Annotated in this window: 54 protein-coding genes and 1 riboswitch (1 of these 55 running past the window's edge); of the genes, 32 read left to right on the top strand and 22 right to left on the bottom strand. The window is 73.2% G+C overall.

All coding sequences use genetic code 11. The features are described from left to right. Window positions 1-168, top strand: the 3' portion of a protein-coding gene (locus LIU39_RS25465; RefSeq protein WP_227049218.1) for an aminotransferase class V-fold PLP-dependent enzyme. Its footprint begins 1,209 nt before the window's first position; 168 of the gene's 1,377 nt are visible here — the last part of the coding sequence; the start codon falls outside the window, past its left edge; its stop codon occupies window positions 166-168. Between the two features lie 208 nt (window positions 169-376). Here LIU39_RS25465 and LIU39_RS25460 read toward each other — a convergent pair whose 3' ends face one another. Further along, window positions 377-658 (bottom strand): Lrp/AsnC family transcriptional regulator, encoded by a 282-nt coding sequence (locus LIU39_RS25460; protein ID WP_227049217.1) that lies wholly within the window; start codon window positions 656-658, stop codon window positions 377-379. Next, complete coding sequence (locus LIU39_RS25455; protein ID WP_227049216.1) at window positions 655-1,335, bottom strand: rhomboid family intramembrane serine protease; 681 nt, start codon at window positions 1,333-1,335, stop codon at window positions 655-657. The genes LIU39_RS25460 and LIU39_RS25455 overlap by 4 nt, the downstream gene beginning before the upstream one ends. A gap of 322 nt (window positions 1,336-1,657) precedes the next feature. Between LIU39_RS25455 and LIU39_RS25450 the strand changes: the two genes are divergently transcribed. The 5 genes from LIU39_RS25450 (at window position 1,658) to LIU39_RS25430 (ending at window position 7,273) form a co-directional block, all read left to right on the top strand. Next, window positions 1,658-1,897 carry a hypothetical protein gene (locus LIU39_RS25450; protein ID WP_227049215.1) on the top strand — a complete coding sequence of 80 codons (240 nt, stop codon included), beginning with the start codon at window positions 1,658-1,660 and terminating at the stop codon, window positions 1,895-1,897. 18 nt (window positions 1,898-1,915) lie between these two features. Further along, window positions 1,916-3,289, top strand: a complete 1,374-nt coding sequence (locus LIU39_RS25445) for an NYN domain-containing protein (RefSeq protein WP_227049214.1) — start codon at window positions 1,916-1,918, stop codon at window positions 3,287-3,289. A gap of 282 nt (window positions 3,290-3,571) precedes the next feature. After that, window positions 3,572-4,597 (top strand): C40 family peptidase, encoded by a 1,026-nt coding sequence (locus LIU39_RS25440; RefSeq protein WP_227049213.1) that lies wholly within the window; start codon window positions 3,572-3,574, stop codon window positions 4,595-4,597. Window positions 4,598-4,816: 219 nt separating this feature from the next. Continuing rightward, a complete protein-coding gene (locus LIU39_RS25435; RefSeq protein ID WP_227049212.1) occupies window positions 4,817-5,848 on the top strand; it encodes a C40 family peptidase in 1,032 nt (343 codons plus the stop codon). A gap of 51 nt (window positions 5,849-5,899) precedes the next feature. After that, on the top strand, window positions 5,900-7,273 hold the full coding sequence (locus LIU39_RS25430) for a hypothetical protein (RefSeq protein WP_227049211.1): 1,374 nt from the start codon (window positions 5,900-5,902) through the stop codon (window positions 7,271-7,273). Here LIU39_RS25430 and LIU39_RS25425 read toward each other — a convergent pair. Beyond that, complete coding sequence (locus LIU39_RS25425) at window positions 7,254-8,525, bottom strand: glycosyltransferase 87 family protein (protein ID WP_227049210.1); 1,272 nt, start codon at window positions 8,523-8,525, stop codon at window positions 7,254-7,256. The genes LIU39_RS25430 and LIU39_RS25425 overlap by 20 nt on opposite strands. A 194-nt stretch (window positions 8,526-8,719) precedes the next feature. On the opposite strand from LIU39_RS25425, the gene LIU39_RS25420 reads away from it, so the two are divergent. Next, window positions 8,720-9,862: a glycosyltransferase family 4 protein gene (locus LIU39_RS25420; RefSeq protein WP_227049209.1), complete on the top strand. Its 1,143-nt coding sequence runs from the start codon at window positions 8,720-8,722 to the stop codon at window positions 9,860-9,862. A gap of 49 nt (window positions 9,863-9,911) precedes the next feature. Here the strand turns inward: LIU39_RS25420 and LIU39_RS25415 are convergent, their stop codons facing one another. Further along, the gene (locus LIU39_RS25415) at window positions 9,912-11,705 is read right to left on the bottom strand and encodes an AMP-dependent synthetase/ligase (protein ID WP_227049208.1); all 1,794 of its coding nucleotides are present in this window, start codon (window positions 11,703-11,705) and stop codon (window positions 9,912-9,914) included. Between the two features lie 330 nt (window positions 11,706-12,035). On the opposite strand from LIU39_RS25415, the gene LIU39_RS25405 reads away from it, so the two are divergent. The 6 genes from LIU39_RS25405 (at window position 12,036) to LIU39_RS25380 (ending at window position 17,133) form a co-directional block, all read left to right on the top strand. Continuing rightward, the gene (locus LIU39_RS25405) at window positions 12,036-12,812 is read left to right on the top strand and encodes a metallophosphoesterase family protein (protein ID WP_227049206.1); all 777 of its coding nucleotides are present in this window, start codon (window positions 12,036-12,038) and stop codon (window positions 12,810-12,812) included. A gap of 157 nt (window positions 12,813-12,969) precedes the next feature. Continuing rightward, window positions 12,970-13,449, top strand: a complete 480-nt coding sequence (locus LIU39_RS25400; RefSeq protein ID WP_227049205.1) for an SRPBCC family protein — start codon at window positions 12,970-12,972, stop codon at window positions 13,447-13,449. A 2-nt stretch (window positions 13,450-13,451) separates the two neighbouring features. Then, entirely contained in the window at window positions 13,452-14,669 is a 1,218-nt protein-coding gene (locus tag LIU39_RS25395; protein ID WP_227049204.1) for an ArsA family ATPase, read from the top strand. 103 nt (window positions 14,670-14,772) lie between these two features. Beyond that, window positions 14,773-15,279, top strand: coding sequence for a DUF5304 domain-containing protein (locus tag LIU39_RS25390; protein WP_227049203.1), 507 nt, complete (start codon window positions 14,773-14,775; stop codon window positions 15,277-15,279). A 66-nt stretch (window positions 15,280-15,345) separates the two neighbouring features. Further along, window positions 15,346-16,287: an ROK family glucokinase gene (locus tag LIU39_RS25385; RefSeq protein WP_227049202.1), complete on the top strand. Its 942-nt coding sequence runs from the start codon at window positions 15,346-15,348 to the stop codon at window positions 16,285-16,287. Window positions 16,288-16,380: 93 nt separating this feature from the next. Continuing rightward, window positions 16,381-17,133 (top strand): endonuclease/exonuclease/phosphatase family protein, encoded by a 753-nt coding sequence (locus LIU39_RS25380; RefSeq protein ID WP_227049201.1) that lies wholly within the window; start codon window positions 16,381-16,383, stop codon window positions 17,131-17,133. Window positions 17,134-17,139: 6 nt separating this feature from the next. On the opposite strand, the gene LIU39_RS25375 is transcribed toward LIU39_RS25380, so the two are convergent. Together LIU39_RS25375 and LIU39_RS25370 are read right to left on the bottom strand one after the other, a co-directional pair. Further along, the gene (locus LIU39_RS25375; RefSeq protein WP_227049200.1) at window positions 17,140-17,808 is read right to left on the bottom strand and encodes a hypothetical protein; all 669 of its coding nucleotides are present in this window, start codon (window positions 17,806-17,808) and stop codon (window positions 17,140-17,142) included. Then, on the bottom strand, window positions 17,795-18,592 hold the full coding sequence (locus LIU39_RS25370) for an alpha/beta hydrolase (protein WP_227049199.1): 798 nt from the start codon (window positions 18,590-18,592) through the stop codon (window positions 17,795-17,797). Before LIU39_RS25370 ends, LIU39_RS25375 begins: the two co-directional genes overlap by 14 nt. Window positions 18,593-18,796: 204 nt before the next feature. Here LIU39_RS25370 and LIU39_RS25365 point away from each other — a divergent pair, with 204 nt between their 5' ends. From LIU39_RS25365 to LIU39_RS25345, 5 genes are all read left to right on the top strand, one after another. Further along, window positions 18,797-19,567: a lysophospholipid acyltransferase family protein gene (locus LIU39_RS25365; protein WP_227049198.1), complete on the top strand. Its 771-nt coding sequence runs from the start codon at window positions 18,797-18,799 to the stop codon at window positions 19,565-19,567. Window positions 19,568-19,596: 29 nt separating this feature from the next. Then, window positions 19,597-20,886, top strand: coding sequence for a MacS family sensor histidine kinase (gene macS / locus LIU39_RS25360; protein WP_372464035.1), 1,290 nt, complete (start codon window positions 19,597-19,599; stop codon window positions 20,884-20,886). Next, the gene (locus tag LIU39_RS25355) at window positions 20,879-21,550 is read left to right on the top strand and encodes a response regulator (protein WP_227049197.1); all 672 of its coding nucleotides are present in this window, start codon (window positions 20,879-20,881) and stop codon (window positions 21,548-21,550) included. Before macS ends, LIU39_RS25355 begins: the two co-directional genes overlap by 8 nt. Window positions 21,551-21,761: 211 nt before the next feature. After that, complete coding sequence (locus LIU39_RS25350; RefSeq protein ID WP_227049196.1) at window positions 21,762-22,790, top strand: 6-phosphofructokinase; 1,029 nt, start codon at window positions 21,762-21,764, stop codon at window positions 22,788-22,790. 134 nt (window positions 22,791-22,924) lie between these two features. After that, window positions 22,925-23,941 carry a 2-hydroxyacid dehydrogenase gene (locus LIU39_RS25345; RefSeq protein ID WP_227049195.1) on the top strand — a complete coding sequence of 339 codons (1,017 nt, stop codon included), beginning with the start codon at window positions 22,925-22,927 and terminating at the stop codon, window positions 23,939-23,941. Here LIU39_RS25345 and LIU39_RS25340 read toward each other — a convergent pair. The 3 genes from LIU39_RS25340 to LIU39_RS25330 form a co-directional block, all read right to left on the bottom strand. Continuing rightward, entirely contained in the window at window positions 23,907-25,964 is a 2,058-nt protein-coding gene (locus LIU39_RS25340; RefSeq protein ID WP_227049194.1) for an anthranilate synthase family protein, read from the bottom strand. The two genes, LIU39_RS25345 and LIU39_RS25340, sit on opposite strands and share 35 nt — an antisense overlap. A 96-nt stretch (window positions 25,965-26,060) precedes the next feature. Further along, window positions 26,061-26,123, bottom strand: a complete 63-nt coding sequence (locus LIU39_RS35685; protein WP_372464036.1) for a trp operon leader peptide — start codon at window positions 26,121-26,123, stop codon at window positions 26,061-26,063. 55 nt (window positions 26,124-26,178) lie between these two features. Next, window positions 26,179-26,988 (bottom strand): alpha/beta fold hydrolase, encoded by an 810-nt coding sequence (locus tag LIU39_RS25330; protein WP_227049227.1) that lies wholly within the window; start codon window positions 26,986-26,988, stop codon window positions 26,179-26,181. A gap of 201 nt (window positions 26,989-27,189) precedes the next feature. Between LIU39_RS25330 and LIU39_RS25325 the strand changes: the two genes are divergently transcribed. The 3 genes from LIU39_RS25325 to LIU39_RS25315 all read left to right on the top strand — a co-directional run bounded on the left by LIU39_RS25325 (window position 27,190) and on the right by LIU39_RS25315 (window position 30,491). Continuing rightward, window positions 27,190-28,599, top strand: a complete 1,410-nt coding sequence (locus LIU39_RS25325; RefSeq protein WP_227049193.1) for an aminotransferase-like domain-containing protein — start codon at window positions 27,190-27,192, stop codon at window positions 28,597-28,599. 105 nt (window positions 28,600-28,704) lie between these two features. Further along, window positions 28,705-30,048 carry a class II 3-deoxy-7-phosphoheptulonate synthase gene (locus tag LIU39_RS25320; RefSeq protein ID WP_227049226.1) on the top strand — a complete coding sequence of 448 codons (1,344 nt, stop codon included), beginning with the start codon at window positions 28,705-28,707 and terminating at the stop codon, window positions 30,046-30,048. A gap of 158 nt (window positions 30,049-30,206) precedes the next feature. Further along, complete coding sequence (locus LIU39_RS25315; RefSeq protein WP_227049192.1) at window positions 30,207-30,491, top strand: (2Fe-2S)-binding protein; 285 nt, start codon at window positions 30,207-30,209, stop codon at window positions 30,489-30,491. Between the two features lie 59 nt (window positions 30,492-30,550). Here LIU39_RS25315 and bfr read toward each other — a convergent pair whose 3' ends face one another. Then, entirely contained in the window at window positions 30,551-31,027 is a 477-nt protein-coding gene (gene bfr / locus LIU39_RS25310) for a bacterioferritin (protein WP_227049191.1), read from the bottom strand. Between the two features lie 156 nt (window positions 31,028-31,183). Here bfr and LIU39_RS25305 point away from each other — a divergent pair, with 156 nt between their 5' ends. Further along, complete coding sequence (locus LIU39_RS25305) at window positions 31,184-31,807, top strand: sulfite oxidase-like oxidoreductase (RefSeq protein ID WP_227049190.1); 624 nt, start codon at window positions 31,184-31,186, stop codon at window positions 31,805-31,807. 36 nt (window positions 31,808-31,843) lie between these two features. Here the strand turns inward: LIU39_RS25305 and LIU39_RS25300 are convergent, their stop codons facing one another. The 5 genes from LIU39_RS25300 to thiO all read right to left on the bottom strand — a co-directional run bounded on the left by LIU39_RS25300 (window position 31,844) and on the right by thiO (window position 37,088). Next, entirely contained in the window at window positions 31,844-32,740 is an 897-nt protein-coding gene (locus tag LIU39_RS25300; RefSeq protein WP_227049189.1) for a deoxyribonuclease IV, read from the bottom strand. A gap of 54 nt (window positions 32,741-32,794) precedes the next feature. Continuing rightward, entirely contained in the window at window positions 32,795-34,771 is a 1,977-nt protein-coding gene (gene pknB / locus LIU39_RS25295; RefSeq protein WP_227049188.1) for a Stk1 family PASTA domain-containing Ser/Thr kinase, read from the bottom strand. A gap of 121 nt (window positions 34,772-34,892) precedes the next feature. Continuing rightward, on the bottom strand, window positions 34,893-35,690 hold the full coding sequence (locus LIU39_RS25290; protein ID WP_227049187.1) for a thiazole synthase: 798 nt from the start codon (window positions 35,688-35,690) through the stop codon (window positions 34,893-34,895). A 7-nt stretch (window positions 35,691-35,697) separates the two neighbouring features. Continuing rightward, window positions 35,698-35,913 (bottom strand): sulfur carrier protein ThiS, encoded by a 216-nt coding sequence (thiS, locus tag LIU39_RS25285; protein WP_227049186.1) that lies wholly within the window; start codon window positions 35,911-35,913, stop codon window positions 35,698-35,700. Then, window positions 35,910-37,088: a glycine oxidase ThiO gene (thiO, locus tag LIU39_RS25280; protein ID WP_308409416.1), complete on the bottom strand. Its 1,179-nt coding sequence runs from the start codon at window positions 37,086-37,088 to the stop codon at window positions 35,910-35,912. The genes thiS and thiO overlap by 4 nt, the downstream gene beginning before the upstream one ends. 63 nt (window positions 37,089-37,151) lie before the next feature. After that, window positions 37,152-37,263, bottom strand: a riboswitch (TPP riboswitch). A gap of 156 nt (window positions 37,264-37,419) precedes the next feature. Here thiO and LIU39_RS25275 point away from each other — a divergent pair. The 5 genes from LIU39_RS25275 (at window position 37,420) to LIU39_RS25255 (ending at window position 42,112) form a co-directional block, all read left to right on the top strand. Next, window positions 37,420-38,661 (top strand): NAD(P)/FAD-dependent oxidoreductase, encoded by a 1,242-nt coding sequence (locus tag LIU39_RS25275; protein WP_227049184.1) that lies wholly within the window; start codon window positions 37,420-37,422, stop codon window positions 38,659-38,661. Between the two features lie 124 nt (window positions 38,662-38,785). After that, window positions 38,786-39,151: an Rv2175c family DNA-binding protein gene (locus tag LIU39_RS25270; RefSeq protein WP_227049183.1), complete on the top strand. Its 366-nt coding sequence runs from the start codon at window positions 38,786-38,788 to the stop codon at window positions 39,149-39,151. A gap of 127 nt (window positions 39,152-39,278) precedes the next feature. Next, window positions 39,279-39,941: a thiamine phosphate synthase gene (thiE, locus tag LIU39_RS25265; RefSeq protein WP_227049182.1), complete on the top strand. Its 663-nt coding sequence runs from the start codon at window positions 39,279-39,281 to the stop codon at window positions 39,939-39,941. Between the two features lie 110 nt (window positions 39,942-40,051). Next, entirely contained in the window at window positions 40,052-40,969 is a 918-nt protein-coding gene (metF, locus tag LIU39_RS25260) for a methylenetetrahydrofolate reductase [NAD(P)H] (RefSeq protein ID WP_227049181.1), read from the top strand. A gap of 36 nt (window positions 40,970-41,005) precedes the next feature. Continuing rightward, entirely contained in the window at window positions 41,006-42,112 is a 1,107-nt protein-coding gene (locus LIU39_RS25255; protein WP_227049180.1) for a DUF1129 domain-containing protein, read from the top strand. Window positions 42,113-42,146: 34 nt separating this feature from the next. On the opposite strand, the gene LIU39_RS25250 is transcribed toward LIU39_RS25255, so the two are convergent. The 3 genes from LIU39_RS25250 to LIU39_RS25240 all read right to left on the bottom strand — a co-directional run bounded on the left by LIU39_RS25250 (window position 42,147) and on the right by LIU39_RS25240 (window position 45,319). Further along, entirely contained in the window at window positions 42,147-43,646 is a 1,500-nt protein-coding gene (locus LIU39_RS25250; protein WP_227049179.1) for a phytoene desaturase family protein, read from the bottom strand. Between the two features lie 69 nt (window positions 43,647-43,715). Next, window positions 43,716-44,336, bottom strand: coding sequence for a DUF4126 domain-containing protein (locus LIU39_RS25245; protein WP_227049178.1), 621 nt, complete (start codon window positions 44,334-44,336; stop codon window positions 43,716-43,718). A 368-nt stretch (window positions 44,337-44,704) separates the two neighbouring features. Further along, a complete protein-coding gene (locus tag LIU39_RS25240; RefSeq protein WP_227049177.1) occupies window positions 44,705-45,319 on the bottom strand; it encodes a TetR/AcrR family transcriptional regulator in 615 nt (204 codons plus the stop codon). Window positions 45,320-45,929: 610 nt separating this feature from the next. On the opposite strand from LIU39_RS25240, the gene LIU39_RS25230 reads away from it, so the two are divergent. The 3 genes from LIU39_RS25230 (at window position 45,930) to LIU39_RS25220 (ending at window position 48,112) form a co-directional block, all read left to right on the top strand. Next, window positions 45,930-46,415 carry an SAV_6107 family HEPN domain-containing protein gene (locus LIU39_RS25230; RefSeq protein WP_227049176.1) on the top strand — a complete coding sequence of 162 codons (486 nt, stop codon included), beginning with the start codon at window positions 45,930-45,932 and terminating at the stop codon, window positions 46,413-46,415. A gap of 274 nt (window positions 46,416-46,689) precedes the next feature. Next, the gene (locus LIU39_RS25225; protein WP_227049175.1) at window positions 46,690-47,445 is read left to right on the top strand and encodes a methyltransferase; all 756 of its coding nucleotides are present in this window, start codon (window positions 46,690-46,692) and stop codon (window positions 47,443-47,445) included. 259 nt (window positions 47,446-47,704) lie between these two features. Beyond that, window positions 47,705-48,112, top strand: coding sequence for an SCO2097 family morphological protein (locus tag LIU39_RS25220; RefSeq protein WP_227049174.1), 408 nt, complete (start codon window positions 47,705-47,707; stop codon window positions 48,110-48,112). Between the two features lie 494 nt (window positions 48,113-48,606). Here LIU39_RS25220 and LIU39_RS25215 read toward each other — a convergent pair whose 3' ends face one another. From LIU39_RS25215 to LIU39_RS25200, 4 genes are all read right to left on the bottom strand, one after another. After that, on the bottom strand, window positions 48,607-51,024 hold the full coding sequence (locus LIU39_RS25215) for a transglutaminase TgpA family protein (protein ID WP_227049173.1): 2,418 nt from the start codon (window positions 51,022-51,024) through the stop codon (window positions 48,607-48,609). Between the two features lie 256 nt (window positions 51,025-51,280). After that, window positions 51,281-52,690 (bottom strand): DUF58 domain-containing protein, encoded by a 1,410-nt coding sequence (locus tag LIU39_RS25210; RefSeq protein ID WP_227049172.1) that lies wholly within the window; start codon window positions 52,688-52,690, stop codon window positions 51,281-51,283. After that, complete coding sequence (locus LIU39_RS25205) at window positions 52,690-53,712, bottom strand: AAA family ATPase (RefSeq protein ID WP_227049171.1); 1,023 nt, start codon at window positions 53,710-53,712, stop codon at window positions 52,690-52,692. Before LIU39_RS25205 ends, LIU39_RS25210 begins: the two co-directional genes overlap by 1 nt. Window positions 53,713-54,044: 332 nt before the next feature. After that, window positions 54,045-54,605: a beta-class carbonic anhydrase gene (locus LIU39_RS25200; RefSeq protein ID WP_227049170.1), complete on the bottom strand. Its 561-nt coding sequence runs from the start codon at window positions 54,603-54,605 to the stop codon at window positions 54,045-54,047. A gap of 494 nt (window positions 54,606-55,099) precedes the next feature. Here LIU39_RS25200 and rsmH point away from each other — a divergent pair, with 494 nt between their 5' ends. Further along, window positions 55,100-56,059 (top strand): 16S rRNA (cytosine(1402)-N(4))-methyltransferase RsmH, encoded by a 960-nt coding sequence (rsmH, locus tag LIU39_RS25195; RefSeq protein ID WP_227049169.1) that lies wholly within the window; start codon window positions 55,100-55,102, stop codon window positions 56,057-56,059. Then, window positions 56,056-56,456 (top strand): cell division protein FtsL (gene ftsL / locus LIU39_RS25190; protein WP_227049168.1); only part of this gene is annotated, 401 nt, incomplete at its 3' end. The genes rsmH and ftsL, both read left to right, overlap by 4 nt.

Raw genomic sequence — 56,456 nt, 5'->3', positions numbered from 1 at the left:
GCGCCCGGTGAGCGCTCGCTCAACGCCATCCGGGTCAGCTTCGGCGCCGGCACCCCCGACGAGCACATCGACCGCTTCGTGCGGGCGGTCAAGGAACTGGTGGCGGACGGTGCCCGCTGGAACTACCGCACGGAGGAAGGCCGTTGCGTTCCGGACGCGTCCCGCTGAGGGATAAGGGGTGCGCGTGAGCGATGACGTGCACCCCCACCCTCTTTCCCCACGCACATACGGGAGGGGCCTGACCGCAGGACGAAGTCCGGAGGTCAGGCCCCGCACCGAACAGCCCCGCGCAGCGGCGACAGCCCGCCGCAGGCGCAACGGCGAACAACTCCCATGGCGGGAGAGCCGACAACGTGGGCCCAGGCCCAGCGCAGCGCTACGCGTCGAGCCCGATCGCGAACGCCGCCTCCAGGTCGTGCTGGGAGTACGTACGGAAGGCGATGTGGGTCTCCGTGGAGGCGACGCCCGGGACCTTGCTGATCCGGCCGGGGATGACGTCGGCGAGGTCGTCGTGGGCGGTGACCCGGACCATGGCGATGAGGTCGTGGGCGCCGGTGACGGAGTAGACCTCGCTGACGCCTTCCAGCGCGGCGATCTTCTCGGCGATCTCCGGGATCTGGTCCACGCTGGTCTTGATGAGCACGATCGACGTGATCACTGCTGGCTCTCTCCCTCGGCCGCCGGTCCGTTCCCCCTGGTGGTCACCACACTATCGCCCCGGTAGCGGACCCACGCGTAGAGGAAGCCGAGGGCGAAGCCCACCACGTGGGCGAGGTAGGCGACGCCGGGTCCTGTGGGGTCGCGCTGGGCCGCCAGCCACTGGAGCACGAACCAGAACAGCAGCACGATCCAGGCCGGGAAGCGCAGCGGCAGGAAGAAGAGGAACGGGAAGATGCTGGTGACCCGGGCCTTGGGGAAGAGGTAGAGGAAGGCGCCCAGGACGCCGGAGATCGAGCCGGACGCGCCGACCAGGGTCTGGCCGGACGTGGCGTGCGCGGCCGCGTAGCCGAGCAGCGCCAGGTAGCCGGTGACCAGGTAGAAGACGGTGAACGGCAGCCGCCCCATCCGGGATTCGGCCATACCGCCGAAGACGTAGAGGAAGAGGACGTTGCCGAGCAGGTGCAGCCAGCTGCCATGCACGAACAGGGCGGTGAGCGGGGTGAGCAGGGCGTGCGGGGAGCCGCGCCACAGGTCGCGGGGGATCACGCCCCAGTGCGCGAAGTAGGCGGTCAGTGCCTGGAGCAGGGTGTCGCCGGTGCCGTAGAGGTGGTTGAGGCCCGAGGCGGGGCCGATGACGAAGAGGGCGCAGCACAGGCCGATCAGGACGTTCGTCATGCGGGAGAACACGGCGGCCAGGGAGCGTGCGGTCCGGGGCGTTCCTGCGGCTGCGGGCGGGTCCGACCGGGGCCTCGGGTGGCGGGGGGAGTGGGGTGGCGGGGGAGGCAGGGGCGGCGCCGTCATGAAGCGATCATGACGTAATGCGGGCAATCGGGGCAGACTGCCTCGCCGCACGGCACCTCCTGGGCGGCGCCCGCACCGGCCCGTCATCAGGCCGTAGGGTTACGGGCAATACTTTGCGTTCTTCCGCAGTCCGACGGCGCACCGCGTGAGCCCGCAGCACGATCAGCACGCACGAGCAGGAAAGAGGACGATCACGATGGCTGTTCCCGTGCCGACGGACACCACTCGGTGGCGCTGCACCCTGTGCGGCAACCTCACGCGTTTCGACGTCACCCGCCGGTCGAAGGTCGTGGAGTACCTCCATCTCGACCTCGCGGGGGAGCCGACGGTGGAGGAGCGCGAGGTGCTCAGTGAGAGCATCGAGTCCGTGCGCTGCCGCTGGTGCAACGCGGTCGACCAGATCGAGCTGGTGGACCGGCCGGGCGCGAGCACCTGAGATCGGAGCGAGGCAGCCGTGGTGGAGCGTCCAGCAGGGGAGCCGGGGGCGGAGCACGATGACGCGCCCGGCCGGGCGGCCGAAGAGACCCTCGACCGTCCGCTGCCCGAGGGCGTACGCCGCCGTGTCGTGGCGCTCGCCGCGGACGCGTTCGGTGCGCTGACGGTCGCCGAACTCCCGCCGCCGCTGCGGCAGTACGCCCGTTTCACCCCCACCCGCCGGGCCAAGTTCGCCGGCAACGCGATGGCTGCCGCGTTGGAGAGCGATGCGGTGTTCCGGCAGCGGATCGCCGGCAAGGTCCGCGCGGCCCAGCCGGAACTCGCCGAGGCCCTGGAGCGCGGCACCCCGCCCGCCGCCGCCGATCCGCTGGACGTCGCGGCCGCGGCGTACGTGCTCCGGCCCGACGGCTGGGTCAAGCTCGTCGCTGCGGCCGGCGAGGAGGCCCAGCGGGCGCGCGCCGAGCGGGCCGGCGAAGAGGCCGACAGGGAACTGGCCAGGCTGCGCGAGGAGCTGGCGCAGGCGCGTACGGATGCCCGCGCCGACGCCGAACGGGTGCGGGCCGACCTGGAGGGGCTCCGCAAGGACAACGAGTCGCTCCAGCGCAAGCTGCGCAGCGCCCAGAGCGACGTCAAGCGTGGTGCCGCGGCGGTGCGCAAGGCCGAGTCCGCGCTGGAGGCCGAACGCTCCCGGGCGGCCGCCGAGAAGGCCGCGGCGGACAGCGAGGTGCGCCGGCTCAAGGCGCGGATCGCCGAGGCCGAGACGGCGCTGGAGACCAGCAGGCGGGCCGCCCGCGAGGGGCGCAGCGCCGAGGACATGCGGGTGCGGCTGCTGCTGGACACCGTCCTGGACGCCGCCCAGGGGCTGCGCAGGGAGCTGGCGCTGCCGCCTGCTGACGTGCATCCGGCAGACACCGTCGACGCGGTCGCCCCGGGCCGGATGACGCCCAAGGACATCGCGGCCCGCGCGCTGTCGGAGACCGATCCGGCGCTGCTCGACCAGCTTCTGGCGCTGCCGCAGGCCCACTTGGTGGTCGACGGCTACAACGTCACCAAGACCGGCTATCCGACCATGCCGCTGGACAAGCAGCGGCTGCGGCTGCTGGGCGGCCTCGCGGTGCTCGCCGCCCAGACCGGCGCGGAGATGACGTGCGTCTTCGACGGTGCGGAGCTGGCGGCGCCGGTACTGCTGGCGCCGCCGCGCGGGGTGCGGGTGCTGTTCAGCAAACCGGGCGTAACGGCCGATGAGTTGATTCGTCAGCTGGTAAGGGCCGAACCGCCCGGCCGTCCGGTCGTGGTGGTCTCCACGGACCGGGAAGTGGCCGACGGCGTCGCGAAGGCCGGGGCGCGTCCGGTCGCATCGGCCCTGCTTCTCAAGCGACTTGCCAGGACCTGACGCGGCGGCGATATGTCCGTTGCTTCGTCTCTGGCTGTCAAATTCCCGCTACTGCCTGTGTGATGTTGGTAAAACATCGGGCTGACGGACCGTTTTTTTGCCGTGAGGATTTGAAGCGATCACAACTCGGTCACTAAGGTCGGGCCTCGAACCTTCATGCAGTTGATCATCCAACCGGGATGAACAGTGAAGGAACCGCCGAGTCCGCGGCGTTCACGCGGAGCCGGGGTCTCACCCCCCCACTTCCCGGTAGGCGGCTGGAGGAAGAAGGAGCTCGCCCCCGTGGCGTCCCACCGTCGACCCAAGCAGCCGAGCCGTACTCGTGTGACCGTGCTCACCGCGACCGCCGCCGCTGCCGTCGCCCTGTCGTCCCAGGCCGCCCAGGCCGCCCCCGAGCAGTCGAAGAAGGACGTGAAGTCCGAGGTCGACAAGTTCTACGAGCAGGCGGAGCAGGCCACCGAGAAGTACAACGGGGCCAAGGAAGACCAGGAGAAGCTCCAGAAGGAGGTCGCGGACCTCCAGGACAAGGTCGCCCGCGGCCAGGGCGAGCTGAACCAGCTCCGCAAGGGCCTGGGAGCGGTCGCTTCCGGCCAGTACCGCAGCGGCAGCATCGACCCCTCGGTCCAGCTGTTCCTCTCCGGAGACCCGGACACCTACCTGCAGAAGGCGTCCACGCTCGACCAGCTGAGCGGCAAGCAGGCCGACCAGCTGAAGGTCATCGCGGACAAGCAGCGCCGCCTCGCGCAGGAGCGCGCGGAGGCCGCGAGCAAGATCCAGGACCTCGCCGACACCCGTAAGGCGCTCGGCGAGAAGAAGGACGAGATCAAGGGCAAGCTCGGCAAGGCCCAGGAACTGCTGAACTCCCTTACCGCCAAGGAGAAGGCGGCGCTGGAGGCCAAGGAGAACCGGGCCAACCGCAGCAACGACCGGGTCAACCTCGGTGACGACGTGCCCGCTTCGCAGCGCGGTGCGGCCGCCCTGGCCGCCGCCCAGTCGAAGATAGGCTCGCCGTACGTCTGGGGCGCCACAGGACCGTCGTCCTTCGACTGCTCGGGCCTGACCTCCTGGGCGTACCAGCAGGCCGGCCAGTCGCTGCCGCGCACCTCGCAGGCGCAGGCCAGCGCGGGCACCCGGATCGCCTCGCAGAGCGCGCTCAAGCCGGGAGACCTGGTGCTCTTCTACGGCGACCTGCACCACATCGGCCTGTACGCGGGCAACGGCACGGTGCTGCACGCACCCAAGCCGGGCGCATCGGTGCGCTACGAATCGATCAACAACATGCCGTTCCAGTACGGCGTGCGGGTCTGACACGGCCCAACCTGCCGCCCGAACGGGCGAATTGCGGTGCGCGCCGCTGACTTCCCGCCCCGCCGGTGACCTGCACAGTCACCGGCGGGGCGGCATTTTGCGTACCGGCAGGGGTCATTGGCCGGTGCGTGGTGGCCCGGTTACTGTCTGCCCTCGCAGCCGCCGGTCACGACCGTCCTCCCGGACGGCAGGGGCTGCACGGAAGGGAGTGCGGCCCGCGTGCATCATCGCCGTACCTCGCAGCCAGGACCGCTCACCCGCGCACGGGCCGTCGCGCTGTCGGCCGTCCTTGCGACCGCGGCCGCCACCCTCTCCGCGGCCCCCGCCACCGCCGACCCGGCCGCCGAGCACCGGGCCGCGGCCGCCCGCGTCGACGCGCTCTACGCCCAGGCGGAGCGGGCCACCGAGAAGTACAACGACGCCGAGGAGCGGACCGGGAAGCTGCGCGCACGGGCGGCGACCCTCCAGGACCGCACCGCCCGCGCACAGGAGCGGGTCAACCGGCTGCGCGGCAAGGTCGGCGCGCTGGCCGCCGCCGACTACCGGGCCGGCGGCATCGACCCCACCCTCCGGCTGCTGCTCTCCGAACGCCCCGGCGCCTACCTGGAGAAGGCCGCGACCCTCGACCGGCTGCACCGCAGCAGGGCCGGCGAGCTGCGCACCCTGCTGGCCGCCCGGCGGGTGCTGGACCAGCACCGCAGCGAGGCCGCGCACACCCTCGCCGAGCTGGCCGCAGGACGCGAGGCGGTGGCCCGCCACAAGCAGGAGGTCCAGCGCAAACTGGCCGCCGCCCGCCGGATGTTGCAGGCCCTGCCCGCGGACGCCAGGACGGCCTACCAGCGGCCCTCACGGGACGACGGGCGGGTGGGGGCGGCCCCCGGCACCGGCGGGGCCGTGGCGCCCTCGGGGCGGGCCGCGGCGGCGGTACGGGCGGCGGTCGGCGCGCTCGGCGCCCCGTACGTCTGGGGCAGCACCGGGCCCTCCTCGTTCGACTGCTCCGGCCTCACCCAATGGGCCTACGGCCGCGCGGGTGTCTCCATCCCGCGCACCTCGCAGGCCCAGCGGGGCGCAGGACGGCGGGTGCCGCTCAGCCAGGCGCGCCCCGGGGACCTCATCATCTACCGGTCGGACGCGAGCCACGTCGCCCTGTACGTCGGCGGCGGACAGGTCGTGCACGCCCCGCACCCCGGCGCGCAGGTCCGCTACGAAGCGGTGGGCATGATGCCGGTCTCGGCGGTGGTCAGGCCCTGAGCGGCGCCCCAGCGGTTTTGCCGCCGCGCACCCGCGCATACGATCGGCCGCATGGCAGGTCAGCGGGGTGTGCGACACCCGTCACGGGCCGGGAGGGCGGGCTGCGCCGTCCTGTTCCTCGCGCTGCTCGCCCAGCTGACCGGCTGTGCGGGCGGCGCGCCGGCGCAGGCCCGCCACCCGGACGTCCAGCGGATGCTCGCGGACCGCGCGCGGGCCGTATCGCAGCATGACGAGGCCGCCTTCCTCGCCTCCGTCGACCCGCGGCACACCGGCTACTACGACCGCCAGCGCCGGATGTTCGGCAACCTCGCGGGGCTGCCGCTGACCGGCTGGCGCTACGACCTGGTCTCCACCGACGCCTTCCCGCTGCCGTCCGGCGGCGGGCGGCTGGCGGCGAAGGTCAAGCTCAGCTACCGCCTCAAGGGCTACGACGCGGAGCCGGTCACCTCCGAGCAGTACCTCACGCTGACCCGGCACGGCGGCCGCTGGCGGATCGCGTCGGACACCGACGCGGCGGCCGCCGGGCACACCGGCACCCGTCAGCTGTGGGACCAGGGCCCGGTGCGGATGGTCCGTGGCCGGCACAGTCTGGTGCTGGGCGGTGCGGCGGACCCGGGCCGGCTGCGCGATCTGGCGAAGCGGGCGGACGCCGCGGTGCCGGCCGCCTCGTCGGCCTGGAAGGGCGCCTGGACGGGGCAGGTCGTGGTGGAGGCGCCGGATTCCGTCGTGCACATGGCGCAGCTGCTGGGCAGCGGCAACGCGTCCGGCTACACCGGCATCGCGGCGGTGACCACTGGCGAGGCGGGCGCGGCCGCCAAGGCGCCCGCGGACCGGGTGATCGTCAACCCGGACGCCTACGAGGAGTTGAACGACCTGGGGCGCGCGGTGGTGCTCACCCACGAGATCACCCACGTCGCGACCCGTACGGCCACCACCGGAACCACCCCGCTGTGGCTCTCGGAGGGGTTCGCCGACTGGGTCGCCTACCGCGGCAGGGGCCGCTCCGCAGGCACCACGGCCCCCGAACTCTCCCGTGCGGTGGCGGCGGGCCGTCCGCCGCGGCAGCTTCCGGCCGACGAGGACTTCGGCTTCACCGGTGGCGCCGACCGGCTGGCGACGGCGTACGAGGGCGGCTGGCTGGCCTGCCGGATGATCGCCGGCAAGTGGGGCGAGGCGAAGCTGCGGGCGTTCTACCGGGCGGCGGGACAGGGCGCGGCCGCCTCGGGGAGCAACGGTCCGGCGGCGGCACCGTCCGTCGGGGCCCGCGCGCTCTCCTCGCCGTCCCCCCGGGGCGGCACCGACGACCACCGGCAGCCGGCCGGCCGCAATACGCGTCTCGACCAGGCAATGCGTGCCCAACTCGGCATCGGGGTCACGGAGTTCACCCGGCAGTGGCGGGCCTACGTCAAGGGCGAACTGAGCTGACTGCGGCGGCCGTCGCGGCGGACCGGCCGTCTCTGCGGTGCCCCGGCGGGCGCGCCGCCGTCGCCCGCCACAGCCGGCGGCAGGCGAGCAGGCAGGCCGCGACCAGCAGGCCGTTGCGCAACAAGAGCACCGTGAGGCCGGTGCCGTCGCTCGCCACGACGTGGGCGAAGCCGGGCGGGAACTCCAGGAACGTGACGCCGGTGGCGAGCAGGACGAGGACGGCGGGCAGTCCCTGCCGCCCCGCCCGCACCGTCAGGCACACCGCCGCGAGCCCCACCAGCCACAGCAGATACTGCGGGCTGATCACGCGGCTGGTGGTGGTGAACAGCAGCACGGCGGTGAACGCGGCATCGGCGCACAGGGTGGCGGTCAGTGCCCGCGCCCGCACCCGCCACAGCAGCAGCCAGCCGAACGCGGCGCAGGACAGTGCGAGGGCCGCCGCGCTGACCTGCGGAACCAGCGGGCCGACGAACTCCATCGAGCCGTAGTTCAGCAGCACGTGGCCGCTCCAGCCGAAGTGCCGGGCGACGTGGAAGACCAGGGCGCCGAGCGACTCGACCTCGGTGCCGCGGCCGCGCTGGGCGGTGAGGAAGCCCAGGGCGCCCGGCGCGGCGGCCACACAGCACACGGTCAGTGCCGCCGTGCAGACCGCCGCGCTCCACCACAGTGCCCGCGCCTGCCCGCCGCGCACCGCGGCCCCGCACAGCAGCAGCGCGGGCCACACCTTCAGCAGCGTGCCGCACGCGATGAGCGCGCCGGCCACCCGCGGCCTGCGCGCGGCGGCGAACAGGGCGGCGACCGCGACGGCGGTGACCATCAGGTCGTAGCGGGCGTACGCGGTCGGTCCCAGCAGCGCGACCCCGGCGATCCAGGCCCACGCCCCGGCCCGCCGGTTGCCGGGCCGCCGGGCGGCCCGCAGGAATTGCACGAGGACGGCGGCGTCGACGGCGAGCAGCAGGACGAAGAAGGCGTGCGGATAGCCGAGGAACGGCAGCAGGGCGGGGGAGAGGAGGGCGAGGGCGGCGCCCGGCGGGTACTGCCAGGCGACGTCGTCCCGCGGGAAGGTGCCGGTCTTCAGGACGTCGGACCAGCCCTGGTAGATCACCGACACGTCCCCGGTCACGTCGGACCCCGGCACCACCAGCACCTTCAGCACGCACAGCAGCAGCACGGCACGGGTCGCCGCCCACACCGCCACGGGGAGCGCTGCCGCCCGCGGAGTGCCGCCGGTGCTGCGGGAGTTCCTGGTCAACGCGTCCTCGCCGGCCGGTCCTGTGCGTGCCTCCCGCCGCCCGCCCGGGGGCCGCGGGACCGTTCCTGCATGATGCCGGACGGGTCCTGGGACGGGCCGCCGCCGGGCCGCCGCGCGAGCCGAGCCGGTACTGTCGGCCGCGGGCCCCCACGACCTGGCGGGCCCGCCGCCGAGACCGACGCCGAGAGACCCGCGTGCACAAGACCCTCATCGTCACCAACGACTTCCCGCCCCGCCCCGGCGGCATCCAGGCGTTCCTGCACAGCATGGCGCTGCGGCTCGACCCCTCCCAGGTCGTCGTCTACGCCTCGACCTGGAAGCGCGGCAGGGAGGGCGCCGAGGTCACCGCGGCGTTCGACGCCGAGCAGCCGTTCCCGGTGATCCGCGACCGTACGACGATGCTGCTGCCGACGCCCCGGGTGACCCGGCGGGCGGCGGGCCTGCTGCGGGAGCACGGCTGCGGGTCGGTGTGGTTCGGTGCCGCCGCGCCGCTCGGCCTGATGGCGCCCGCGCTGCGGTCGGCGGGCGCCCGCCGCATCGTCGCGACCACGCACGGCCACGAGGCGGGCTGGGCACAGCTACCGGCCGCCCGGCAGCTGCTGCGCCGGATCGGCGAGGGCTGCGACACCCTCACCTACCTCGGCGAGTACACCCGGTCGCGGATCGCCGCGGCCCTCACCCCCGAGGCCGCCGGGCGGATGGTCCAACTCCCGCCCGGCGTCGACGAGAAGACCTTCCACCCCGGCTCCGGCGGCGCCGAGGTGCGGGCCAGGCTCGGGCTCGCGGACCGGCCGGTCGTGGTGTGCGTCTCGCGGCTCGTCCCGCGCAAGGGGCAGGACACCCTCATCGAGGCGATGCCCGCGATCCTGGCGGCGGTGCCGGACGCGGTGCTGCTGATCGTCGGCGGCGGCCCGTACGAGAAGGAGCTGCGGGCGCTGGCGGCGGAGAAGGGGGTGGCGGACGCGGTGCGCTGCACCGGCGCGGTGCCCTGGGAGGAGCTGCCGGCCCACTACGGCGCCGGTGACGTCTTCGCGATGCCGTGCCGCACCCGGCGCGGCGGCCTCGACGTCGAGGGCCTGGGCATCGTCTACCTGGAGGCGTCCGCCACCGGCCTGCCGGTCGTCGCGGGCGACTCGGGCGGCGCGCCGGACGCGGTGCTGGACGGCGAGACCGGCTGGGTGGTGCCCGGCGGATCGCCCGCGGCCGCCGCCGAGCGGATCGTGGCGCTGCTCGAAGACCCGGCGCTGCGCCGACGGATGGGCGAGCGGGGCCGGGCCTGGGTGGAGGAGAAGTGGCGCTGGGATCTGCTCGCCGAGCACCTGAAGGACCTGCTGTAGGCCGCGGGCGGGGCGCCTGCTGACGTCCCGCCGCTGCCCAACCGGCCTGTCAGCCGCGGTAGATGGCCTCGATCTCCTCGGCGAACTCCTTCGCCACGACGCTGCGCTTGAGCTTCAGCGACGGCGTGACGTGACCCGACTCCTCGGTGAACTGGGTCGGCAGGATACGGAACTTGCGGACCGATTCGGCCTTCGAGACCGCGGCGTTGCCGTCGTCCACCGCGCGCTGCACGGCGGCGATCAGCTCGGGGTCGTCGGCGAGCGCGGCGGCGGTGGTGCCCGCCCGCCCGTGCTCCTCGGCCCAGCGGGGCAGGAACTCCTCGTCGAGGGTGATCAGCGCGCCGATGAACGGCCGGCCGTCGCCGACGACCATGCATTCGGCGATCAGCGCGTGCGCCCTGATGCGGTCCTCGATCACCGCCGGGGCGACGTTCTTGCCGCCCGCGGTGACCAGGATTTCCTTCTTGCGCCCGGTGATGGCGAGGTAGCCGTCCTCGTCGAGGGTGCCGATGTCGCCGGTGTGGAACCAGCCGTCGGACAGCGCGTCGGCGGTCGCGGTCTCGTTGTTCCAGTACTCCGTGAACAGGTGCTCGCCGTGCAGCAGCACCTCGCCGTCGTCGGCGATCCGCACCACGGAGCCGGGCAGCGGCTGGCCGACGGTGCCGATCTTCTGGCGGTCCCACGGGTTGAACGCGGTGGCCGCACAGGACTCGGTCAGGCCGTACCCCTCCAGGGCGGTGAAGCCGATGCCGCGGTAGAAGTGGCCCAGGCGCTCGCCGAGCGGCGCGCCGCCGGAGATGGCGTGGGTGGCCCGGCCGCCGAGTACCGCACGCAGCTTGCCGTAGACGAGGCGGTCGAAGAGCTTGTACTTCAGCTTCAGGCCGAACGTCGGGCCCGCCGCGGTGTCCAGGGACCGGCTGTAGGCGATGGCGGTGTCCGCGGCCCTGTCGAAGATCTTGCCCTTGCCGTCGGCCTGCGCCTTGGCGCGCGCCGCGTTGTAGACCTTCTCGAAGACCCGGGGGACGCCCAGGATCAGCGTCGGCCTGAAGGACGCCAGGTCGTCGGTGAGGTGCTTGATGTCCGGCGCGTGGCCCAGCTTGATGGGCGCCATCACGGACGCCACCTGCACCAGCCGCCCGAAGACGTGCGCGACGGGCAGGAAGAGCAGCACCGAGGATTCGCCGGTGGAGAACAGCGGGCGCAGCCGCTCGACGACGTTGCCGCACTCGGCGAAGAAGCTGCGGTGGCTGAGCACGCAGCCCTTGGGGCGGCCGGTGGTGCCGGAGGTGTAGACGATGGTGGCGGCGGTGTCCGCGTCGGCGAGCGCGCTGCGTTCGTCGACCTCTTCGTCGCAGATGCCCTCGCCCGCGGCGCGCAGCCGGGCGAGGGCGTCCCGTTCGATCTGCCAGATGTTCTCCAGGCCGGGCAGCCGGTCGCGTACCGACTCGACGGCGGCCTCGTGCGCGGGCGACTCCACCAGGCAGGCCACCGCGCCGGAGTCGCCGAGGATCCACTGGATCTGCTCGGCTGAACTGGTCTCGTACACCGGGACGGTGATCGCTCCGGCGCTCCAGATGGCGAAGTCCAGCAGCGTCCACTCGTAGCGGGTGCGCGACATCAGGCCGATCCGGTCGCCGGGCCGGATGCCGGCCGCCATCAGGCCCTTGGCGGCGGCTCTGACCTCGTCGAGGAAGGCACTGGCCGTGACGTCCTGCCACTCGCCGTTCACCTTGCGCCCCATGACCGCAACATCCGGGTGCTGCGCGGCATTTCGGCGGATGAGATCCGTCAGATTGCCGTCTGCTGGGACCTCGTACAGGGCCGGAAGGCTGAACTCGCGCAAGACTGCTGCTCCTCATTGGCGCCGGTGCCACGACGCTGTGTGCTGCACCGGTTGCGGTCCATGATCAGGCAGGTGGGGACTGGACTGCCCGGACGTTACCCACCGGTATTGCTGTTGGTATAGAGGGTTACGGCCAGATGTTCGATGCGTCACATGCCTGCGACACGCCATGGGACTGCTGCGCGCAGACTAGACCAGCGCTCCGGTGACCCGAAAGTAACCGCAGGTCCACGGGGCCTGCCCGGAGCCCGTGGTGACGACCTACGACCTGGGGAGCAATGGTCCTCGGCGCCCGAGGACCATTGCTCCCCAGGTCGTTAGGCTGCGCCCATGCGACTGCATGTGGTGAGTGACGTACACGGCAACAGCCAGGACCTCGCCGGTGCCGGCGCCGGCGCCGATGCGCTGATCTGCCTCGGGGACCTCGTCCTCTTCCTCGACTACGCCGACCACACCCGCGGGATCTTCCCCGATCTCTTCGGCGCGCGGAACGCCGACCTGCTGGTCGAACTGCGCACCGCCCGCCGCTTCGACGAGGCCCGCGCGCTGGGGCGCCGCCTGTGGGGCGAACTGGACGACAGTGGACGCGACCGCGAAACGGTCATCGAAGGCGCGGTCCGCAAGCAGTACGCCGAACTCTTCGCCGCCTTCCCCACCCCCACCTACGCCACCTACGGGAACGTCGACATCCCGCGGCTGTGGCCCGAGTTCGTCCGCGAAGGCACCACCGTCCTGGACGGCCGGCGCATCGACATCGGCGGCCGCGTCTTCGGCTTCGTCGGCGGCGGCCTGACCACCCCCATGCGCACCCCCTACGAGATCGGCGACGAGGAGTACGCGGCGAAGATCGAGGCGGTCGGCGAGGTGGACGTGCTGTGCACCCACATCCCACCGGACGTCCCTGAGCTGTGCTACGACACCGTCGCCCGCCGCTTCGAACGCGGCAGCTCCGCCCTGTTGCACGCCATCCGCACCACCCGCCCGCGCTACTCGCTCTTCGGCCACGTCCACCAGCCGCTCGCCCGCCGGGTCCGGATCGGCGGTACGGAATGCGTCAATGTCGGGCACTTCAACGCGACCGGCAGGCCGTACGTGCTGGAGTGGTGAGCGCACGGGGCCCCGCCCCGCGGCCCGGCCCCCGCGGGCCCGCTGGTGTCCGGCGGTCTTCCGCCGCGCGGTAGCCTTCAGCAGCACAGACACCGGGTTCGACGCGGGTCGGCGGGCCGGCGGGACCGGCAGGGATCGGCATGGAGGAGTCACGGCGATGGCCGAACACACCAGCTCTAGCATCACGATCGCGGCGGCACCCGCCGAGGTGATGGGAGTGATCGCCGACTTCGGCCGCTATCCGGAGTGGACCGGCGAGGTCAAGGAAGCGGAAGTGCTGGCCAAGGACGGCCGCGGCCGCGCCGAGCAGGTGCGGCTGGTGCTCGACGCCGGCGCCATCAAGGACGACCACACCCTCGCCTACACCTGGACCGGCGACCACGAGGTCAGCTGGTCCCTGGTCAAGTCGCAGATGCTGCGGTCGCTCGACGGCTCGTACCGCCTTGCCGCGGTGAACGGCGGCGCGGGCACCGAAGTGACCTACCAGCTCACCGTCGACGTCAAGATCCCGATGCTCGGCATGATCAAGCGCAAGGCGGAGAAGGTCATCATCGACCGTGCGCTGGACGGGCTGAAGAAGCGCGTCGAGCGCGGCCCCGAGAGCCCCGCGCCCGCCGACGAGGCCGAGAAGCGCTGACCGTGCGCACCGTCCTCGTCACGGGCTCGGGCGGCAGCGGCCGCAGCACTCTCGCGGCGGCCACCGCCCTGGCCGCCGCCCGGCGGGGAGCGCGAACTCTGCTGCTCACCACCGAGAGCAGCGCCCCGCAAGCGGTGCTCGGCGCGCGGATCACCGCCGACACCCCCGCCGGGATCGCCCCCGGCCTCCAGGCCCGCCGCATCGACCCGGGCGACCGCTTCCGGCAGGAGTTCCTGTCCTTCCAGGACCGCGCCGGCGCCGCCCTCGACCTGCTGGGCGCCGCCCCGCTCGACGAGGACGAACTCACCGAACTCCCCGGCTCCGAAGCCTTCGCGCTGCTGCACGCACTGCGCACCGAGGCCGCGTCGGACGCCTGGGACGCCGTCGTCGTCGACATGCCGCCCGCCGACGAAACGATCCGGCTGCTCGCGCTGCCCGTACAGGTCCGCCGCTACCTGCGCCGCCTGCTGCCCCCCGAACGCCAGGCCGCCCGCGCCCTGCGCCCGGTGCTCGCCCAGCTCGCCGGCGTCCCCATGCCGGCGCAGAAGCTCTACGAGGCCGCCGAGCGCTGGGAGGGCGAACTCGCCGCCGTCCAGCGGGTGATCGACGCACCCGGCACGACCGTGCGGCTGGTCACCGATGCGGGCCCGGTCGCCGCCGGCACGCTGCGCGCCGTGCGTGCGGGACTCGCCCTGCACGGCCGCCGTACCGACGCCGTCCTCGTCAACCGGCTGCTGCCCACCGGATCCGCCGACCCGGTCCTCGCCGCGCTCTCCGGCAGCCAGCAGGCCGCCCTCAAGGTGCTCCGCGAGGAGTTCCCCGACGTCCCCGTGCACGAAGTCCCGCACCTGGGGCGCGACCCGCAGGGCCTGGACGCCCTGGACGCGCTGACCTGCGGGGCCGGCGACGAGCCGTGGGAGATAGCCGGCCGGGCGGCGGAGCCGGATGCCGGGGGCGCCGCCGACCCGTGGGCCGTCGAGGACCGGCTGGCCGCCGACGGCCTGCTGGTCTGGCGGGTGCCACTGCCCGGTGCGGCGCGCGAAGGACTCGGCCTGGTGCGTCGCGGCGACGAGATCGTGGTCACCGTCGGCCGGTACCGCCGTATCCGTACCCTGCCGTCCGCGCTGCGCCGCTGCACCGTCTCCGGCGCCGGTCTGCGGGACGGTGTCCTGGACATCCGCTTCGCCCCCGATCCCGCGCTCTGGCCCCGCAGCGACTGAAGCGGGTACCCCCGTTCGGGTACCGTCAAAGGTGAGTCCCGGCTGCCGCCGCGCCCCCGCGCGCCGCCGCAGCCGCCCGCCGCAGGAGTCCACGGAGTTCACCATGAGTGATGCCACCGAGCGACCGGCCGACCGTACGGCCGGCCCCGATGCCGATGCCTGGGAGAGGGCCTGCGCCGAGGACCTCGCCGCCGAGAAGGCCAGGCGCCGTGCCGAGTACGGCCCGCAGCCCGGCAGCGCGGCCGAGGAACTGCGCAAGCTCGCCGAGGCGGTGACGGACAAGCTCGCCGGGATCCAGCTGCCCGGCGCCCTGGGCGGGATGGCTGCGCAGAGTGCGGTCAACCAGCTGTTCAAGCAGGCGAAGGCCGCCGTCGAACCGGTCGTCGAGCGCCACCCCGACCTCTTCGACCACCTCGCCGCGGCCGGCTCCGAACTCCTCGCCGCCTACCGCTCGGCCGTCGAGGGCAGCGAGGCCCGGTGGACCCGCGAGGACACCACCGACCGCCCCGCGGGCACCGGCCGCCCGCCCGGCACCGACGGCACCGGACGCACCGGCGACCCCCGTGACGACGACGGCCCCGCGGGCACCGAGCGGATCGATCTCGACTGACAATCGGGCCCCACGTGCTCCGGTACGGTTGTCCCCGGCGGGGTTCGAGCGAAATCTGAGGGACACATGGGACTCACCATCGGCGTCGACATCGGCGGCACGAAGATCGCGGCCGGCGTGGTCGACGAAGAGGGCTCGATCCTGGAGACGTGCACGGTACCGACTCCGCCGGCCACCGACGAGCTGACCGAAGCCATCGCCGACGCGGTGCGCACGGTCGGCGCCGCCCACCGGATCGAGGCCGTCGGCATCGGCGCGGCGGGCTACGTCGACGAGAAGCGGGCCACGGTCCTCTTCGCACCGAACATCGACTGGCGCCACGAACCGCTCAAGGACAAGGTCGAACAGCGCGTCGGCCTCCCCGTCGTCGTGGAGAACGACGCCAACGCCGCGGCCTGGGGCGAGTACCGCTTCGGCGCGGGCCAGGGCCACAGCGACGTCATCTGCATCACGCTCGGCACCGGCCTCGGCGGCGGCATCATCATCGGCAACAAGCTGCGCCGCGGCCGCTTCGGCGTCGCCGCGGAGTTCGGCCACATCCGGGTCGTCCCGGACGGCCTGCTGTGCGGCTGCGGCAGCCAGGGCTGCTGGGAGCAGTACGCGTCGGGCCGCGCCCTGCTGCGCTACGCACGCCAGCGCGCCTTCGCCACCCCCGAGAACGCCGCGGTGCTGCTCGCGCTGGGCGACGGCACGTCCGAGGGCATCGAGGGCCGGCACATCAGCGAGGCCGCCCGGCAGGGCGACCCGGTCGCCATCGACTCGTTCCGCGAGCTGGCCCGCTGGGCCGGTGCAGGGCTGGCCGACCTCGCTTCGCTCTTCGACCCGTCCGCCTTCATCGTCGGCGGCGGCGTATCGGACGAGGGCGAGCTGGTGCTCGACCCGATCCGCAAGTCGTTCCGCCGCTGGCTGGTCGGCAACCAGTGGCGTCCGCACGCCCAGGTACTCGCCGCCCAACTCGGCGGCAAGGCAGGTCTGGTGGGCGCCGCCGACCTGGCACGCCAGGGCTGAGGCTGAGCACCACCGCCCGCCGTGTTCCCACGGGAGCGCGGCGGGCGCTGTCCTATCGTGGCCGTGACGCCGCCGCCGAGAGGACCCGCACCCGTGACCGCGCTGCCCGATTCCCGTACCGAGCCCGACGGTTCGGCCGTCGTCCGGGTACTCAGCTACAACATCCGCTCGCTGCGGGACGACCGGGCGGCGCTGGCCCGGGTCATCCGCGCCTGCGCACCCGACCTGGTGCTGATCCAGGAGGCGCCGCGGTTCTTCCGCTGGCGCAAGGCCGCCGAGCGGCTGGCCCGGGAGAGCGGCCTGGTGTACGTCACCGGTGGCGCCACCACCGCGGGGCCGATGATCCTCTCCTCGCTGCGCGCCCACGTGGAGCGCACGGAGGACGTCCTGCTGCCCCGCACCCCGGGCCTGCACCGGCGCGGACTCGCGACCGCGGTGGTACGGATCGGCCGGGCCAGGTTCGGCGTGCTCAGCTGCCACCTCAGCCTCGCGGCCGGGGAGCGCCACGGGCAGGCGGGACTGCTGCTGGAGCATCTTGAGCGGCTCGGCGTGCCGTACGCGGTGGTGGCCGGCGACCTCAACGACCGGCCGCAGGGCCGCAGTTTCCGGCTCCTCGCGCACTCGCTCACCGACGCCTGGGCGGCGAGGCCGTGGGGCGGGGAGTTCACGTCCACGCCCCGTGACCCGCACCAGCGGATCGACGCGGTCTTCACCACCGGCGGCATCGAGGTGCTGGGCTGCGGGGTGCCGTACGGCCTGCCGGGTGTGCACGCCGCCGACCTCGTCGCCGCCACCGACCATCTGCCGGTCCTGGCGGCGCTGCGGGTGCCGGCCGACGCGCCCTGAGCGGCGTCAGACCACCGCGCCGCTGCCCGGCGCCGGGCCGTCGTCGTCCTCGTCGTCGCTCTTCATCCGGGCCACGAGGGTGCCGAAGCCGCCGAGGAAGCCGCCGACACCCAGCACCGTGATCCACCACGTCATGGGCTGCTGGATGAGCACCATCACCAGCAGCAGCAGCGGACCGCCGAGCACCGCGAGCCAGGCGAACCGCGCGGTCACGTCGGCGTGCGGCAGCGGCGGCGGTTCGGGCGGCGTGAAGTGGCCCTCGTCGCCGTCGTCGAAGTCGTCGTCGGAGGGCTGCGCGGCGTCCCAGTCGCGCGGGCCGACTCCGGGCGCGTAGACGACGAAGCTGCCCGCCGAGCCGCCGCCGGGCGCACCCGGGCCGCGCCGCGGGCGCTCCTGGATCTCGCCGAGGCCCTCGGGACGGGCGTCCGCGGCGGGCTTCGCCGGATCCGGCTTCGTCAGGTCGGGCGCTCCCGGCAGGCCGGCCGGGCCGGAGGAGGCCGCGGGCCCCGCCGGGGCGCCGCCGTCCTCGCCCGCGCGGCCTTCACGGTCCGGCTCGTCCGCCGCGTCGTCCCATGCCGGGATGCGCGGCTCCTCGCCGTAACCCGCCACGATCTCGGCCCAGGCGGCCTCTTCGTCCAGCGGATCCTGCGGATCGCGGGGGCTAGGCTCCGCCACGGGCCGCCGTCCCCTCGTCCGCCGCATCCGCCAGCGCCTCCGGGGCCAGCCGGGAGATGAAGGCGGCGGTGTCGCGGAAGATCTGCTCGGCGTCGTGGTCGAGCGTGGCGACGTGGTAGCTGCGCTCCAGCAGCGTCTGGCGCACGTCGGACGAGGAGACCCGGCTCAGGATGCGCTCGGAGTCCGTGGGCGGCACGACGTGGTCCTGCGGGCTGGTCATCACCAGCAACGGCTGGGTGACCTGCGGGAGTTCGGAGTCCACCAGCTGGAAGAACCGGCGCACCGAATGCGCGGCGTGCAGCGGCACCCGGTCGTAGCCGACCTCATCGGCGCCCGGCTTGGCGATGTCGCTCGCCAGGCCCTTGGTGGTGCGGACGACATGGCGCAGCACCGGCAGCAGCGGCGCTGCCGCGTCGTGCACCTTGTTGGCCGGATTCACCACGACCACCCCGCTGATCGCGTCGCCGTGCCTGGCGGCCAGCCGCAGTGCCAGCGCGCCGCCCATCGACAGGCCGCAGACGAAGACCTTCGAGCAGCGGGCGGTCAGCGCCCGCAGCTCGCGGTCCACCTCCGCGTACCAGTCCTGCCACGTCGTGACCTGCATGTCCTGCCAGCGGGTGCCGTGGCCCGGCAGCAGCGGCAGCGCGACGGTCAGCCCCCGGTCGGCCAGATACCCGGCCCAGGGGCGGACGGACTGGGGGGAGCCGGTGAAGCCGTGGCACACGAGGACGCCGACCTCTCCGCCGTCACGGCGGAACGGCTCGGCTCCGGGAAGGAGCGGCACCGGGGGACTCCGATCGATAAGGGGGCCTGGCAGGTCACTTGCAGCGTACGCGGAGTGACGCCGTGCGGGTAGGCCGGAGGGCGGCGGCGGGAGGGCGGGGCCGCCCGTGGTGCGGCGGCGGACCCGTTGCGGCGAGCGGGCCGCCGGGGGCAGGTTAAGGTCTTTGCGTCACACACAGGAGGCAGTCGGTTGATCTACGGCGCAATGAAGTTTTCCATCGGCGGCTCGCTCAAGCTCGCGTTCCGGCCCTGGGTGGAAGGCATCGAGAACATTCCCGCCGAGGGTCCGGCGATCCTCGCGAGCAACCATCTGTCCTTCTCGGACTCCTTCTTCCTGCCCGCGGTGCTCGACCGCAAGGTCACCTTCATCGCCAAGGCCGAGTACTTCACGTCCCCGGGCGTGAAGGGGAAGCTGACCGCCGCGTTCTTCAAGGGCGTCGGGCAGCTTCCGGTGGACCGTTCGGGTGGCCGGGGCGCGGGCGAGGCCGCCATCAAGAGCGGGATCGAGGTGCTGGAGCGCGGTGAGCTGTTCGGCATCTATCCGGAGGGCACCCGCTCGCCCGACGGCCGGCTCTACCGCGGCAAGCCGGGCGGCCTGGCGCGGGTGGCGCTGGCGACCGGTGCGCCGGTCATCCCCGTCGCGATGATCGACACCGAGAAGGTGCAGCCCCCGGGCAAGGTCGTGCCGAAGATGATCCGGCCCGGTATCCGGATCGGCAAGCCGCTGGACTTCGCCCGCTACCAGGGCATGGAGGGCGACCGCTTCATCCTGCGGTCGGTCACCGACGAAGTGATGTACGAGATCATGAAGTTGTCCGGCCAGGAGTACGTCGACATCTACGCGACGGCGGCCAAGCGGCAGATCGCCGACGCGGCCAAGGCGGCAGAGGCGAAGAAGAAGGCCGAGGCCGAGCAGCCGGGCAAGGCCGGGCGCGACGGGACGGACGGCGAAGGCAAGGCCGGGGCCGGGGCGTAGCCGTGCCCGGCGAGGGGGTGGGAGCCGGCATGACCGACACCGGCATACGGACGGCGGGGCGCGGCGGTGCGTCGGAACAGAGCCGCGGCAAGCCGCCGCCGAAGCTGCGGATGTCGGTCGAACTCCCGTTGTGGCGGGCGCTGACCGGCTACCGCATCCTGACCCTGATCTACACCCTGTGCCTGGTCGCCGCCCAGTACCGCAAGTACGAGCATCCGCTGGGCGCGGTCGGCTACATGGGCGCGCTCACCGTCTGGATGGCGCTGACCTGGCGCCGGACGACCTCCGCCGAGCGCTGCACGCGGCACTTCCTCCTCGCCGACCTCACCTTCGCCGTCGGCGGCATCCTGCTGACCATGCTGGTCGAATCGCACGACCGCATCATGGGCGGCGCGGCCACGCTGCCGTCCATCTGGACCGCGGGCGCCGTCCTGGGTTTCGCGATCAAGGGCGGCTGGCGCTGGGCGATGGCGGCGTCCAGTGTGGTGGCCGTCGCCAACCTCGTCGAACGCGAGGAACTGGCCGGCAACACCATCCACAACGTCGTCCTGGTCTGGGTGGCCAGCGTGGCGATCGGCTATGTCGTCGAGGTGGCACGCGCCAGTGAGCGCACGCTCGCCCGCGCCCTGCAGATCGAGGCGGCGACCCGTGAGCGGGAGCGGCTGGCCCGCGACATCCACGACAGCGTCCTCCAGGTCCTGGCGATGGTGCAGCGGCGCGGCGCCGCGATCGGCGGCGAGGCCGCGGAGCTGGGCCGGATGGCGGGCGAACAGGAGGTCGCGCTGCGGACGTTGGTCTCCAGCGGCCTGGTGCCGGCGCCCCGCACCGAGGCGGCGGGCACCCCGGTGGCCGTGCCGGTGCAGGCGGGCGCGCAGGCGCCGTCCGGGGCACCGTGCGATGTCCGCGCGCTGCTCGCTCCGTACGCGGGCCGTGGTGTCACGTTCTCCGAACCGGGCGCCCCGGTGGAGCTGCCCGCGGGTGCCGCCGCCTCTCTCGCGGCCGCTGTCGGTGCCGCGTTGGACAATGTGCGGGTGCACGCGGGGGACGAGGCCCAGGCGTGGATCCTGGTGGAGGACGAGGCGGACGCGGTGATCGTGACGGTGCGCGACGACGGCCCCGGTATTCCCGAGGGCCGGCTCGCGGACGCCGAACGCGAGGGCCGGCTCGGCGTCGCCCTCTCGATCCGCGGGCGGCTGGCGGAGTGGGGCGGCAGCGCCGACTGGATCTCGGTCCCCGGCCAGGGCACGGAAGTGGAGTTGACGGTTCCCAAGGACGCTGCGTCCGAGGGCGACGACGGGGGATGGCGGACACATGAGTGAGCAGGCCGGCCTGAAGGTGATGGTGGTCGACGACCACCCGATGTGGCGGGACGCGGTGGCGCGGGACCTGGCGGCCGCCGGGCTCGACGTGGTGGCCACGGCGGGGGACGGGCCCCAGGCGGTCCGCAGGGCGCAGGCGGCGGCGCCCGATGTGCTGGTCCTCGACCTCAATCTGCCGGGCCTGCCCGGCGTGCAGGTGTGCCGGAAGCTGGTCGGCGGCAATCCCGCGCTGCGGGTGCTGGTGCTCTCCGCGAGCGGCGAGCACGCCGATGTGCTGGAGGCGGTGAAGTCCGGCGCGACCGGCTACCTCCTCAAGTCGGCCAGTACGGAAGAGCTGTTGGACGCGGTACGGCGGACGGCGGCGGGCGAGCCGGTCTTCACGCCGGGTCTTGCGGGCCTGGTGCTGGGCGAGTACCGCAGGCTGGCGACGGAGCCGGCGCCCGCGACGGCGGACGAGCCGGGCGCGCCGCGGCTGACGGAGCGGGAGACCGAGGTGCTGCGGCTGGTCGCCAAGGGCCTCTCGTACAAGCAGATCGCCGAACGGCTCGTCATCTCGCACCGCACGGTGCAGAACCACGTCCAGAACACCCTGGGCAAGCTCCAGTTGCACAACCGCGTCGAGCTGGTCCGGTACGCGATAGAGCGCGGCCTCGACGAGGCGTGACCGTCCCGGTGGCGCGGCCCGCTGACGGGCGTTCGCGTCCACCGGGCGGCACGTTCCGCTCGTACGGGTGAACGCTCCGCGTCAACTCCCCCTCCGCGCAACGGAATCGTCGCCTGCCCCATCCCGGAGTGACCCAGATCACCATTAGCGTGACCGGGTCGGCTCATTCACGGCCGTGCGCGGCCACTGACGGGATGTAGGTGAAGCAGCGATGCGGGTCGGAGTACTGACCGGCGGTGGCGACTGCCCCGGTCTGAACGCGGTGATCAGGGGTGCCGTCCGCAAGGGCACCCAGGAGTACGGATACGACTTCGTCGGCTTCCGGGACGGCTGGCGCGGGCCGCTGGAGGGCGACACCGTGCCGCTGGACATCCCGGCGGTCCGCGGCATCCTCCCGCGCGGCGGCACGATCCTGGGCTCCTCGCGGACCAACCCCTTCCAGCAGGACGACGGCATCCGCCGGATCAAGGAGACGCTCGCCAAGGAGGAGGTCGAGGCGCTGATCACGATCGGCGGCGAGGACACCCTCGGCGTCGCCGCCCGGCTCTCGGACGAGCACGGCATCCCGTGTGTCGGCGTCCCCAAGACGATCGACAACGACCTCTCGGCCACCGACTACACCTTCGGCTTCGACACCGCCGTGGGTGTCGCCACCGAGGCCATCGACCGGCTGCACACCACCGCCGAGTCCCACATGCGGGTGCTGGTCGTCGAGGTGATGGGCCGGCACGCCGGCTGGATCGCGCTGCACTCCGGGCTGGCCGGCGGCGCGAACGTCATCCTCATCCCCGAGCAGCGCTTCGACATCGAGCAGGTCTGCGGCTGGATCGAGTCCCGCTTCACGGTCCGCTACGCCCCGATCGTCGTCGTCGCCGAGGGCTCGATGCCCAAGGACGGCCAGATGGTGCTCAAGGACGGGAGCACCGACTCGTTCGGGCACGTCCGGCTGTCGGGTGTGGGGGAGTGGCTGGCCAAGGAGATCGAACGGCGGACCGGCAAGGAAGCGCGCACCACCGTGCTCGGCCACACCCAGCGCGGCGGCACACCCAGCGCCTTCGACCGCTGGCTGGCCACCCGCTTCGGGCTGCACGCCATCGACGCGGTGCACGAGCGCGACTTCGGGAAGATGGTCGCGCTGCGCGGCACGGACATCGTGCGGGTGCCGATCGCGGAGGCGACGGCGCAGCTCAAGACCGTCGATCCGGCGCTCTACGCCGAGGTCGGGGTCTTCTTCGGCTGAGCCGCGGGCGCCCGGTGCCGTCCGCCGCCCGGACGGCACCGGCGCGCCCACGGCCGTATATTCGGCGTGATCCGGGATGTCCCGGTACGTCCGCGTGCGGAACGGGCGCGTACGGGAAGCGGCGGGAGGCAGACGTGGAGATCCTCGCATTCGGGGTGCAGGCCGATGAGCGGCCCCTGCTGGAGCGGGCGTTCGCCGGGCGGCACCAGATCCGGAGCCTGGACGTCTTCCTCAACCGCGACACCGCCCCCATCGCCCACGGCTACGAGATCGTCACGGCCAGCGTGAACGCCGAGCTGAGCGCCGAGGTGCTGCAGACCCTCGCGGCCGGCGGCACGAAGATGATCACCCAGCGCTCCACCGGCTACAACAACATCGACCTGGAGGCCGCGGCCGACCTCGGCATGACCATCGGCCGGGTCTCCTCCTACTCGCCCTACGCGGTCGCCGAATTCGCCTGGGCGCTCGCGCTGGCCGTCGACCGCCGGATCGTCCGCGCCGTGGGCCGCACCCGCTCCTTCGACTTCCGGCTGGACGGCCTGATGGGCCGCGACCTGCGCGGCCGTACCGCGGGAGTGATCGGCACCGGGCGGATCGGCGAGGCGTTCACCCGCATCGCCCACGGCTTCGGCATGCACCTGCTCGGCTGGGACCTCGTGGAGAACCCGGCCTGCCTCGACCTCGGTATGCGCTACGTCGACCGGCGGCGCCTCTTCGCCGAGGCCGACCTGATCTCGCTGCACGTCCCGCTCGTGGCGGACACCCGCCATCTCGTCGACGCGGACGCCCTGGCCCTGATGAGGGACGACGCGCTCCTGATCAACTCCAGCCGCGGCGGCCTCGTCGACACCGTCGCGCTGGTCGAGACCCTCAAGGCGGGCCGGCTCTCCGGCGTCGGCCTGGACGTCTACGAGGAGGAGGCCGGGCTGTTCTTCTTCGACCGGTCGCTGGAAGTGGTCAGCGACGACACTCTGGCCCGGCTGATGACCTTCGGTAACGTCCTGGTCACCTCGCACCAGGCGTACTTCACCGCGGATGCGGTCGGCCAGATCATCGAGGTCACCGTCGCCAACGTCGAGGACTACCTGGCCGGCCGCACCGGCGAGAACCTGCTGGTCACACCAGGACAGCGGCCAGCAGCTGCGCGGTGAGGGACGCCCCGTCCAGCGTGAGCACCGACTCGGGGTGGAACTGCACCCCGGCGAACCCGGGCCCCCGCAGCGCGTGCACCTCGCCGCTCGCCGCGTCCCGGCTCACCTCGATGCGGTGCATGGCCAGTTCGGCCGCCGCGGCCTCGTCGCAGCGGGCGGTGAAGGTGTTGTAGAAGCCGACGGTCTCCTCGCGTCCGAAGAAGTCGATGCGCTCCTGGGCGCCCTGGAACGGCACGTCCTTGCGCACGATCTCCAGGCCCAGCTCCGCCGCCAGCAGCTCATGGCCGAGGCAGACGCCGAGGACGGGGCGGTCCGGAGAGCCCTGGTGCCCGGCCACCAGGTCCGCGGTCAGCGACCGCAGGAAGCGCATCTTCGGGTCGGCCGCGTCGGACGGGTCGCCGGGGCCCGGTCCCAGCACGACCGGGCCCCGGTGCGCCAGGGCGGCCGCGCGCAGCCCGGGCTCGTCGAAGCGGCGCACCGTCACCGCCAGGCCCGAGGTGCGCAGCAGATGCGCCAGCATCGAGGTGAAGGTGTCCTCGGCGTCGACGACCAGCGCATGGCCGTGCAGGGCCGCGGTCGGCGCGGTGGTCTGCATCCGCAGCCAGAACGGCGCGAGCCCGGCCCTGCGGCGCTCCAGCGCGGCCTGCACCCGCGGGTCGTCGGCCAGCCGCGGCGCCTGCCCCACGGCGGGCCGGTCCGGCGCCTGCCGGACGCCGAGCGCGGTGAGCACCCCCGCGGCCTTGGCGTGCGTCTCGGCGACCTCGCCGTACGGGTCGGACGCGCGCACCAGCGTCGCCCCGACCGGCACCCGCAGCCGGCCGTCGGCCGCGATGTCCGCGGTCCTGATCAGAATCGGTGAGTCCAGCGTCTGTGCGCCGGTGGCGTCCCGTCCGATCAGCGCCAGGGCGCCCGCGTAGTAGCCGCGGCCCCGGCCGTCGTCGGCGACCGGTTCATGGCGCGCGATGACCCGGCAGGCGTTCTGCACCGGCGACCCGGTGACCGTCGCCGCGAACATCGTCTCCCGCAGCACCTCGCGCACGTCCAGCGTGGTGCGGCCGCGCAACTCGTACTCGGTGTGCGCGAGATGGGCCATCTCCTTGAGCCGCGGGCCGATCACCACGCCGCCCTTGTCGCCGACGGTGCACATCATCTTCAGCTCCTCGTCGACGACCATCGACAGCTCCTCCGCCTCCTTGCGGTCGCCGAGGAATTCCAGGACGCCGTCGGCCGTGGGGCCGCCGGCCGGGTAGCGGTACGTCCCGCTGATCGGATTCATCACGACGGTGCCGCCCACCCGCGGCCCGCCGCCGTCGGCCGACTCCGCGCCGCGCTCGCCCCGTTCGCCGGTCATCCGGACGTGCACCTCGGGGCTGGCCCCGACCAGCGTGCGCACCCCGGGCCTGTGCACGACGTACGTCCAGTACGCGCCCCGCTCGCCCGCCAGCAGCCGTCGGAACAGGGCCAGTGCGTCGGCGGCGGAGAAGTCCGGGATCCCGCCGTCGAACGTCCTGCGGATGACGAAGTTGGCGCCCTCGCCGTTGCCGATCTCGTCCCTGACCACCCGCCCGACGATCTCCGCGTACGCCGCGTCGTCCACGTCGAAGCCGCCGTCCCGTACCTGCACCTCGTGCGTGGGCAGTGCGGCCAGCAGGTCGTCCAGGGCGATCTCGTGGCTCTCCCGGGGGCGCAGCACCGCCAGCGGGGTGCCGTCGTCGTGGGCCTCAAAGCCGCGCTCGCGGATCTGCTGGAACGGGATCAGCGCCAGGGCGTCGGTGACCGGTGCGCCCGCGGCGGGGGCCGCGCCGTCCGTGCCGAGCGGGATGTCGGCCAGGTGCTCGACCTCGACCACGTCGCCGATCAGCACCTCGACCGTGGCCCCCGTCCGCCCCGGCGCCCTGCGGCGCAGCAGGGCGAACGGCGGGCAGTGGGGCGCCAGCAGTCGCCGGACGAGGGCCGCGGCGTCGTCCGGGGCGCCGCCCTCGGCGCGGTCGTTGCGTTCCTCGCGTGGCGTGTTGCGGTGCATGTCGGGGTTCCTTCCGGGAGGGAGGAACGGCCGGTGGAAACACCGAAGGCCGCCCCTCGGGCGGCCTTCGCGAAAATCGGGAGATGTACGCGCGTATCAGCGGGCCGCCGGATGAGCGGTCCACCACCAGTTCCTGGTCGTCATGAGGGGCGCGTACATGCCGGGCACCCTACCCGACACCGGGACGGGCGCGGGACGGCGTCTCGAAGCGGGCCTACGGCAGCCGGTCCAGGAACCCCGCGAGCGCCGCGTCGAACTCCGCCGGGCGCTCCAGGTTCGGCAGGTGCGCCGCTCCCTCGATGACGGTGAGCGTGGCGTCCGGGATGCGCCGGTACCAGTCCTGCATCTCGGCGACCGGCGTGAAGGGATCGTCGCGGCCGGCCACGACCAGAGCGGGGACGCCGATCTGCGCCAACGAGGCGGTGTGGTCCCGGCGTTCGGCCCGGCCGCGGAGCGCGGCCGCCGCACCTTCGGGCGGGGTGCCGCGCATCATCCGCAGGACGTGCCCGGCGACCTCCGGCTGCCCGGTGACGTTGTACGGCGCGACCATGCGGTCCAGCACCTCGTCCGCGTAGCCGTGCATGCCCTCCCGCAGCAGCCGGTCGGCGAGCGCGTTCCGGTCGCGCCGGCCGGCATCCGTCTCGGCGTACGGGGAGGTGGCGGCCAGCACGAGGCCGCGCAGCCGGCCGGGGAAGCGCCGGGCGAACTCCATGACGATCTGGCCGCCCATCGACAGGCCGCCGAGCACGATCCGCTCCCGGCCGAGCCCCAGCGCGTCGAGCAGCGCGGCGAGGTCGTGGGCGAAGGTCTCCAGCGTGGTGCGGCGGGTGCCCGGGTCGCCGCCGTCCGCCCCGCCGGGCGCCGGTTCCGAGGTGCCGTAGCCGCGCAGATCCGGCGTGATCACCCGCAGGCCGCTGCCCGGCGCACCGAACGACGCGAGCTGCGGCGCCCACATCGTGCGGTCGAAGGGGTGGCCGTGCACCAGCACCAGAGGGGCGCCGCTGCCCTGTTCCGCGTAGGCCATGCCGATGTCGCCGACGAGGGCCGTACCCGGTGCGCTCCGCACAACTTTCCTCGGTTTTCTGCTGGTTGGTGCCGTTTCCGTTGACATCCCGATGCTAGGCACGCCACACTCTCGGTGCAATAGATCCATTGCACTCAGTGCAAAGTGGGGATTGCGGGGGATCGCCCCGGGTGAGGATCACGGGCCGAGGAGCGTGCCGTCATGACCGCCGAGGAATACCAGCGCATCGCGGACACCGTCGCGGCCGCCATCGCCGCGGGCCGGCTGCGCCCCGGCGACCGGCTGCCCACCCAGCGTGCCTTCGCCCGCACCCACCGCATCGCGCCCTCCACCGCCACCCGCGTCTACCGCGAACTGGCCCGCCGCGGCCTGACCGTCGGCGAGGTCGGCCGCGGCACCTTCGTACGCGCCGCCCAGCACCCGACCGGCCCCGCGCTCGCCGAACCGGCGGCCGACGGCGGCGGCCACGTCAACCTCGAACTCAACTACCCTGCCGTCCCCGAGCAGTCCGCGCTGCTGGCCGACGGGCTCGCCCCGCTGCTGCGCCCCGACACCCTCGCCGCCGCGCTGCGCCCGTCGGCCCCGTCCGGCACCGCCGCGGCCCGGAACGCGGCGGCCGGCCTGCTCACCGGGCCCGGCCTGCGCCCCGACCCGGACCAGCTGCTGTTCCCCGGCAACGGCAGGCAGGCGCTGGCCGGCGCGCTCGCCACCCTGGTGCCGCCCGGCGCACGCCTCGGCGTCGAAGCGCTCACCTACCCGATGATCAAGGGGATCGCCGCCCGGCTCGGCATCACCCTCGTACCGCTCGCCACCGACGAACAGGGCCTGTGCCCCGACGCCCTGCGCGCCGCCCACCGCACCGCCCCGCTGCGCGCCGTCTACGTCCAGCCGACCCTGCACAACCCGCTCGGCACGACGATGCCCGCCACGCGCCGGGCGGAGCTGGCCGATGCCCTGGAGGCCCTGGACGTCTGGGCCGTGGAGGACACGGTGTGGGCCTTTCTGTGCGGCGCGCCGCCGGGCGGCCGCGCCGCATCCCGGAGCCCCGCGCCCCCGCCGCCACTCGCCTCGTACGCCCCCGGCCGCACGATCCTGGTCGACAGCCTCTCCAAGCGGCTCGCCCCCGGCCTGACCGTCGGCCTCGCGCTGGCGCCCCCGTCCCACACCGGCCGGCTCGCCGCCGCGCTGCGCTCCGGCGGGTGGACCGCCACCGGCTTCGCCCTGGAGGCCGCCACCCGCTGGATGACGGACGGCAGCCTGGAGCGCATCGTCGCCGCCAAACGCCGCGACGCCGCGGCCCGCCAGGCCCTGGCCGCCGAACTGCTGGACGGCCAGGAGGTGCACGCCGACCCGCGCGCCTACTTCCTCTGGTGGCAACTGCCGTCCCGGTGGCGGGCCGAGACGTTCCTGGCGGCCGCGGCCCGGCGGGGCATCGCCGTCACCCCGGCCGCCGCCTTCGCGGTCGCCGCCGAGGGCACCCAGGGTGCGGGCCCTGCGCCGAACGCGGTACGGATCGCCCTGGCCGGCGCGACCTTCGACCAGCTCTCCCGGGCGCTGCCGGCCCTCGCCTCGATCGCCCGGGGTGCGCCGGACGACACCCTGCCGGAGTGACCGCAGCACCTTTGGACGGTGCCCGTATGCCGAGTGGGGTGTGTCTCACAGTCCGGGCGGCGCCCGGGGCCCCTCCGGGAACCCCGTAATGTGGACACCGTGACCGTGAACGCTGAAACCCATGCCGGTGGCAACACCTGGCGAGACCTGCCCGCGGCGCAGCAGCCTGACTGGCCGGACCAAAAGGCTCTGCGCGATGTGATCGCGGAGCTGGAGTCCTATCCGCCGCTCGTCTTCGCGGGCGAGTGCGACCAGCTGCGTGAACGCCTCGGCGCGGTTGCCCGTGGTGAGGCGTTCCTGCTCCAGGGCGGCGACTGCGCGGAGGCTTTCGACGCCGTATCCGCCGAGCACATCCGCAACAAGCTGAAGACGCTGCTCCAGATGGGCGCCGTGCTGACCTACGCCGGGTCCGTCCCGGTGGTCAAGGTCGGGCGGATCGCCGGCCAGTACAGCAAGCCGCGCTCCAAGCCGACCGAGACCCGCGACGGCGTGACGCTGCCGACCTACCGCGGCGACTCCGTCAACGGCTTCGAGTTCACCGAGGCGGCCCGCATCCCGGACCCCGAGCGCCTCAAGCGGATGTACCACGCGTCCGCCGCGACGCTCAACCTCGTGCGCGCCTTCACCACCGGCGGCTACGCCGACCTGCGCCAGGTGCACGCCTGGAACCAGGATTTCGTGAAGTCCTCGCCCTCCGGGCAGCGTTACGAAGCGCTGGCCCGCGAGATCGACCGCGCGATGAACTTCATGAACGCCTGCGGGGTGGACCCGGAGGAGTTCCGCACCGTCGAGTTCTACGCCTCCCACGAGGCGCTCGTCCTCGACTACGAGTCGGCGCTGACCCGCGTCGACTCGCGCACCGGCGACCTCTACGACGTCTCGGGCCACATGGTCTGGATCGGCGAGCGCACCCGTCAACTCGACGGCGCGCACCTGGAGTTCGCCTCGCGCATCCGCAACCCGCTCGGCGTCAAGCTCGGCCCGACGACCACGCCCGAGGACGCGCTCACGCTCGTCGAGCGCCTCGACCCGGACCGCGAGCCGGGCCGGCTGACCTTCATCACCCGCATGGGAGCGGACAAGGTCCGCGACAAGCTTCCCGAGCTGGTCGAGAAGGTCACCGCGTCCGGCGCGCGGGTTGCCTGGATCTGCGACCCGATGCACGGCAACACCTTCGAGGCGGCATCGGGTCACAAGACCCGCCGCTTCGACGACGTGCTGGACGAGGTCAAGGGCTTCTTCGAGGTCCACAAGTCCCTCGGCACGCACCCGGGCGGCATCCACGTCGAGCTGACCGGTGACGACGTCACGGAGTGCGTGGGTGGCGGCGACGAGATCTTCGTCGACGATCTGCACCAGCGCTACGAGACCGCCTGCGACCCGCGGCTCAACCGCAGCCAGTCGCTGGACCTGGCCTTCCTGGTGGCGGAGATGTACCGCGATCAGTGAGACCGGCCGTCGTTGACGGATGACCACGCAGGTGGGGCGCGGATCACACGATCCGCGCCCCACGTCGTTGTGCAGCACCCGCTGCGGCAGGTAAGGTAAGGGTAACCTTACTCAAGATCAACGGGATCGATGAGTCCGGCTCCACGGAGGTGAACCGCGTGTACGTATGCTCCTGCTTCGGCATCACCGAACAGCAGGTCCGTGAGCACGCGGGCACCGGCGCCTGCACGCCCCGCCAGATCGCCTCCGCCTGCAAGGCGGGCACCGACTGCGGCGGCTGCGTACGCCGCATCCAGGCCCTGCTGGGCCGCGGCGCCTGCCCCCGCCGCGAGCTGATCGACAACGGCGTGGCCGAGCCGCTGTCCGCCGAGCCGGGACCGGTGCCGCTGTCGGCCCCGGCGTTCCCCGGGGCGGCCCCGGCGGCGTTCCCCGAGGCGGCCTAGGCTTCCGGCCTTCCCCGGGGCGGCCTAAAGGCTTCCGGCTTTCCCGGCGCCGCGCCGCCTCAGCTCGGCTGCTCGATCACCTGCGCGATGTACAGCGCCTCGCCGAGTTTCTCGACCAGTTCCAGCTGGGTGTCCAGATAGTCGATGTGATGCTCCTCGTCCGCGAGGATGTCCTCGAAGATATTGGCCGAGGTGATGTCGCCCTTGGCGCGCATCATCTCGATTCCGCGCTTGAGGCGGTCGATGGCCTCCACCTCGACCTGCCGGTCCGCCTGGAACATCTCGGTGACGGTCTGGCCGATGCGTACATGGAACAGCCGCTGATAGTTCGGCAGTCCTTCCAGGAAGAGAATGCGGTCCGTCAGGATCTCGGCATGCTTCATCTCGTCGAACGACTCGGACCTGGTGTACTTCGCGAGCTTCGGCCAGCCGAAGTTCTCCTGCATCTTCGCGTGCAGGAAGTACTGGTTGATCGCGGTCAGCTCGGCGGTCAGCTGCTCGTTGAGGAATTCGATGACCTCGGGATCGCCCTGCATGGCAGCGGGCTCCTTCCGCGCGGGAACTGGGCAAGTGCCGCGCATCTTTGCACCGCCCGGAGCGTAACGTCCAGTAAGTACACACTTACTCCTCTATGCCCGATTCGACCGTCTCCCTGGTCATGGGCACCCCTCCCCGTCTGACACCATGGAGGCATGGGTCAGCCGGAAAGCCGCGAAGCGGAGCATCCTCAGCTGCCCCCGGGGCAGCGACTGCAGCGGGGCTGGCCTGTGACGCACTACGGCCCGGTGCCGAAGTTCCGCCCCGAGCGCTGGGAGTTCCGCGCCTTCGGTGCCACGGCGGACGGCGACAAGCACTGCTGGACGCATGAGGAATTCGCCGCGCTGCCCTATGCGACGGTCGTCTCCGATATGCATTGCGTCACGAAATTCAGCATGCTCGGCGCCGAATGGGGCGGCGTACGGACGCAGACGATCCTTGATCTCGCACCGCCCGCGCCCGAGGCCACTCACGTGATGGTGTGGGCCGAATACGGATTCAGTTCGAACCTGCGCCTGGAAGACTTCGCCGCGGAGAATTGCCTCTTCGCCACCCACCGCTCAGGCGAACTCCTCACCGCCGAACACGGATTCCCGGTCCGGCTGATGGTCCCGCATCTCTACGCCTGGAAGGGCCCCAAGTGGGTCCGCGGCATCGAGTACATGACGGCGGACCGCCGCGGCTTCTGGGAAGAGCGCGGCTATCACAACCTCGGCGACCCCTGGCAGGAACAGCGCTACTCCTATCAGGAGGAACCGGGCGACGGCCCCGAACTCTGAGCCGGGTCAGCCCGGCACGGCGCGGACCCGCGGCCCTCAGCCGCGCAGCTCCTTGAGTCGCGCCACATCCGCCGCATGGCCTTCCTTGCCGCCGGGCGTCTCGATCACCAGCGGCACCCCGTCCGTCGCCGGATGCCGGAACAGCTCCGCGAACGGCTCGGCACCGATGTGCCCGGCACCGATGTTCGCGTGCCGGTCCTTGTGCGCGCCGACCACGTCCTTGGAGTCGTTGGCGTGGATCAGCCGCAGCCGCCCCTCGCCGGTGACCTCCGTCAACTCGTCCAGCAGCGCCTTCATCCCGCCCGGTGCCGCCATGTCGTGCCCGGCCGCGAACGCGTGGCAGGTGTCCAGGCACACGCCCAGCTTCGGGTGCCGGTCCAGCGCGTCGAAGTACGGCCCGAGATCCTCCGCCCGCGCGCACAGCGACGCGCCCTGGCCGGCCGTCGGCTCCAGCAGCAGCCACGGGTCGTCGTCGTGCGTCAGCTCGTCGAGCAGCGGCCGCATCCGCTCCCTGACCTGCGCGAGCGCCGTGCCGCGCGGCCGCCCGCCGGTCGCCGATCCGGTGTGCACGACCACGCCGAGCGCGCCGATCTCCCGGCCGCGCCGCAGCGAATGCCGCAGCGATTCCACGGACCTGTCGACGGTCGCCTCGGTGTGCGAGCCGAAGTTGATCAGATAGGGCGCGTGCACATACGCCGGGATGCCGTCCCGCGCGCAGCCGGCCCGGAACTCCTCGTCCTGCCCGGGACTGCCGGGCGGCGTCGCCCAGCCGCGCGGATTGGCCACGAAGACCTGCACGCTCTCGCCGCCCAGCGCACGGGCATAGGGCAGGCCGACCTTGGCCAGGCCGCCGGCCACCGGCACATGGCCGCCGACCGGATTACGGGTACGGGCGGGCGACGCGGCGCCCTGCGGGGACGGGAAAGTGCTCACCCCACAAGAGTGCCAGGCGCCCGCGGCCCGCCGCCCCGGGGCCGCCGATGCCCCCTACAGCGCGCCCTTGAGCCGGATGGTGACCGTGCTGCCCTTCGGCGCCTTCTTCCCGCCGTCGACCGACTGCGTATCGACGGTGTCCTGCGGGAACAGGAACGGCTTCTTGACCTCGACGGCGAAGCCCAGGTCCGTCAGCTGCTGCTTCGCGTCGTCGACGTGGTGGCCCGTGACGTCCGGGACCGTGATCATCTCCGGGCCCTGCGACAGGGTCAGCGTGACCGTCTCGCCCTTGCCCAGCTTGCCGCTGCCGGGTCCGGGCGACTGCCGTGCGACGGTGCCCTTGTCCTGTGGCGAGTGCACCGGGGTGTCGGCGAACTTCACCTCGAAGCCCGCCTCGCGCAGCTCCGCGGCCGCCGCCTGCCGCTCGTCGCCGGTCACGTCGGGGACGTCGAGGGCGGTGCCGCGGCTGACGGTCAGCGCCACCGCGGTGTCCGGCCGCCGCTTGCTGCCCGACTCGGGATCCGTGCGGATCACCGAGCCCTTGGCGACCTCGTCGCTGAACTCCTTGCGTTCGGTGCCCGGCACGAGACCGCGGTCCCGCAGCTTGCGCCGGGCGTCCGCGACCGGGGTGCCCGCCAGATCCGGGACGGCGACGATGTCCGGGCCGCGCGAGACGGTGAGGGTGACCGTGCCCGTGCCGCGGATGCGCGCGCCGACGCCGGGCTCGGTGGCAATGATGCTGCCGCGCCGCACCGTGGAGCTGTAGTCCCGCCGTACCTTCATCCCCAGGCCCTCGTCCCGCAGCGTCTTCGCGGCCTTGGCCTGCGGCATGTCCAGCACCGCGGGCACGGTCGTGAACTGGCCGGCGTTGATGTACCAGACACCCGCGCCGATGCCGAGCACGACCAGGACGGCCGCGACGAGGGCGGCGATCCGGCGCCGCGGGTCCGCGAACGGCCCGCGGCGCACCGGGGGCGCAGGACGCAGCCGGGTGGTCCGCCCGTCCGGCGCTGCGGCGTCGGCCGGCGGCACCTCCAGCACGCTGGTGCGGTTCAGCTCCGGGTCATCGGCGACACCGGGCAGCGGCAGCCGGCCGCCGGCCCGGGGCAGCACACTCGTCCGCTCGGCGCCGTCACCGGCCGGTGCCTCCCTGGCCTGCGGCGGCACCGCGTCCAGCTGCGCGTCGGACAGGCCGCCGCGCGCCGTGCGGGCCGCGGAGAGCAGTGCCACCGCGTCCTGCGGCCGCAGCTGCGGGGCGCGGGCGGTGGCCTGCGCCACCAGGGTGTCCAGCTGCCCGGCGAGGCCGGGGACGGCGTCGGACGGCGGGCGGACGTCCTCGTGCAGATGCTGGTAAAGGACCTGGGCCGCGGTGCCGCCGGTGTGCGGCTTGCCGCCGGTGAGCATTTCGTAGAGCACCACACCGCAGGCGTAGACGTCCACGCGCGCGTCGGACGTGCCGTGCTCGATCTGTTCGGGGGCGAGGTAGGAGACGGTGCCCAGGACCGCGCCCGTGGAGTCGGTGGTATTCGTGCCGACCGTCCGCACCAGGCCGAAGTCGGCGACCTTGACCCGGCCGTCGTCGCCGATCAGGACGTTCTCCGGCTTCATGTCGCGGTGCACGAGACCGGCGCGGTGCGCGGCGCCCAGGGCGGCGAGGATCGGCTCCAGGATGTCCAGCGCGGCCCGCGGCTGGAGGGCGCCCCGCTCGCGCAGCACGTCGCGCAGCGTGCACCCGGCGACGTACTCCATGGCCAGATAGACGTACGTGCCGTCCGTCCCCTGGTCGAAGACGCCCACCACGTTCGGGTGCGAGAGCCGGGCGACCGACTTGGCCTCGCGGATGAACCGGTCGACGAACGCGTCGTCCACCGCCAGGGAGGGGTGCATCACCTTCAGGGCGAGCACGCGGTCGAGCCGGGTGTCCATGGCCCGGTAGACCGTGGCCATACCGCCCGCGGCGACGCGTGCATCGACGCGGTAGCGGCCGTCGAGCAGCTGCCCGACCAGGGGGTCCTGAAGGGTCGTATCCACGGCAGACGAGTCTACGAGGACCCACCGACACGTCACACGCGCGGCGGCCTTCCCCGGCGTACTGAGGCCGAACGGTGACAGGAACACGGGCAGCGGCGCCCGTGCCCCGCACCGCCCGGCGCTACCGGAACGCCGGCCGTTCCGGATCCAGCTCCGCCACCCCGTCAGCGGGCGACGACGCCAGCGCGAAGTGCCGGCGCGGGATACGGCCCGCCCGGTACGCGAGCCGCCCCGCGTCGACCGCGTACCGCATGGCCCCGGCCATCAGCTCCGGCTCCTGGGCCCGGGTGACCGCGGACGCCAGCATCACCGCGGCGCAGCCCAGCTCCATGGCGAGTGCCGCGTCCGACGCGGTGCCCGCGCCCGCGTCCAGCACGACCGGCACCCCGGCCCGCTCGGTGATCAGCTGGAAGTTGTGCGGGTTGCGGATGCCGAGCCCGGAGCCGATCGGCGAGCCCAGCGGCATGATCGCGGCGCAGCCGACGTCCTCCAGCTTCCGGGCCAGCACCGGGTCGTCGTTCGTGTAGGGCAGCACCGTGAAACCGTCGTCCACCAGTGTCTCGGCGGCGTCCAGCAGCTCGATCGGGTCGGGCAGCAGGGTGCGCTCGTCGGCGACGACTTCGAGCTTGACCCAGTCGGTGCCGAGCGCTTCACGGGCGAGCCGCGCGGTGAGCACCGCCTCGCCCGCGGTGAAACAGCCCGCGGTGTTCGGCAGCACCCGGATCGCGTGCCGCTCCAGTACGGACAGCACCGAGCCCTGCACGGTCGGATCGAGCCGCCGCATGGCGACCGTCGTCAGCTCCGTCCCGGAGGCGAGCAGCGCCCGCTCCAGGACGTCCAGGCTGGGCGCGCCGCCGGTGCCCATGATCAGGCGGGACGTGAAGGTGGTGCCTGCGATGGTGAGGAGATCATCGGCCATGGTCGGTTCAGCCTCCCTGGACTGCGGTGAGCACCTCGACGCGGTCCCCGTCGCCGAGCGGGGTGCGGGGCCACTGGGCGCGCGGCACCACGGTCTCGTTGACCGCGGCGGCCACCCCGCCCGGCGCCCGGGACAGCGTCGCCACCAGCAGGTCGAGCGTCAGGCCGCCCGGGATCTCACGGGCTTCTCCGTTGACGGTGACGGACACGGGGGAGGTGCTCATACGGGCTGCTCCTGGGGGACGCGGGCCGAAACGGCCGCTACGGGGGCGGCGTCGGCGAACCGCAAGGGGGAGAACGGGCGGGCCTCTTCGGGCAGTTGCCCGGTGGCCAGCACCTCGGCCATCGCGTCCCCGGTGACGGGGGTCAGCAGGACGCCGTTGCGGAAGTGCCCGGTGGCCAGGAGGAGGCCGGGCAGCGAGCTCTGGCCGAGCAGCGGCGCGTTGTCCGGGGAGGTGGGACGCAGCCCGGCGCAGGTCTCGACCAGCGGCAGTTCGGTGATGCCCGGCACCAACTCGTGGGCGTCCCGCAGCAGTTCGTAGACGCCGCCCGCGGTGACGGTGGTGTCCCAGCCCAGCTCCTCACTGGTGGCGCCGACGACCAGCTCGCCGTTCTCCCGCGGCACCAGGTAGAGGGGTCCGCCGCGGACGACGGCCCGCACCGTGCGGGACAGGAACGCGGGGCTGCCCCGGGGGACGTCCGGCAGCCGGAGCCGCAGCACCTGGCCCTTGACCGGGCGCACCGGAGGCAGCGCCTCACGGGGCACCCCGGCCAGCCGGCCGCTGTGGCTGCCCCCGGCCAGCACGACCCGGCCCGCGGCCGGCCGGCTGCCGTCGGCCAGTTCGGCGCCCGTGGCCCGGCCCGCGGTGACCGTCAGCCGCTCGGCCCAGGTGCGGTGGAAGACCACCCCGGCCCGCTCGCAGGCCGCCAGCAGCGCGCCCGCCAGCCGGCGCGGGTCGACCTGATGGTCACCGTCCACCCGCAGGCCCCCGCGTACGCCGGGCGCCAGCATCGGCTCCAGGCGGCGGCACTCGCGCCCGGACAGCCACTCCGATTCCAGCCCGGACCGGAGCTGGAGCGCGTGCAACTCCCGCAGATGGGCCCGGTCGTCGGCGTCCAGCGCCACCGCGAGAGTGCCGCAGACGCGGTGGCCGACGGCCTGCCCGCTCGCCTCCTCCAACTCCGCGACGAACTGCGGATAGCGTCGGGCGGACGCCAGGTTGAGGCCCAGCAGGGTCTGCTCCCCGTAGTGCAGCTCGGTGACGGCGGCCAGCATGCCGGCCGCGACCCGGGCAGCGCCGCCGCCGGGCTCCGGGTCGACGACGGCCGTGCGCAGCCCCCGTGCGGCGGCCCGCCAGGCGGTGACGAGGCCGATGATGCCGCCGCCGATGACGAGCACATCGGGGTGCCGCGCCGCGGGCGGCGTCCCCTGTGGTGCGGTGGACGGTGCGGAAGACGGATGCATGGGCGTCCAGCCCCTCCCTTCGCCGGCATGACCCGGATCAGGTTCGTACGGTCGGAGGCCGCCAGCCTCCCTCTCAGCCCGGTGCGTCCGGGCTCCCGCGAGTGCGTATGTCCCTCACCCTAGTACCCGCCGCCGACGCCCCGTAAGGGAGCGCCCCCGGCACGGCAGGGGGCGCTCCCCGGCGGCCCACCGGGGGTGACGCTGTGTCAGAGATCTCCTTGCGCGCTGCTGCGGGCGCCGTCGCGCGCCGTCCTAGAGTGATCGGGTGAGCGAGCAGAGCAAGTCCTCCCAGGCCCCTGACCACACGCCGCGCGTCGTGATCGTCGGCGCGGGTATGGCGGGTGTGCAGACCGCTGTCGCGCTGCGCGAACAAGGCTGGCGTGGCGCGATCACGCTGTTCGGCGACGAGCCGCACCAGCCGTACGACCGCCCGCCGCTGTCCAAGGCGGTCCTGCTCGGCAAGGCCGAAGGCGCCGCGTTCGACGTCGACTTCGCCTCCCTCGGCATCGAATTGCACCTCGGCCGCCCGGTCACCGCACTGCGGCCCTCCGGCCACCTCGTCGAGACCGCCGAAGGCCCGGTCCGCTACGACCACGCCGTCCTCGCCACCGGCGCCGAGCCCCTCGCGCTGCCGGGCAGCGCGGGGCTGCCCCACGTCCACCTGCTGCGCACCCTCGACGACGCCGAGCGGCTGCGGCCCGTACTCGCAGCCCGGCACGAGATCGTGGTCGTCGGCGCGGGCTGGATCGGCGCCGAGTTCGCGACCGCGGCGCGCGAGGCGGGCTGCGCGGTCACCGTCGTCGAGGCCGCCGACCGGCCGCTGGCCGGCGCGCTGCCCGCCGAGGTCGCCGCCCACATGGCCGGCTGGTACGCCGGAGCCGGCGCCCGGCTGCGCACCGGCGCGCGGGTCGCCGCCGTCGAAGCGGACGCCGTGCTCCTCGCCGACGGCACCACGCTGCCCGCCGACACGGTGGTCGTCGGCATCGGCGCACGCCCCGCCACCGGCTGGCTGGCCGGCTCCGGCGTCGTGCTCTCGCCGCAGGACGGTTCGGTGCTCGCCGACGACCGGCTGCGCACCTCCGCCCCGGACGTCTACGCGGTCGGCGACTGCGCCTCCTTCCCGTCGGCCCGTTACGGCCGCAGGCTGCTGATCCACCACTGGGACAACGCCCTCCAGGGCCCTCGCACGGTCGCAGGGAACATCACCCGCGGCCCGGCCGAGAGCGTGGCGTACGACCCGGTGCCGTACTTCTGGTCGGAGCAGTTCGGCCGGTTCGTGCAGTACGCGGGCCACCACGGCTGCGCCGACGAACTCGTCTGGCGCGGCGACCCGGAGAGCGCCGCCTGGTCGGTGGTCTGGCTGCGGGCCGGCCGGCTGGTCGCGCTGCTCGCGGTCGGCCGCCCGCGCGATCTGGCGCAGGGCCGCAAGCTCATCGAGCGCGGCGCAGCCCTGGACCGCGAACGGGCCGCCGACGCGTCCGTGCCGCTGAAGGCGGCGGCGCTCTGAGAGCGGTCACCGCCCTTCCCGGAGCCGGTCCGCGCCCCGGGGAGGCGTCACCCGCCGGTGTGGGTCTCGTCCCGTTGGCGATGCCCGGCTACCGGCTGTCAGTGCGAGGTGGCAGGCTTGTCCCGTGACCGAGATTGACGCAAACATCGATGGACTCGTCCCCGCCTGGCTCACCCTCCCCGACATCGCCGAAGAGTTCGACGTCGAGGTGACGCGTGTCCGGCAGCTGGTCAAGGAGGGCCAGCTGATCGCGGTGCGCCGCGGTGAGAACAGGGCACTGCACGTGCCGGCCGATTTCATCAAGGACGGCAAGGTCGTCAAGGGCCTGGCCGGCACCCTGACCCTCCTGCGGGACGACGGCTTCGCCGACGAGGAGATGCTGGAATGGCTCTTCACCCCGGATGAGACCCTGCCCGGCACGCCGGCGCAGGCGCTGCGCGAGAACCGCGGCACGGAGGTGAAGCGCCGGGCGCAGGCGCTCGCCGTGTGACGCGGCGGGCCGGCGACGGGCCCGCCCGCGCCTGAGCCACCGCAGCCGCATCCGTAACCGCAACCGAAGGTGGCGTACGAGCCGGAGGGCCCGGCCCGTACGCCACCGCCCCGGGGGGAACCGCCCGATGACCACCGCGACGAACACCGCCCGCACGGCCCTGTCCGACGCCCGGCTCTACCTCTGCACGGACGCCCGCACCCGCCAGGGCGACCTCCCGCAGTTCCTGGACGCGGTGCTCGCTTCCGGCGTGGACATCGTCCAGCTCCGCGACAAGGGCATGGAGGCAGCCGACGAGCTGCGCCACCTGGAGGTCTTCGCCGACGCCTGCCGCCGGCACGGCAAGCTGCTCGCGGTCAACGACCGGGCCGACGTCGCGCACGCCGCGGGCTCTGCCGTGCTGCACCTCGGACAGGGCGACCTGCCCGTCCCCGCCGCCCGCGCGATCCTCGGCACGGACGTCCTGATCGGCCGCTCCACGCACGCCGAGGCCGAGGTGGACGCCGCCCTCGCCGAGCCCGGTGTGGACTACTTCTGCACCGGCCCGTGCTGGCCGACCCCCCCCACGCCCGGCCGCCACGCACCGGGTCTCGGCCTCGTCCGCTACGCGGCGGCGCAGGCGCCCGAGCGCCCCTGGTTCGCGATCGGCGGGATCGACGCCGGCAATCTGGACGAGGCCCTGGCGGCAGGCGCCCGCCGGGTCGTGGTCGTCCGCGCGATCACCGAGGCGGACGATCCCGGTGCCGCCGCCGCAGCCCTCGCCAAGCGCGTCCGCACCTGGGGCGCCTGAGCGGGCGCGGGAGCCCCGTGTCGTGTCCAACCCGTGGACATGAAGGGGGCTAATCGGTCATAACGTCCGCATCGGTTGGTGTGCGACCCGCCGGTGGTTAACCTGCCCGTATGGCCCTAGGTACAGCTTCCACCAGGACTGATCGCGCACGGACCGTCCGCGACCTGCTGGCTTCCGGCAAGCGGTCGTATTCCTTCGAGTTCGCCGCCCCGAAGACGGAGAAGGGCGAGCGGACGCTGTGGAACGCCATTCGCCGCATCGAGGCCGTCGCCCCGACCTTCGTCTCCGTGACGTACGGGGCGGGCGGCACCTCCCGTGAAGGCACGGTCCGCGCCACCGAACGGATCGCCACCGACACCACCCTCACCCCGGTCGCCCACCTGACCGCGGTCAACCACTCCCTGGCCGATCTGCGCAACATCATCGGCCAGTACGCCGACGCCGGCATCCGCAACATGCTCGCGCTGCGCGGCGACCCGCCGGGCGACCCGATGGGGGAGTGGGTACGCCACCCCGAGGGCGTCACCTACGCCGCCGAACTGGTCCGCCTGATCAAGGAGTCCGGCGACTTCTGCGTCGGGGTCGCCGCCTTCCCCGAGATGCATCCGCGGTCCGAGGACTGGGACCAGGACGTCGCGCACTTCGTCGACAAGTGCCGGGCGGGTGCCGACTTCGCCATCACCCAGATGTTCTTCTACCCGGAGGACTATCTGCGGCTGCGCGACCGCGTCGCCGCGGCCGGCTGTTCCACGCCGATCATTCCGGAGATCATGCCGGTCACGAACGTGCGCCAGATCGAGCGATTCGCGCAGCTCAGCAACGCGGCCTTCCCGCCCGAGCTCGCGGACCGCATCGTGGCGGTCAAGGACGACCCGGCGGCTGTACGCTCCATTGGCATCGAGTACGCCACGGAACTGTGCGCGCGCTTGACCGCCGAGGACGTGCCCGGGTTGCACTTCATCACCCTCAATCACTCCACGGCGACCCTGGAAATCTACGAAAATCTGGGGCTGCACCAGCGGCCTTGATCACGGTGGCCGCGGTGCGGCGGAAGAGGGGCGTATATGGGCTGGGCGGTCCTCTACATCGCATTCGGCTTCGTTGCCCTGTGGCTGCTGGGCGAGGTGCTGTTCCAGCACAAGGCCCGGCTGCGCTGGCGGCTGCTCGCCTTCACCGGCTTCCTCGGTGTGACGATCGGCGTCGCCCTCCCGGCGGTGATCGTGATCGCGCTGGGCGCCATCGCCTTCGCCGTCGGGCAGACGTATGTGACGCTCTCCTTCCGCCGCGGCTTCACCACCGGCTGGTCGCTGCGCAAGCCGCGGGAGAACCGCCGGCGCCGGGCCAGGTCCGGCGGCGCCACACCACCGGCCGCCGAGCCGAACCTGGAGGTCTCCGGCCTCGAAGCGGTACCGCTCCCCGACGCTCCCGACGACGACGCACCCGACACCCCCGCGCACCAGCCCTACCCACAGGGCCCGTACGGCGACTCCCAGGCCCCGTACGGCACCCAGGACACATACGGCAACACGCAGGACGCGTACGCCACCCAGGGCGGCTACGGCGGACAGAGCGGCTACGACGGCCAGGCGGGCTACGGCGGGCAGGACGACTACGGCGCCGGACACGGCTACCCGCCCCAAGGCGGCTACCCGGAGCAGACGTTCGCCGGGCAGGGCACCTTCGCCCAGGACGCGACCGCCGTCTACGCCCCGCAGCCGCTGCCCGACGAGACCGGCCAGTACGGCATCTACAGCCCCGACGCCCGCACCGCACCGCCCGGCTACGGCGCCTATGCCACGGCCGAAGGCCAGGGGGCGACGGACCCCAACTCCTATGGCCACGGCGGCGGTTACGGCGACCGGTCCGGCGCCCAGGACGCCTACGCCGATCCCTACGCTTCCTACGGCGACCACCAGGGGCAGGCGCCCTACTCCGACCCGTACACCGGCGCCCAGCAGTACCCGGCGCAGTACGCGCCCTACGAGCAGCACGACCCCTACGGCTCCCAGGCGTACGGCACCCCGCCCTACGACCCCTCCGCGCAGGCGTACGGCGACACCCCGCCAGGGGGCGTGTGGGTGCCGCAGCAGCGCGACGGCCAGCTCCCGGCCGAGCAGCCGCCGTACCCGCCCTACCAGCAGCAGGGCCACGACGGGCAGTACCGCTACTGACGGCTGCGCCCGGCCACTTCATCTGCCGGGCGCCTCACGTCGAGCCCTGCCAGTCGTCGCCGTTGACGATCAGTCCGGCGACGACGGCGCCCGACATCCCGGCGTGCGCGAGCCCGCCGCCCGGATGCGACCAGCCGCCGACGGCGTAGAGGCCGGGTATCCGCGTGCGGTTGGCGGGCCGCAGAAAGCGCCCCGAGGCGCCGGCCAGCGCGGGCCCCGGCACCAGGGCGTCCTCGGAGGGCGGCAGCACCTCGCGCCACCGCATCCGCTCCCGCAGGCCCGGCACGGCGGCCTCGGCCAGCTCCGTCATCCGGTCGGCCACCGCATCCGCGTCGGCCGCCGCCCCGTCCGGGCCCGGCGGCGCGACCACGGCGGTCAGCGTCACCGCCTCATGGCCGTCGTCGGGCCGGGAGGCGGGATCATCGGGGCGCAGGACCGTCACCGTCGGCCGCGCGGCGCCCGCCGCCCCGCCGTCGAACACCGCCGCCAGCTCCGCTGCCCGGTCGTCGGTGTGCACCACCGTCCGGTGCACGGCGTCCTGCGGCCGCGGCCCGCGCAGCGCGAGAGCCACCGTCATCCGGGCCGGGGCGCGCCCGGCCTGCGGCTCGGGAGCGACGTCGTCCGCGCCCCACGGCAGCCCGCCTCGCAGCATCGGCCCCAGCAGCGCGGGCGCGATCCCCGCGACCACGAAGTCCGCCTCTGCCACCCGGCCTTCGGCCAGTCCGACACCCGCGGCCCGGCCGTCCTTCTCGACGATCCGGGTGGCCTCGGCGCCGAAGGTGAACTCGACCTTGCGCTCGACGCAACGCGCATACAGGGCGTCCGCGAGCGCCCGCATCCCGCCGGACGGATACCAGCTCCCGAACGTCTGCTCCATGTAGGGCAGCACGGTGGCGCTCGCCGGTGCGCTGCGCGGGTCGTAGCCGTAGGCCGTCGCGTGGCTCTCCAGGAGCGCGATCAGTCGAGGATCGGCCAGTTCCCTGCGGGCGGTCTCGGCCAGGGTGGCGGTCGTCGGGCCCTTGCCCCGCCCGAACAGCCCGCGCCGCCGCACCGCCGGATACGGGTCGCGCCCGAGCACCTGCCAGTCCGCCCGCAGCGGCTCCTCCAGGAGCGGCCTGCGGGTGGTGTCCCAGGCTTCCCTGGCGCGGTTGACCAGCGCGCTCCAGCGTTCTCCGGCACCGGCGCCCAGCGCGCCGTCAAGTGCCGCGACCACCCCGGCCCGTGAGGCGTTCGGCAGCGACACGGCCGTGCCGTCGGCGAAGACATGACGGCTCGCCGGATCGACCTGCGTCAGCTCGACGCAGCTCTCCAGCGGCTGCCGCCCGGTCTTGATGAACAGGTCGCGGTAGACCGCGGGCAGATGCAGCAGGGCCGGGCCGGTGTCGAAGCCGAAGCCGTCCCGCTCGATACGCCGCACCGCGCCGCCGTACGTCGCGCCGCGTTCGTACACCGCCACCCGGTGGCCCGCGACGGCCAGCCGGGCAGCGGCCGCCATCGCGCCCATCCCGGCGCCGATCACCGCAATCCGTGCCATGCCTGCGACTTTATCCGGGCCCACTGACAACACCCGAACCGCAGCCGCCGGACGCCCGGCACGGCCGCCTCAGCGCGGCGCGGCCGCCGCCCCGCCCGCGGCCACCTGCCGTTTCTCCTCGCGCCGCTGACGCCTGCGGCGCAGGTACCGGCGGATCCGCGACCAGAGGAGCACCACCACCGCGATACCGCCGGCCAGCAGCAGGCCGGCGATGACCGCCGCGGCCACCGGATGGAAGACGGCGAACGCGATGAGCCCGGCGACGCCCAGGTCCTCGGCGAGGCTCAGCACGATGTTGCTCGCCGGCTCGGGCGAGGTGTTGACCGCGATCCGCGTCCCCGCCTTGACCACATGGCTCAGCAGCGCCGTGGAGCCGCCCACGGCGCCCGCGGCCAGCTCGGGCAGCGAGCCGTTGTGCCCGGCCAGCAGCGCCGCCACGACGGCGCCCGCGACCGGCCTGATCACCGTGTGCACGGCATCCCAGACGGAGTCCACGTAAGGGACCTTGTCGGCGACGGCCTCGCAGAGGAACAGCACCCCCGCGACGATCAGCACATCGGGGCGCTGCAGCGCCGCGGGCACCTCATCGGTGACCCCGGTAGCGCCGAGCAGGCCGAAGAGCAGAACGACGGCGTAGGCGTTGATCCCGCTGGCCCAACCACTGGTGAAGACCAAGGGAAGTACGGACATGCCGACGATCGTAGGGCAGCGCTGGGGGCAGGTGCTCACGCGTGAGTACACGTACTCAGACGCCGAGATGAGTAGATACGCGGATGGGCCGCGACCTGCCCGGACGACAAAGTAGAGATCACCGAAGGGACGCGGCGCCGCACCGCCGGCACGGGGCGGCGGTACGGCGCGGCATCCCGGACGTGACGGGGGAAAGTACGGGGGAAGCACGGGGGATACGGGGGAGCACGGGGGAAGCGCTGTCCTGGTCGGATCGATGGGGGAACGATCCGCGCCAGGGCCGCGCGCTTTTCCGCCCGCCCTCCTGGCCGGCAGGACTTCCGGACCGTCAGGAGGCAGTCCGGATTTCGGCGAGGAGGACGGCGAATTCAGGCCGGGCGGCCGCTGACCCGCCCCTGGAGCAGCCGCGACAGTGCGGCGTGCACCTCGTCGATCGACCGGTCCGGCTGGTACGACTGCCAGTCGAGCGCCGCCACCAGCACCATGCCGAACAGTGCCGACGCGGTGAGCGGGACGTCGATCTCCTCGCTCAGCTCCCCGCTGCCGACCGCCTCCCGCAGCACACCCTCCACGACGGCGACGGCCCGCTCCCGCACCACCAGCAAGGTGGACTGCCAGGCGCGGTTGGTGCGCCACAGCTCGGCGACGTAGAGCTGGGTGAGCGCCGGGTAACGGGAGATGAAGTCCAGACCGGCCCGGATCATCGCATCCAAGGCGTCGATCCTGGTACCTCCCCGGTCCGCCACCTCGTCGGCCGCCGCCTGCAACGAGGTCGCCAGCAGCTCGATGCCGTGCCGCAGCAGTTCCTCGAAGAGCACGTTCTTGCTCGCGAAGTTGTAGTAGACCGTGCCCTTCGCGACCCCGGCACGCTCGGCGATCTCATCCACGGTGGTGGAGGAGAAGCCCTGTTCGGCGATGAGCGTGACCGCGGCTTCGAAGAGCTTGCGCCGGGTGGCGTCGCGGCGCGTGGGGGAACTGTCCATGAGGGTGATTGTGCCGGTCCGGGCAGGTGCCGCGCTCACAGGCTCAGCTCCGGATACAGGTCCCGCACCGCCACCCGGAGGCCCCCGCCCGCCCGGAAGAGGCGCCCATCGCCGGAGCCCTCCGGTTGAGTGGCGGTGTCGGCTGTGGAAAGGCCGCACAACAGGCCCCAGAATTATGCCCGTTCACCGTCGGAGAGCTTTCAGGCCGGTGTCGTCGACGACCGGTAGCCGGGGGCTGCCGGCCAGGGCCGACGCCACCGAAAGCCGCAGCGCTTCCAGGCGCTCCAGATCGCGTACGGAGGCCCCGAGGTCCGTGTGCAGCGGGTTCGGGGCCGAACGCGCCCTGCAACAGGGCGCGTTCGCGCAGATGCTCGTCGGCGGCCGGGGGTATGCACCTCGGTGGTCGGCGCGGCGGCCGCCGCCTTCCGTTGCAGCGTCGTCGATGACCGCCGGATCTCTCCCCGCCTTCCTTCTGCTGCCTTGCCCGGCCCCCGCCTCCCTTCCGCTGCTCTGACCGGCGAAAAATGCAGGTCAGGGCCGTTTGTCAGTGGTGTCCTTCACGATGGGGTCAGACGGTTCCGAACCGTTTTGCGACGACAGGAGGTTCGTCATGGCAGCTCGACCCGTCACGGGCAGCTCCGCTGCGTACGGTCCCCCGAGAGATGTCCACCCCGTCCTGCGGCGCGCGGCCGCTCCACCCGCCGCCCTGAACCTGCTCACCCAGGCCCAGCAGGGCCTCGCGGAGGCAGAAACCCTGGAAACCCCCAACGAGTGCTTCGCCGCCGCGCATCTCGCCGCACTGCGCACCGCAGCCGCCGTGCTGGCCGTCCGCGGCAGGCCGGAGGCCACGCTCCGCCGCCGTCGGCGCATCCGCAGCGCATGGGAAGTGCTTCCGGAGGTCGCGCCCGAACTCGCCGAGTGGAGCGCCCTGTTCGCCGCGGGCGCCGGCCGCCGCGCCAAGGCCGAGGCCGGTATAACCGGCGCGGCCAGCCGCCGCGACGCCGACGACCTGCTCCGCGACGCCGGCATGTTCCTGCGCCTGGTGGAACGGATGCTGCTGATACAGCCGTCACTGCCGCCTCAGCGGGCGGGGTGACTGCGGCTTCAAGAGTTCCTGGGGCCTGGCCTCTGTTTCCGTTGCTCCCGCCCGCGGGCGCGTGCCGCCGCTCGGGCGCAGGGAGCGGCTGTCCCCGCGCCCCCGCCGGGCCGGTGGGGGCGCCTGCGAACCCCAGGGCGGACGATCGGCGCTCGTGAGGAGGCGGTGCCCACCGGGATGACGGTCGGGAGGCGCCCCAGGCTGCGCAGTGCGTGGGACGCAATAGGGTGGTGGGCGCCTAGATGTTCATGCCCCCGCCGAGGAGCCACCCGCCGTGTCTGATCCGCTGCGCCCGCGCGCATCCCTTCGTACCGCCGTGGTCTGGGAGGTTCTCAAGGACGCCCTGGAGCGCCGGGCCGAGGCCGCCGGGCGCGAGGCCCTGGACGTGCTCGACACCGGAGGCGGCACCGGCAACTTCGCCGTGCCGGTGGCCCGCCTCGGTCACCGCGTCACCGTCGTCGACCCGAGCCCCAACGCCCTGTTCGCCCTGGAACGCCGGGCCGCGGAGGCCGGCGTCGCCGACCGGGTGCGTGCGGTCCAGGGCGACGCCCACGGCCTCTTCGACGTCGTCGACCGCGGCGGCTACGACGCCGTGCTGTGCCACGGCGTGCTGGAGTACGTCGACGACCCGGCGGAGGGCCTGCGGAACGTCGTCGCCGCGCTGCGTCCGGCCGGCACCCTCAGCCTGCTCGCCGCCGGCCTCGGCGGCGCCGTCCTGGCGCGCGCCCTGGCCGGCCACTTCAACGAGGCCCGCCAGGCGCTCACCGACCCCTCGGGACGTTGGGGCGACGGTGACCCGGTGCCCCGCAGGTTCACCGCGGAACAGCTCTCCGGCCTGGTCACCGATGCCGGCCTGGAGGTCGGCGCGGTGCATGGCGTGCGGGTCTTCGCCGACCTGGTCCCCGGCGTGCTCGTCGACACCGAGCCGGGTGCCATGGAGGCGCTGCTGAAGCTCGAAGCGGCCGCCGCGGAGCAGCCCGCATTCCACTCCGTCGCCACCCAGCTGCACGTCCTCGCCGAGCGCGGCTGATTTTCCGCGGTGTGGCCGACTGCCGGGCGCAGTCGGCCACCGGCCACCCGATCAGCCCCTTCGCCCCGTATGATCGAGGTACGACGTTCCGGCATGACGGATAGGCGGGTGGGGAATGCAGGCAGCATCACCACCGGCCGCCCTGGCGGCCCGGACAGTGGACTGGCGCAGAGGGGCGGGTTTCACGGGGGCGATTCCCTGCCTATCCTGAAAGGGTCGCACCCGGTCGCCCCCCGCGACCGACGAGTAGGAGGACTCCGTGCCGCTCTCGGAGCACGAGCAGCGCATGCTCGAGCAAATGGAGCGAGCGCTGTACGCCGAAGATCCCAAGTTCGCGACAGCGCTTGAAGGAAGCGGGCTGCGTACGTACACCCGGCGACGGGTCTACCAAGCGGTCGTGGGCTTCCTGGTCGGTATCGGCCTGCTCATGGCCGGCATGGTCGCGCAGCAGATCTGGATCAGCGTGGTGGGCTTCCTCGTGATGCTCGGATGCGCGGTGCTGGCCGTCACCGGGTGGCGCAAGGCACCGAAACCGGGTGAGCAGAAGTCCGGTGCGGCTCCGGGTAAAGCAGGCGGAGCGGCCGCGCGGCAGTCCAGGGCACGGCGCTCGATGATGAACCGCATCGAGGACCGCTGGCAGCGCCGCCGGGACGAACAAGGCCACTGAAGGCCCCCGTCTCCGCCTGACCTTGCACGCCCCCTCGCCGAGCTTCCTCTGCAGCACGCTGTCTGCACGTACGCCGAGTTTTTCTGCGCGGAGCCTTTGCGGACGGACCGACTCGGGGCCGCCGACCGGCGCCGTGCACAGCGCCCGGATCAGTCCGGCGATATCGAGCCGACAGACCGGCCCGTCAACTCGGGCCGGTCTGTCGGCTTTGCGGTTCCACCTTCTTGGTCGGCCCACGGGTGCCTTCGCCGGTCCACGGGCTCGGCCGGTCCACGGACTTGTTCCATGCACGGAACGGTCGGGTCGTCCGCGGCCGCGTTCCGTCGACGAAGCGGATTCCGGCACAGCGAGCCATTCCGGCCCTCCGCGCCGGGCAGGAATCAGCGGGTGCCGAGTGGCACGGTGTCCACAGATAGCCGGGCATGTCTCGGGTGATGGCCCCCGGAGGCCCCGTGTGCCGCGGGGCCTCTCTGCTTGCTTGCCGTCCGCCCGTACTAGGCCCCGCGCCCTCCCGGTCGCAGGGATGCCGCCGCGCGTCGGGATGCGGTCGCCGGGCGGCTGGTGGTGCAGCGGAGGCGGAAGGCCGTCCAGCGGGCGGTGAGGGACCACAGCAGCCGGGCGGCTGAGCGGGGGGCGAAACGGGCGCGCAGCCGCTGGGTATGGGAGGCGCGGGAGTGCAGGCCGGCGCGGACCAGTTGCACGTCCGTGGCCGGTGCCGGTACGGAGCGGGGGCGCGGGGCATACAGGGCCTCTTCGACCGCGGCGGCCATCCGGTGGGCGGCGTCCGCGGCCTCCGGCGGGAGCCCGCCGACGCGCGCCAGCCGGGTGGCCGTTCCGCGGGGAGTGAGGGCGCTGTCCGGCGGGATCCCGAAGTCCCAGCCGGTGTCGATCAGCTCGCTCCAGGCTGTGAGGACGTCGGCGCCCCTGCCCCTGCCCAGCCGGCGCCTGCGTATCCGGGCCCGCCACAGCAGAGGGATCGCGGGGAGCAGCAGGACCAGCAGGGCGGCAACCGCGAGGATCGCGACGGTCCAGGGGGACGGGCCGCCGTCCGACGGGCCGCCGCCCGACTCCGCGGGCAGCGCCGCACAGTCGGTGGATCCCTGCTGTCGGCCGGAGGCGCAGGTCGGGCCCGCCGACGGACCGTCCGACGGTGCGGCGGAATGCGACGTCCCCGGGGCCGGGGTGGCCGGGCCGGTATGGCGCGGGTTGTCGGGGAGGGTGTACTCGGGGACGCTGCCGCGGCTCGGCGTCGGCTCGAAACGGGTCCATCCGGCGCCCTCGAAATACAGCTCAGGCCAGGCGTGTGCGTCCTTGAGACCGACCGATGTCGTGCCGTCGGGCTGCCGGGTGCCCGGGGTGAAACCGACCGCCACCCGGGAGGGTATGCCGAGGGTGCGCGCCATCGCGGCCATCGAGAACGCGAAGTGGACGCAGAAGCCCTCCTTCTCCTTCAGAAAACGGGCGATGGCTTCGGAGCCGCTGCCCGCCCGGACCTCGGTGTCGTAGCTGAAGCCGCCGTCCAGGGCGAACCAGTCCTGCAGCTTGACGGCCTTGTCGTACGGGGAGACCGCGTCCCGGGTCACCTGCCGGGCCGTCGCCCCCACCACTCCGGGCAGTGAAGCCGGCACCTTCGTGAACTCGCGCCGCAGCTTCTCGGGGGGCGGCGGTGCGGAAGCCAGCTGCTGCGCCGTCGGCCGGACCCGCAGGCTCTCCACCTGGTACTGGATGCCGCGGGTGGTCTGGCCGCGGTCGCCGACGAGAGTGCGGCCCTCCGGCTCGAAGCGCCACTGCCCGGAGATGTCGACACGGGAGGCGGGGTAGGGGAGAGGCAGCCAGTTCTGGGCGTACCACTCGGCGGTCGATATCGAGGTGTTCACGCGGGTGGCGGCCACGTCGTCGGCAAGACCCGGAGGGCGGGGCAGCTCGTCCGGTACGTCCATGACCGTGTGCTCGGACGGTTTCCAGGCCGTGCCGTCGAACTGGTCGAGGGCCACGATCCGCAGGTACATGTCGCGGGTGTCGCTCGCGGTGGTGCGGTAGTTGAGGACTTCCTTGTCCTCCGGCTGGTTCAGGCTGTTCTGCAGTGAGACGAGCGGGTTCACGGCGGAGATCGTGCCGCCCTTGCCACCGGGGCCGTCGGCGCCGCCGGACGGGCCGAGCAGCCCGCCGCCGAGCGAGGGCAGGGCGGCCGGCACGACCAGGGCGATGCCCAGCACCAGGACGCCGATCCGGCGGCCGGTACGGATCGGGGCCGGGGTGGGGCCGCCGGCCGCGGCCCCGAATCCGGACACACCGAGACGTGAACGGGCCGGGCTCGGGCCGCCGAACACCCGGCCCCACTGGGACAGCCGGTCGCGGCCCTCGGCGAGGAGCAGCAGCAGATAGCCGCCCGCCGCGGCGAGGAACCACAGCCAGCCGGCGCTGTCCCGGGCCAGTCCGGCCGCCACCGAATACAGCGCGAGCAGCGGCAGCCCGGCGGGCGCCGCACTGCGGTAGGTGACCGCCAGAGCGTCCACCACCAGCCCGATGAGCAGGACGCCGCCGACCAGAAGCAGCCGGATACCCGGCGTCACCGGGGCCGGGATGGCATACCGGCCCACATCCCTGACACCGGACTCCACCAGCCGCACGAACTCCGCCACCGCGTCCGGGCCCGGCAGGACCCCGGCAATCGCCTGGTCGCGGGCGAACAGCAGGGTCAGCAGCAGCACCCCCACCCCGGCCTGCGCCGCGATGGTCAGCGGCCGGGCCAGCGGTACCCGGCGGGCCGCCGCCCCCACACCGGTCACGAGCGCCAGCAGGACCGCCGCCTGGATCATCCACGTGACCGGATCGGCCAGCGGCAGCAGCGCGCAGGACGCGCACAGTGTCGCCACCGCCGCGCACAGCGCCAGCCGCACCCTGCCGCTCATGACCGGGCCTCGCTCCGCTGCGCTGCACCGCGCCGCGCAGTGCTCCGGCGCCCCGCACCGCGCACCCGGCAGCCGCCCGGCCCGCCGTCCCGGCCGTCCGCACCGACCGTGCCGGGCCGGGCGCCGGCCCTCCCCGGGCCGCGTCGGCCGTCCCTCGCGCCCCGGCCGCTCCGCGCGCCGCACGCCGAGCCGTTCCGTCGCCCGTGCGCCTGCCCGCCGTACCGGAGGCCCGTGCGCCCGCTGCTTCCCCGCCTGTTCATGCCCCGCTCCCCGCCCCCGTTGCCGTGCCTGCCGTGCTGTGGTCCGCGGGGCCCGTCGCGGCCCCCGCTGCCGGGTCGTCCGGAGGTATGCCGCCCGCGCGGTCGGTTGAGCGCCACAGGTCGGGCATGGCGGTGCCGGGTGTCACCGGGAGGGCCGCCCAGCCTGCCTCACGGAGCATCCGCAGGCGGTTGGCCAACCGCACCCGGGCAGCGGGGTACCCGGAACCGGCCGGCCCCTGCGTCCATGCGTCGCCGTCCAGCACGAACGCGACGGCCGCGCCGCTGCGCTGCCGCATCCGGCCGGCCACCGCCACCTGCCGTGCGTCCAGATCGCCGAAGAACCCGATGAGCAGCCCCTCCTGGCCGGCGCGCAGCGCCTCGTACGCCGGGGACAGGTCCTCCTCCTCGGAGTGCTCCACCATGGCGAGGGTGTCCAGGAGCAGGCCGGCGTCGGCGGATTCCGCGCCGCCCGCGAAACCGCCGGCCCTCTCGGTGCCCGGCACCGAGGTGCCCGTGTCGGTCAGCAGCCGGACGGAGAAGCCGCGTTCCAGCAGATGTACGGCCGTGGAGGCGACGCCGGAGACCGCCCATTCGAACGCCGAATCGGGGCCGCTTCCCTGATGGGCCGCCCGTCGGGTGTCGAGCAGGATCGTGCAGCGGGTCTTCTGCGGCTGCTCCTCCCGGCGCACCATCAGTTCGCCGTGGCGCGCGGTGGACCGCCAGTGGACCCGGCGCAGGTCGTCGCCGTGGCGGTAGCCGCGCGGGATGATGTCGTCGTCGCCTGCCAGGGCCAGCGAGCGCTGTCTGCCGTCGCCGTACCCGGGCGTCTCGCCCGTCAGCCGGATCGATGGCAGCGGCTCGATGCGCGGCACCACGGTCAGGGTGTCCGACGTGCTGAAGGAACTGGTCAGCTCGCACATCCCGAACGGGTCGGACAGCCGCAGCTGCAGCGGCCCCAGGGGGTAGCGGCCGCGCAGGTCGGAGCGGACGCGGTAGGACACCTCACGGCAGCCGCCGGCCTCCACCCGGTCCAGCACGAAGCGGGGCCGCGGCCCCAGGACGTAGGGCACCCGGTCCTGGAGCATCAGCACGCCGGTGGGCAGCCGCGAGATGTTCTCGACGCGCAGTCCCACGCGCGAGGCGACGGCGGTGGGCACCCGGGCGGGGGCGAGCGTACGGCTGCCCGCGACGCGGTAACGGGTGCGGTGCAGCACCAGGACGCACACCAGCGGCAGCGCCGCCAGCAGCAGCCCCACACGCAGCAGGTCCGCCTGTCCCAGGAGGTAGGAGCACACCGCGGCCGCGATACCGGCGGCCAGGAACGACCGGCCACGGGTCGTCAAACCCCCGAAGGCGGCCCGCAGACCGCCGGGCTCCGGTGTCCCCGCACTGCCCCCGCCGGACATCACAGCCCCCGGACGCCGGGCGGCTGCCGGTCGGTGTCCGGGGGCCATTGCCTGGCCGACGGATCGGGGACCGGGGTGCGGTGCAGGATCTCCAGCACGATCTGCTCGGCCGTCCTGCGGTTCAGCTGCGCCTGGGAGCTGGGCAGCAGGCGGTGCGCGAGGACCGGGACGGCCAGCGACTGCACGTCGTCCGGCAGCGCGTACTCCCGCCCGCCCAGCGCCGCCGCGGCCTTCGCCGCGCGCAGCAGATGCAGCGTCGCCCGCGGCGAGGCGCCGAGCCGCAGCTCCGCGTGACTGCGGGTGGCTGCCACCAGGTCCACGGCGTATCTCCGCACCGCCTCGGCGACATGGACCGTCCGCACCGCGTCGATCAGGGCCACGATGTCCTGGGCGTCCGCCACCGGCCGGAGCGTGTCCAGGGGGGAGGCGCCGCCGTGCACGTCCAGCATCTGCAGCTCGGCGGCCGGGCTCGGGTAGCCGATGGACACCCGCGCCATGAAGCGGTCCCGCTGCGCCTCCGGGAGGGGGTAGGTGCCCTCCATCTCCACCGGGTTCTGGGTGGCGACCACCATGAAGGGGCTGGGCAGCTCGTAGGTCTGCCCGTCCATCGTGACCTGCCGCTCCTCCATCGACTCCAGCAGCGCGGACTGGGTCTTGGGCGAAGCGCGGTTGATCTCGTCGCCGATCACGATCTGGGCGAAGATCGCGCCGGGCTTGAACTCGAAGTCGCGGCGCTGCTGGTCGAAGATGCTGACGCCGGTGATGTCGGACGGCAGCAGATCCGGCGTGAACTGGATCCGCCGGACCGAGCAGTCGATGGACCGGGCCAGCGCCTTGGCCAGCATCGTCTTGCCGACGCCCGGCACGTCCTCGATGAGCAGATGCCCCTCGGCGAGCAGCACGGTCAGCGCGAGCCGTACGACCTCAGGCTTGCCTTCGATGACTCCCTCGACCGAACGGTGAACCCGCTCAGCTGTGGTGGTCAGATCAACGAGGCTCGCTCGCTCGTCATACGTCGTCACCGGCCCTCCTCGGCCCTTCCCCGCGCTCCGGTGAAGCGGGGGGATACCCATGTCCGGGCCGGCGCCCTCCGTACGGACCCGGCCCACCCCGTATGCGGCGTCGTGCCCGGCCACGGCCGCGACGACGTCACTCAGGCATTCTCACCGTCGATGGCGCTTCGCGTCATGGGCTGTGGATAACTGACGGCGTTATGTCCCGACCCTCCCGACTCTGCCCGCCGTTCCGGCCACCCGCGCCATGCGAGTCATCCGAAACAACGGCGCACCGGAACGGTACGGACGGCACGCAGCCGGGCACGGGACGCCGCCCGCACCCGGCATTCCGCCGGAGGTCAGCGCTGCGGGTCGATCTCCCGCAGCAGGCCGGTGGTGACATCGAAGACGAAGCCTCGGACATCGTCCTTGTGCAGCAGGAACGGTGAGGTACGCACCCGCTCCATGGACTGCCGCACGTCCTCGTCGAGGTCCTTGAACGCCTCGACGGCCCAGGTGGGCCGCTGCCCGACCTCGGCCGCCAGCTCGTGGCGGAAGTCCTCGGTGAGGCTCAGCAGGCCGCAGCCGGTGTGGTGGATGAGCACCACCGAACGGGTGCCCAGGGCGCGCTGGCTGATGGTCAGGGACCGGATGATGTCATCGGTGACCACACCGCCGGCATTGCGGATGGTGTGGCAGTCACCGAGTTCGAGTCCCAGCGCGTCGTGCAGGTCGAGCCGGGCGTCCATGCAGGCCACCACGGCGACCTTGAGAACCGGCCTGGCGTCCATTCCGGGGTCGGTGAAGGCGGAGGCGTAGTGCGCGTTTGCATCGACGAGACGGTCGGTGACGGTGCCGCCGGCAGGAGTGGCGACGCCGTCGGCGGACGGGGGCAGCGGCTGCGATGCAGATATGGGCATGAAGTCACCGTAATAGGCGGCGCCCGATCCGGCTGCATGTGAGGACGGGCATAGGGGACGACATTGATCCTTGTGACGTAATCGACATGGACCGTTACCGTGCCGCCGTCCGGGTGAGAGGCGGGCGGAAAAGCCGCCATGGGACGCGCGGAACCGGTTGATTGACCGGGGCGGGCGGTGGACTAAAGTGGCGCGAAGTGGGAGGCGTGACGCTCTCCTTGGATCCCGAACCCCTCGCGTGCACACCGCACGTACGGCTCGGCCTCCTCCCGCTCCACCGGCCTTCCGACGTCACTTCCCCGTCGCCGGAGGGCCACTTCCCCTTCAGAGCGGGCGGGGACCAAGCGGTACGTGCGGCACATCCCCCGCCAGCGGCCGGGGAACCCCTCCTGCCGCTCACCCATCGGAAGGCATATGAGCGAGCGCAGCGAGCGAATCAGAATGAGGTGCGCCCTCTGCGGACGCGGGCCCACCGAGCGAAGCGAGGTCGGCGCATGAGCAGCAACACTCGCCACGTGCCCGTCATGCTCAGGCGCTGCCTGGACATGCTCGCCCCCGCGCTCGCCGAGCCCGGCGCGGTCGTCGTCGACTGCACGCTCGGCCTCGGCGGACACAGCGAGGCACTGCTCTCGACCTTCCCCTCGGCCCGGCTCGTCGCGCTCGACCGCGACACGTCGGCGCTGCGGCTCGCGGGGGAGCGGCTGGCCCCCTTCGGCGAGCGCGCCACCCTGGTGCACGCGGTCTACGACGAACTTCCCGACGTCCTGGAACGCCTCGCGCTGCCGCGCGTCCAGGGTGTCCTGTTCGATCTCGGCGTCTCCTCCATGCAGCTCGACGAGGCCGACCGCGGCTTCGCCTACGCCCAGGACGCGCCGCTGGACATGCGGATGGACCAGACGACCGGCATCAGCGCCGCCGACGTCCTCAACACCTACGCACCCGGTGAACTCGTCCGGATCCTGCGCTCCTACGGGGAGGAGAAGCAGGCCAAGCGGATCGTCGAGGCGGTCGTACGCGAGCGCGCCAAGGAGCCGTTCCGCACCAGTGCGCGGCTGGTCGAACTGATCCGTGACGCGCTGCCGCAGGCCGCCAAGCGGCACGGCGGCAATCCCGCCAAGCGCACGTTCCAGGCCCTGCGCATCGAGGTCAACGGCGAACTGGCCAGCGTGGAGCGGGCCGTACCGGCCGCGGTGAAGGCGCTGGCGGTCGGCGGGCGGATCGCTGTCCTCTCGTACCAGTCGCTGGAGGACCGGATCGTCAAGCAGGTCTTCGCGGCCGGCGCCGCCAACACCGCTCCGCCCGGCCTGCCGGTCGTGCCCGAGCAGTACCAGCCACGGCTGAAACTGCTGACCCGGGGTGCCGAACTGCCCACGGAGGAAGAGGTCGCCGAGAACCGGCGGGCGGCGCCGGCGCGGCTGCGCGGCGCCGAACGCATCCGCGAGGACATCGCGTGACCGCCCGGGGGCGTACGCGCGGAGGGCGGTCACGCCTCTCGGCGCTGTTCCCCTCGGGCGGCACCGCCGCCGCGCGCACGCCCTTCGTCCTCCTGGTCGTCGTCCTGCTCGGCTCCGGTCTCATCACGCTGCTGATGCTCAATTCGGCGCTCAACCAAGGCTCGTTCGAACTGAGCAAGCTGGAGAAGAAGACCGACGGGCTGACGGACGACCAGCAGGCACTCCAGCAGGACGTGGACGCCTACTCCGCGCCGGGCGCGCTCGAACGGCGCGCCCGGGAGCTGGGCATGGTGCCGGGCGGCAACCCGGCATTCCTCGATCCGGACGGTACGGTCCGCGGCACGCCGAGTGAGGCGACCGCCGAGCCCGAGCCCATGAGCGCCCCCGCCACGCCGAC

It is taken from the genome of Streptomyces pinistramenti, assembly GCF_020564935.1.
Lineage (GTDB): Bacteria > Actinomycetota > Actinomycetes > Streptomycetales > Streptomycetaceae > Streptomyces > Streptomyces pinistramenti.
The sequence above is the reverse complement of the archived record's forward strand: the minus strand, read 5'-3'. Positions and strand labels throughout refer to the sequence as shown.

Bases quoted from the DNA above. Each gene is read 5' to 3' on its own strand.
- LIU39_RS25455 (WP_227049216.1), bottom strand. From the start codon at position 1,335: ATGACGAACGTCCTGATCGGCCTGTGCTGCGCCCTCTTCGTCATCGGC.
- LIU39_RS25450 (WP_227049215.1), top strand. From the start codon at position 1,658: ATGGCTGTTCCCGTGCCGACGGACACCACTCGGTGGCGCTGCACCCTG.
- LIU39_RS25430 (WP_227049211.1), top strand. From the start codon at position 5,900: ATGGCAGGTCAGCGGGGTGTGCGACACCCGTCACGGGCCGGGAGGGCG.
- LIU39_RS25405 (WP_227049206.1), top strand. From the start codon at position 12,036: ATGCGACTGCATGTGGTGAGTGACGTACACGGCAACAGCCAGGACCTC.
- LIU39_RS25400 (WP_227049205.1), top strand. From the start codon at position 12,970: ATGGCCGAACACACCAGCTCTAGCATCACGATCGCGGCGGCACCCGCC.
- LIU39_RS25390 (WP_227049203.1), top strand. From the start codon at position 14,773: ATGAGTGATGCCACCGAGCGACCGGCCGACCGTACGGCCGGCCCCGAT.
- LIU39_RS25385 (WP_227049202.1), top strand. From the start codon at position 15,346: ATGGGACTCACCATCGGCGTCGACATCGGCGGCACGAAGATCGCGGCC.
- LIU39_RS25365 (WP_227049198.1), top strand. From the start codon at position 18,797: ATGAAGTTTTCCATCGGCGGCTCGCTCAAGCTCGCGTTCCGGCCCTGG.
- macS (WP_372464035.1), top strand. From the start codon at position 19,597: ATGACCGACACCGGCATACGGACGGCGGGGCGCGGCGGTGCGTCGGAA.
- LIU39_RS25355 (WP_227049197.1), top strand. From the start codon at position 20,879: ATGAGTGAGCAGGCCGGCCTGAAGGTGATGGTGGTCGACGACCACCCG.
- LIU39_RS25350 (WP_227049196.1), top strand. From the start codon at position 21,762: ATGCGGGTCGGAGTACTGACCGGCGGTGGCGACTGCCCCGGTCTGAAC.
- LIU39_RS25340 (WP_227049194.1), bottom strand. From the start codon at position 25,964: ATGCACCGCAACACGCCACGCGAGGAACGCAACGACCGCGCCGAGGGC.
- LIU39_RS25330 (WP_227049227.1), bottom strand. From the start codon at position 26,988: ATGGCCTACGCGGAACAGGGCAGCGGCGCCCCTCTGGTGCTGGTGCAC.
- LIU39_RS25325 (WP_227049193.1), top strand. From the start codon at position 27,190: ATGACCGCCGAGGAATACCAGCGCATCGCGGACACCGTCGCGGCCGCC.
- bfr (WP_227049191.1), bottom strand. From the start codon at position 31,027: ATGCAGGGCGATCCCGAGGTCATCGAATTCCTCAACGAGCAGCTGACC.
- LIU39_RS25305 (WP_227049190.1), top strand. From the start codon at position 31,184: ATGGGTCAGCCGGAAAGCCGCGAAGCGGAGCATCCTCAGCTGCCCCCG.
- LIU39_RS25290 (WP_227049187.1), bottom strand. From the start codon at position 35,690: ATGGCCGATGATCTCCTCACCATCGCAGGCACCACCTTCACGTCCCGC.
- thiS (WP_227049186.1), bottom strand. From the start codon at position 35,913: ATGAGCACCTCCCCCGTGTCCGTCACCGTCAACGGAGAAGCCCGTGAG.
- thiE (WP_227049182.1), top strand. From the start codon at position 39,279: ATGACCACCGCGACGAACACCGCCCGCACGGCCCTGTCCGACGCCCGG.
- metF (WP_227049181.1), top strand. From the start codon at position 40,052: ATGGCCCTAGGTACAGCTTCCACCAGGACTGATCGCGCACGGACCGTC.
- LIU39_RS25255 (WP_227049180.1), top strand. From the start codon at position 41,006: ATGGGCTGGGCGGTCCTCTACATCGCATTCGGCTTCGTTGCCCTGTGG.
- LIU39_RS25250 (WP_227049179.1), bottom strand. From the start codon at position 43,646: ATGGCACGGATTGCGGTGATCGGCGCCGGGATGGGCGCGATGGCGGCC.
- LIU39_RS25245 (WP_227049178.1), bottom strand. From the start codon at position 44,336: ATGTCCGTACTTCCCTTGGTCTTCACCAGTGGTTGGGCCAGCGGGATC.
- LIU39_RS25240 (WP_227049177.1), bottom strand. From the start codon at position 45,319: ATGGACAGTTCCCCCACGCGCCGCGACGCCACCCGGCGCAAGCTCTTC.
- LIU39_RS25230 (WP_227049176.1), top strand. From the start codon at position 45,930: ATGGCAGCTCGACCCGTCACGGGCAGCTCCGCTGCGTACGGTCCCCCG.
- LIU39_RS25215 (WP_227049173.1), bottom strand. From the start codon at position 51,024: ATGAGCGGCAGGGTGCGGCTGGCGCTGTGCGCGGCGGTGGCGACACTG.
- LIU39_RS25210 (WP_227049172.1), bottom strand. From the start codon at position 52,690: ATGTCCGGCGGGGGCAGTGCGGGGACACCGGAGCCCGGCGGTCTGCGG.
- LIU39_RS25200 (WP_227049170.1), bottom strand. From the start codon at position 54,605: ATGCCCATATCTGCATCGCAGCCGCTGCCCCCGTCCGCCGACGGCGTC.
- rsmH (WP_227049169.1), top strand. From the start codon at position 55,100: ATGAGCAGCAACACTCGCCACGTGCCCGTCATGCTCAGGCGCTGCCTG.